Source organism: Novosphingobium sp. NDB2Meth1 (assembly GCF_900117425.1).
Lineage (GTDB): Bacteria > Pseudomonadota > Alphaproteobacteria > Sphingomonadales > Sphingomonadaceae > Novosphingobium.
Genome location: NZ_FPEH01000019.1, coordinates 1 through 56,345 on the forward strand (window position 1 = coordinate 1; position 56,345 = coordinate 56,345).

A 56,345-nucleotide genomic window follows, 5' to 3' on the forward strand; every position below is an offset into this window, starting at 1 on the left:
ATGACGCTGGAAACCCTCGGCTCGGTGAGCCATAACCCCATTGTCAGCCTGCCAGCTCTGGCTGCCTGACCCGAACCTGATCCTACTGCGGATCGACGGTTCCTACACCACCCCGTGGGACACGACCTATCGTCAATGTCCGTGAAGCGTTGCGATACCCCCAAGCATACCCCCTCACTTGGTCCCTTTCGATGACAGGTTCAGGTTCCAAGACGAACTGAAGCCACACGATGGTGGGCCTTACGCCGCCGCGTTTGGAAAACGTTCAGCAAGGAAGTTGGCGTTATGGTATCCGGCACTGCCATTCCGCACCGCGCGCGATGGCGGGTAGTCCCCTCGACGCTCGTTCAACAAGCATACGATGTGGCAGGGCGCACGCTTTCAGTAAGACCTAGGCAGTCCGAGAACATGCTCGGCGATGTAGCTCAGGATCATGTTCGTCGAGATCGGAGCGACTTGATAGAGCCGGGTCTCGCGGAACTTGCGCTCGATATCGTATTCTTCGGCAAATCCGAAACCGCCGTGGGTCTGCACCGCCGCCTCTGCCGCCGCCCAAGAGGCATCAGCCGCCAGCATCTTCGCCATGTTGGCCTGCTCGCCGCAGGGTTCGCCAGCCTCGAACAGGCGGGCCGCCTCGTGCACCATCAGTTCAGCGGCGCGCATTTGCGCATAGGCCTTGGCGATCGGGAACTGCACGCCTTGGTTCTGGCCGATGGGGCGTCCAAACACGCGCCGTTCGTTGGCATAGTCGCGCGTGCGCTCGATGAACCACTTGGCATCGCCGATGCACTCGGCGGCGATCAGGATGCGTTCCGCGTTCATGCCGGAGAGGATATAGCGGAAACCCTTGCCCTCTTCGCCGATCAGGTTTTCGGCGGGTACTTCGACGTTGTCGAAGAACACCTCGGTGGTCGAATGGTTCATCATCGTGCGGATCGGGCGGATGGTGAGGCTTCCGGCTTCGCGCGCCGCATTCATATCGAGAATGAAGATCGAGAGGCCGTCGATTCCGCGCGTGGATTCCTCGCGGGGTGTGGTGCGGGCTAGCAGCAGCATGAGATCCGAATACTCGGCGCGGCTGGTCCAGATCTTCTGGCCATTGACAATGTACTTGTCGCCCTTGCGCACGGCGACTGTCCTGAGCGAGCCGGTATCGGTGCCGCTGGTCGGTTCGGTCACGCCGAAGGCCTGCAAGCGCAGTTCGCCGCTGGCGATCCGGGGCAGGTACTTGCGCTTCTGCGCATCGCTGCCGTGGCGTAGCAGCGCGCCCATGATGTACATCTGCGCGTGGCAGGCCGAGCCGTTGCACCCGGCGCGCTGGACTTCCTCGAGGATCGCCGCCGCTGCCGAGAGTGGCAGGCCCGAGCCGCCGTATTCCTCCGGGATCAGCGCGGCGAGGTACCCCGCCTCACCCAGCGCGCGGACGAACTCGGCCGGGTAGGCCATCGCGCGGTCCAGCTGGCGCCAATAGGGATCGGGGAAGGACTGGCACAGCTTGGCCACTTCCTCGCGGACTTCGAGGAAGTCAGCGCCCTGCAGATTCGCCAATGCCATCTACGATCCCTGTCGGCGGACGTTCAGAGGCGCTCGATGATGATCGCAGGGGCCATACCGCCCGCAGCGCACATCGTGATCAGGCCGTACTTACCGCCGGTGCGCTCCAGTTCGTCAAGCGCGGTTCCGATCAGCAGGGCGCCGGTCGCGCCGATGGGATGGCCAAGCGCAATGGCGCCGCCGTTGGCATTGACCTTTGCGCGGTCCATCTTCATGTCGCGCATGAACTTTTCGGCAACGACAGCAAAGGCTTCGTTGATTTCCCAGACGTCGATATCGTCGACCGTCAATCCTGCACGAGCCAGAGCCTTGCGTGCGGCCGGAACGGGCGCGTTGAGCATCAAGGTCGGGCAATCGCCGACATTGACCGCGGTCACGATGCGGCCACGCGGCTTCCAGCCCTGCTTTTCGACGAAAGCCTCAGAAGCGAGCAGAACGGCAGCCGAACCGTCAACCACGCCAGAGCTGTTGCCGGCATGGTGGATGCCTGTCCACTGGAGGTGCGGGTACTTGCGCTGGATCATCGCGCGAAAGGTGGTGCCATCGCGGTCAGCTGGCATGTCGGCCACGCCGTCGAAGCTGGGTCTGAGCTGGGCCAATCCTTCGGCGGTTGTTTCAGGCCGCGGGAACTCGTCGATGGCCAGCGCGACACTGCCGTCGGGATTGCGGACGGGGACGACGCTGCGATCGAAGCGCCCCTCGTCCATCGCCACCTTAGCGCGGCGCTGGCTTTCCAGGCCAAGCGCATCGACATCGGCGCGCGTGATCCCTTCCATCGCCGCAATCGCATCCGCGCAGACACCCTGGTGGCTGAGCGGGTGGCGCGCGACCAGATCGGGATTGCCGGCGCCGGCACCGAGCGCTAGCCCCGCCGCCGCTTCTTCCTGAAACACCGTGGTGTGCAGGCTCATCATGTCGGTTCCGCCTGCGATGACGCAATCTTCATAGCCAGAGCCGATTTGGCCTGCCGCAAGCGCCACCGAGGTGATCGCACCGCCGCATGCGCGGTCGAGCGTCATCCCGCTGGCCTTGACGTCATAGCCGGCAAGCAGGGCGGACAAGCGGCCGAGATTGCCCGCCTGCCGGCCCTTCTGCACCGCCGTGGACCAGATCACGTCATCGACGGCAGCGGTATCGAGCCCGTTCCGGTTGGCCAGTGCCTCAAGGACTGCCGCGCCCAGCACTTGCGGGTGGAGATGGGCCAGCGCGCCCTTGCCCACTTTGCCGATTCCGCGCGGCGTGCGCACCGCGTCGATGATGTAGGCCGCGCTCATGATGGGTGTGTCCTCTCTTGCTCTGGCACTGCCAGTTGGGCTGAATCGGACTCTACATATATAACGTAGTAATATAGGTCAACCGAGGTACTGAGGCTATTTCGAGGGGCCAGACGCCCGCGTTCAGCAGCACGCGCAGGCAGACGCGCAGCATCGAACGACAGGACGATCACGAGATCGTCCTGTCGTTCACGGATCAATTTTTGAGATCAGTTGCGGGTAAAACTGCCGCCGGAAGCCGCCTTTTCGACCAGCAGCGCGGCCGGCTCGATGCCCATCGCGCGAAGACCGTCGACGACCCTGGTAAGCCCCACGGTATCGGCCCAGAACATCGGCCCGCCGGTATAGACCGGCCAGTTGTAGCCCAGGATGCAGGCCACATCGATGTCGCTCGCGCGGATCGCGATGCCCTCTTCCAGCACTTTCGCGCCTTCGTTGACGACCGGATAGAGCAGCCGCGCGACGATGGCCTCGGCGCTGACCGGGCCCGTGTTTGCAACCCCGCGCGCGGCGGCGAAATCGGCAATCACTTGCGCGGCGACCGGGCTCGGGCTCGGCTGGCGCTTTTCGTCATAGTCATAGAAGCCGCCGCCCTGCTTTTGTCCGAGCCGGCCCAGCTTGACCAGATCGCCGCTCAAGGTGCGTTCGTTGGAACCGCGCCCGATGACATCGAGCCCGACCAGATCGGCCATCGCAAAGGGCCCCATGGCAAAGCCGTAATCGTAGAGCGCGCGGTCGATGTCCTGCGGGGTCGGGCCCTGCAGCACGAGTTCCATGGCCTGCTGGCTGCGCGGGCTCATGACCCGGTTGGCAATGAAGCCATGCCCCACGCGGCTGACCACCGGCACCTTGGCGATGGTCTTGGCCAATTTCAGCGCCGTCGCCAGCACCGCATCCGCCGTCTTGGCACCGCGTACGATCTCCAGCAGCCGCATGACATTGGCCGGCGAGAAGAAGTGCAGCCCGATGACGCTTTCCGGACGGGTCGTTGCAGCGGCAATCGCATCAAGGTCGAGAAACGAGGTGTTCGAAGCAAGGATCGCGCCCGGCTTCGCAATGCCGTCAAGCTTCGCGAAGATGTCTTGCTTGACCCCTATTTCCTCGAAGACTGCTTCGATTACGAGGTCTGCCGTAGCCAGCGCCTCAAGCCCGAGCGCCGGGGTGATCAGCGCCATGCGCTGCTCGACCCGCTCGCTGGTCATCCGGCCCTTGGCGGCGCTCGCCTCGTAGTTGCGGCGGATGACGCCCAGCCCGCGATCAAGCGCAGCCTGGTTCATCTCGACCAGCGTGACCGGTAGGCCGGCGTTAAGGAAGTTCATCGTGATGCCGCCACCCATCGTGCCGGCGCCGATCACGCCGACCGATCTGATCGGCAGCGCCTGCACGTCGCGGGGCAGATCGGGCACTTTCGCCCCTTCGCGCTCGGCGAAGAAATAGTAGCGCTGCGCCGCGCTTTCGGTGCTCGCAATCAGCTCGCCGAACAGTTCGCGCTCGCGCTCCATACCCTGCTCGAAGGGTAGTTCGGCTGCGGCCTCGATGGCCTTGACGATATTGAACGGCGCCTTGAACCCGCGGAAGGCGCGCGCATTCTTCTTGAGGTACTCGGCGTAGATCTCGGACTTGCCGCGATAGGGCTCGACCTTGTCCTGCCGGTCACGCACGCGCAGCAGCGGGCCGCCTTCGCTGACGATCCGCCCGGCAAACGCGATCGCGTCTTCGCGCAACTTCCCTTCATCGGCGAGCGCATCGATCATGCCGAGTTCGAGCGCCTTGGGCGCAGGGACCGGTGCACCGCCAGTGATGAGATCAAGTGCCGCAGGAACGCCCACGATGCGCGGCAAGCGCTGCGTGCCCCCTGCCCCTGGCAGTAGCCCCAGTGCAACTTCTGGTAGGCCGACCTTGGCCGAAGGCACCGCGATCCGGTGGTGACAGATGAGCGCGAGTTCATACCCGCCGCCCAGAGCCGTGCCGTGGATCGCGGCGATCACCGGCTTGGTCCCGCCCTCGATGCTGTCGAACACGTCCTGCAGGTTTGGGCCCTCCAGCGCCTTGCCGAATTCGGAGATGTCCGCGCCCGCAATGAATGTCCGCCCCGCGCAGATCAGCACGATCGCCTTGACCTGCGGGTCCGCTGCGAACTGGCGGAACCCGCTGTCGAGCGCGATGCGCGTATGAACGCTGAGCGCGTTGACCGGCGGGTAATCGATGGTGAGCACACCGAGGTTGCCCACGACTTGGGTTGTGCCCACGGACTGGCTGGTGGCGCCGCTGTCGGTCATTCTATCAGCCTCTCTTCAGACGAGCATGCCGGCCATGCGGCCGCGGACGATAGCTTCGGCATCGGCAATGATGCGGCTGATGAGTTCCTCGCAAGTCGGGATATCGTGGATCAGGCCCTGCACCATCCCGGCCCAGAACACACCCTTCGAAAGATCGCCCGTCTCCAGCAGTTCCTTACCCGCAGTGCCTGCAACGAGTTCGCGCACGTCCTCGAACTTCGCATCGGGCTTGGCGAGGCGCCGCACGACTTCCTCCGAGACCGGGCTCTTGCCGACCCGCGCTGTATTCTTGAAGCTGCGAAAGATCAGGAAGCTGCCACGCTCGTCGTTGTCGACATAGGCCTGCTTCACATTGTCGTGGATCGGCGCTTCCTTAGTCGCGCAGAACCGGGTGCCCATGTTGATGCCGTCCGCCCCAAGCGACAACGCTGCTGCGAGACCACGGCCATCGCCGAACCCGCCCGAGGCCAGCATGGGGATCTTCACCTTGTCAGCCGCAGCCGGGATCAGGATAAGTCCCGGAATGTCATCCTCGCCCGGATGGCCCGCACATTCGAACCCGTCGATGGAGATGACGTCCACCCCGGCCTTCTCGGCGGAGACCGCGTGGCGCACAGCGGTGCACTTATGGAGGATCTTGATCCCGTGGGGCTTCAACTGCTCCCAGATCTCGCGCACCGCCGGGGTACCCGCGGTCTCGACGATCTTGATCCCGCCATCGATGATCGCCTGCGCATAGGCCTTGTAATCGGGCGAGTTGATCGTGGGGAAAACGGTCATGTTCACGCCGAAGGGCTTGGAGGTCATGCTGCGGGTGCGCTCGATCTCGTTGCGCAGTGCTTCCGGGCTCGGCTGCGAGAGCGCGGTGATAATGCCGAGGCCGCCCGCGTTGGAAACCGCGCTCGCCATTTCGGCAAAGCCCACATTCATCATCCCGCCCTGGACGATCGGGTGTTCGATTTCGAGCAGTTCGGTGATCCGGGTCTTGAATGCCATGGCTGAAAGCTCCTGTCAGATACGTTCGATGATGATCGCCGGGGCCATGCCGCCGGCCGCACACATGGTGATCAGCGCATAGCGGCCGCCGCTGCGCTCAAGCTCGTCGAGCGCAGTGCCGATAAGCATCGACCCGGTCGCGCCAATCGGATGACCGAGCGCAATCGAGCCGCCGTTGATGTTGACCTTGCTGCGGTCGAGCGCGAGGTCGCGCATGAATTTCTCTGCAACGACGGCAAACGCCTCGTTGATTTCCCAGACATCGATATCGTCTGCCGTGAGGCCAGCCTTGGCGAGTACCGCGCGGGCGGCCGGCACCGGCGCATTGAGCATCAGCGTCGGGCAATCGCCCTTGTTGACCGTCGCCACAACCCGGGCTCGCGGCGTCCAGCCATTGCGCCGTGCCGCATCGGGCGAGGCGAGCAGCAGCGCTGCTGCGCCGTCGACCACCCCTGAGCTGTTGCCCGCGTGGTGGATCGCTTCCCATTCGAGGCCGGGATACTTGCGCTGGATCGCCTGCCGATAGGTTTCGTCGCCCTCTCCGATCGGCGCATCGGCCACGGCGAGAAAAGCGGGACGCAAGCTGGCGAGCGCCTCGGCGGTCGTCTGCGGGCGCGGGTATTCGTCCTGGGCCAGCGCAACCGAACCATCCTCGTTCAGCACCGGGACCAGGCTGCGATCGAAGCGTCCGGCGCGGATGGCCGCATCGGCGCGGCGCTGGCTTTCCAGCCCGAGCGCATCGACCGCCTCGCGCGTGATCCCTTCCATCGCAGCAATGGCATCGGCGCAGACGCCCTGATTGGACTGGGGATGCATCGCCTGCAGCCCCGGATTGCCCATGTCGCGCCCCAGCCGGGGTACACCGCCTGCTACCTCAAGCGCGGTGAGGTGATCGCGGTAGGACATCATCTCGACACCGCCGGCGATCACCACTTCTTCCATCCCGCTGCGGATCTGCGCCGTCGCCAGCGCAACCGACGTGATCCCGCCGCCGCAGAAGCGGTCGAGTGTCATGCCGGAAACCACCGGATCGTAGCCGGCATAGAGCGCGCTCATGCGGCCGATATCGCCGGCCTGCCTGCCGCGCTGGGCCGAAGTCGAGAAGATCACGTCATTGACCTCTCGGGTATCGAGCGCGTTGCGTTCCTGGATGGCCTTCAGCACCGCCGCGCCAAGGTGCTGGGGGTGGAGGTGCGAAAGCGAACCCTTGCCCCACTTGCCACCGCCGCGCGGGGTGCGGACGGCATCGATGATCAGCGCGTCATCCATGGCCGGCATCACGCAGGGATCTGGTTGAACGGCACGCCCTTGTCGGGCCGGTGATCCTGCGGCAGGCCGAGAATCTTCTCGGCAATGGTGTTGAGCAGCATTTCGTCCGCACCGCCGGCAATGCGGCCCGTCGGCGCATTGATCCAGCTTGTGGACCAGTTGTCCTTGACCGGCGCGTGCTCGTCGAACGCAAAGCCAAGGTTGCCTTGGAGATCGATTGCCAGCTCCGAAAGCTTCTGCCGGCTGCGCACTGAGACCAGCTTGTTGAGCGAGCCTTCGGGTCCGGGCTCCATGCCTGCCTGCAGCATCTGCATGGCCCGCGCGGTGATCGATTCGAGCCCGGCGCGCATCGCATGGTTGCGGGCAATCGCCGAACGGACCCGACCATCCTTGAGCGCGGGCCTCTCGTTGATCTCGAGGCCTTTGACCAGATCGACGAACAGATCGAGGGGCGGGCCGAATCCGCCGCTGTCGGTCGCGACATAGCGCTCGATCATCAGGGTGGTCATCGCCACGCCGAAACCGCCGCCGATCGGGCTCATGCGCTGCGAATCGTCCAGCCGCACGTCATCGAAGAACACCTCGTTGACGTGGCTGTCGCCCCCCGCGAGCTTGATCGGGCGCACCTCGACTCCCTTGGCGCGCATGTCGACCCAGAAATAGGTCAGGCCCTTGTGCTTGGGCTGCGTCGGGTCGGTGCGCGCGACGATCACGCCGTAGTCACTGTACTGCGCCCAGCTTGTCCAGAGCTTCTGCCCGTTGAGCTTCCAGCCGTTTCCATCGGGTTCGGCGCGGGTGCGCAGACCGGCAAGGTCCGAGCCGCCAGCGGGTTCGGAAAACAGCTGGCACCAGATTTCCTCACCGCGCAGCGCGGCGATCACCCGTTCCTTGACCCACGCCTTGTCCTCGCCAAAGCGGATCAGGATCGGCACGGGCATGCCGAGCGAAATCCCGAAATAGCCGGTGGGCATGCCGAACGACATTTCCTCGGTATCGAAGATGACCTTCTCGATATGGCTGAGGCCTTGTCCGCCGATCTCCTTGGGCCAGTTGATCCCGGCGAACCCCGCATCGAAACGTGCTGCAAGATAGCGGCGCCCAAGCGCCAGATCCTCGGCCTCCGAAAGCCCCTTGCGCGCAGCCTTGCCGAACGTTCCGGCGACCGAGGCAAGCCAGTCGTGCGCCCGCAGGCGGAATGCATCGAACTCGCTCATGCTGCCACTCCCGTCAGGTTTTCAACCAGCAGATCTTCCCAAAAGAGCATGTTGCCCAACTCGATCGCCAGACTGCGCGTACGGCGCATATGGAGGTGGATGCCCGCCTCCCAGGTCACGCCGATCCCGCCGTGCACCTGAACGCAATCGCGCGCGCAGGTGTCATAGGTTTCGGTCGCCGCGAGCCGCGCATCGGCGGCCGCAATCATCAGTGCGGTGAGATCGGCCTGCCCGCCATCGGCAAGGCCGGCGGCATGGATGCAGTTCGCCCGGGCAATCTCGACAAGCCCGTAGAGCTCGGCAATGCGGTGCTTGACCGACTGGAACGCGCCGATCGGCTGGCCGAACGCGCGGCGGGTAAGCGCATAATCGCGCGCGGTCAGCATCAGCGCCTCGGCGCCGCCGACCTGCTCATGCGCGGTGACGATGGCCATGCGCGCAAGGATTTCAAGCGCCAGCGCCTTGGCGGCACCCCCCGCCGCAAGCACGGTCGCCGGGGTGCCCGCAAATGTGAGATCGGCGTAGAGCCGGGTGTTGTCGAAGCTTTCGACCGGAGTGCGGGCAGCGTCCGCCAGTTCGGCCAGAACCAGTGCGGGCGCACCATCGGCTTCGGCCCATACTAGCGCGATATCGGCCTTGAGGCCGCCCGGCACCGCGTGCTTGGTGCCGTTCAGCGCGCCGCCGGCATAGCGCACCGCCGGGCGAGTGGGCAAAGGCGCGGTGCCTTCCGCCAGCGCCACCGCGCCGAGGATTTCGCCAGCCGCAAGCCGCGGCAACCACTGCGCCTGAATGTCCGCGTTGCCGCTTCCCATGATCGCTAGCGCAATCCCGTAGCCGGGTGTCAGGAACGGTGCACCGGCCGTAGCCGCGCCAGTGGCCTGCGCAACAAGGCCCAGTTCGACCAGGCCCAGACCCAATCCGCCATGCGCCTCGGGAATGGCCAGCGCCGTCCAGCCCTGCTCCACTGCCGTATCCCAGAACAGCTGGTCAAATGTGCCGGTCTGTTCGAGCAGCGCGAGCAATCGCTGCTTGCTGGTGCGGGCATCGAGGACCCGTCGTGATTCGGTGGCGATGGCCTGCTGGCCCTCGTCATAGAGGATTGACATTTGCGGCATCCCTATCCCAGAAGGTTCTTTCAGTTATATAACTAGGTAATACATATCAAGCGTGATTCATTGAGGGGGCGCTCCGTCCTTTCGGGAAGCGCGCGAAACGGGTGGTGAGGGTGAAAAACCTGGCTGTGCGAGCATGCCGCAAGCCGCGCTCAACGCGCCGCGATCTGGCCGCCTGCGGCCAGGGCACGCCGCAGCTCGGCCTTCTGCACCTTGCCTGTCGGCGTCCGCGGGAGAGCGTCGAGGACCACCAGAACCTCGGGCGCTTTCTGCCGAGCGACGCCAAGCTCGCTGAACACCTTGCCGATTGTTTCGAGCGTCGGCACCGGACCGCCGTCCTCCAGCAGAAGCACTGCGCAGATCCGCTCGCCCAGCCGCGGATCTGGGGCTCCGATCGCCGCCGCCTCGCGAACGCCGGGCACCTGCAGCAGCAGTTCTTCCACCTCGCGGCTGGAAATGTTCTCCCCGCCGCGGATGATGATGTCCTTCTTGCGGTCGGTGATCGCAAGATAGCCTTCGGCATCGAGCCGGCCGATATCGCCGGTGAGGAACCAGCCGCCGGGAAGGAAGCTGAACGCGTCGAGCGCAAGATCGGTGTAGCCCGCAAAGCGTTCGGCGCCGCGTACCGCCACTTCGCCTTCCGCACCGGTCGGCAAGTCGGCACCGCCATCATCGACAATGCGGACTTCGACCCCGGGGTTGGGCCGGCCATCGGTGCTGAGCCGCTTGTCCAGCGGATCATCCGGCGCGCACTGCGAAACCGTCGGCATTTCGGTCGATCCGTAGCAGCGGCAGCAGCGGATTCCGATTGCCTCGCTCGCCGCGACGAGCGCTGGCGGCACCGTGGTTGCCCCAATCAGGAACTGGGTAAAACTGGTAAGATCGCGCCCGTCCCGCGCGGCGGCCTCCATCATGCCCGAAAGGTGGAACGGCGTGCCCGACATCTGGCGCACCTTGAAGCGGTCTACCAATTCTGCGGCAAGGCCCGGATCCCAGGCTTCGAGGATCACCATCGGGCGGCCGAGCAGGGCGTGGGCCATGACGCCGAGCGTGCCGGCGATATGCCCGGACGGCCAGGGCGAAAGGCCGCAATCATCGGCGGGCGTATCGCCGCGCTGCGCGGCAAGCTCGGCCAACAGACTGCGCGAGGTGTGGCGTACGCCTTTGGGCGCAGCCGTGGTGCCCGAAGTGTAGAGCAGCAGCGCCAGTGCATCGGGATCGACCGCACAAGGCGGCAGATCACCCGCCGGCAAGTCGTCCAGCGCGATCATCCCGTGCGGTACCGTCTCGCCGATCACGATCCGGTGCAGCAAGGCCGGCAGATCGGGGAGCCGCGCGAGCCGGTCGAGATAGTCGATAGCCTTCCAGCGATCGGGCACGATCAGCGCCTTGGCACCGCTATCGGCCAGAATGTGCGCCAGTTCGTGCGGGCCGTAGATATGGACGATCGGCAGCAACGTGCAGCCGAGCAGCGCGGCGGCCTGAAACAGCACGGCATTTTCCATGCAATTGGGCAATTGCACGGCGATCGTATCGCCCGGCCGCAGCCCCAGTGCGTGGAACGATCCGGCCAGCCGCCGTCCCTCGGCATGGACCGCGCCGAGCGTCGTGACTTGCTCGCCCGCCGCACCGAAAAAGTGCAGCGGCGCGTGCGGACGCTCTGCTGCAGTGCGCGCCATCGCGTCGGCCAGCGACAAATCCTGCCACAAGCCCAGCCTGCGCCACTCCGCCTCGCGCCCGTCCGGCATCCGGCTCGCCGCCATTCCCATGTCCCGCTCCCTACGCGTGTACCTGCGCGCAAGGGTGAGCCACGCGCGGCGTGCGCGTCAATCCCGGAGACCTGATCCGATGGACATCGCGTTCTCACCCGAAGAGCAGCACTTCCGCGCCGAATGCCGCGACTGGCTGCACGTCAATGTCCCGAGCGAGCCGCGCCCTCTCCACGCCGCGGACGCGATTGATTTCGACAAGGCCTGGCAGCGCCGCTTGTTCGACGCAGGCTGGGCCGGGATCAACTGGCCGCGCGAATACGGGGGTCGCGGGCTTTCCATCGTGCAGCAAGTGATCTGGCTGGAGGAATACGCCCGCGCTCGCGCTCCATGGATCGGCGCCAATTTCGTCGGCATAAACCACGGCGGCCCCACACTGATCCTCAATGGCAGCGAGGCGCAGAAGGCTCTCCACCTGCCGCGCATCCTGAGCGGCGAGGCGATCTGGTGCCAGGGCTTCTCGGAACCTGGCGCAGGATCGGACCTCGCCGGAATCCGCACCCGCGCCCGGATCGAGGGCGACGAACTGGTGGTGAACGGCACCAAGATCTGGACCAGCTTTGCCCACGTCGCGGACTGGCAGGAACTTGTGGTGCGCACGGAGGAAGGCTCGCACCGCCATGCCGGGCTTTCATGGGTGATCTGCGACATGCACACGCCGGGCGCAGAGGTGAGGCCGATCCGCAAGATGTCGGGCCAGATCGAGTTCGCACAGGTCTTCTACGACGATGTCCGCATTCCGCTCGAGAATGTCGTCGGCGGGCTGGGCCAGGGGTGGAAAGTCGCGATGTCCACTCTGAGCTTCGAGCGCGGCACGGGCTTCATCGCCGATCAGGTCAAGCAGGCGCAGGAACTGGAGGACCTGCTGGCGCGCGCCCGCCAGACCGGGGCCATCAAGGATGACCGGATTGCGGGCGATCTGGCACAGATGCGCGCCGAAGTGGCAGCGCTGAGAGCGATGACCTATCGCAACATTTCCGAAGTCGTCCGCACCGGCCAGCCCGGCCCGGAAGCCTCGGTGATCCGTCTGTTCACCGCCGAACTTGGCCAGCGGCTGGAGCGCATGGCGCTGCTGCTTGCGGGCGAAGGCATCCTCGATTTCCGCTACGGCGAGGACTCGCTGGTGGCCGAATACTTGCGCGGGTTTGCCGCCACGATCGCCGGCGGGTCTTCGCAAATCCAGCGCGACATCATCGGCGAGCGGCTGCTTGGCCTGCCGAAATCGAGGTAAACCCCATGGACCTGACCCCGAGCGCCGAGCAGGAAGCCCTCATCACCGCCACCGCAGACTGGTGCGCCGATAATATGCCGCTGGAGCAGGCGCGCCAGCGTCCAATCGCCCTTTGGCAGGAACTCGAAGCCATGGGCTGGACCGCGATGACAGCCCCGGACATGGGGCTTGATCATGCCACAGAGGCTGTGGTCTTTGCCGAACTGGGGCGCCATCTGGCCCCCGTCGGCCTCGTACCCAGCGCAGTCGCGGCGCGTTGGTCGCCTCATGCGGGCAAAGCGGCGCTGGCGCTGCTGGATGGCTCGCTCGAAGGGGGCATGCTGCGTGTGTTCGATCCGCATGGTGCGGTTCAGGCACTGGGGCTGGCAGGCCACCTCGCCGCGACTACCGAGCTGCCGCGCGATCTTGACGGGGGGCCGTCGCTCGACCCGACAGCATCGCTCGCTCGTCTCGATCCTGCCCCGCCTTTCGAAGCCATCGCCGATCCGCGCGCCGCGCTGCATCTCCAGCTGCTCGCCGCCGCCTTTGCCTTGGGCTGCGCCGATGCCGCCCGCGACATGGCCGCTGCCTATGCCAAAGTGCGCGAACAATTCGAGCGGCCCATCGGCTGGTTTCAGGCGATCAAGCATATCTGCGCGGACATGGCGGTGCGCTGCGCGGTAGCCCGCTCGCAGCTGTACTACGCGGCCTGCGCGCTTGATGCGGGCGCCGATGACGCTGCGTTCCATATCGCCAGCGCCAAACTGCTGGCGGATCAGGCCGCGCTCGAAAACGGACGGGCCAACATCCAGGTCCATGGCGGCATCGGCATGACCGACGAAGCCTATCCGCACTTGTGCCTCAAGCGGGCACACCTCCTCACCTTCATTGCGCCTGCCAGGCGCGACATCCTGCTGGGAGACGCCGCATGAGCGACAAGGTTCTCTACGAAGTTATCGACGGCGTCGGCGTGATCACGCTCAACCGGCCCGAAGTCCACAACGCGCTCGATGATGAGGCAGCGCATCTCTACAAAGACCTGCTCGACCGTGCGCTGGACGATGACGGCGTGCGCGCGGTGCTGCTGCAGGGGGCGGGCAAGTCGTTTTGTTCCGGCCGCGACACCAGCATGCTGGGGCACCGTGCACGCGATGAAAGCGACTACCACTTCGTGCTGCGCCACCAGCAAAAGCGGCTGGCGGTGATGGACAGCCCCAAACCCTTCATCGCGGCGCTCAAGGGCGCGGCACTCGGCGGAGGCTGCGAAACTGCGCTATCCTGCGATATCCGCATAGCCGACACCACGCTCAAGATGGCGCTGCCTGAAATTCACTACGGCATCCTGCCCGATACCGGCGGCACCCAGCTCATGACCACGCTGATCGGCCCCAGCCGCACAAAGTACATGGTGATGACCGGTGACAGGATCAACGCCGAGACCGCGCTGGCATGGGGCGCGGTGGATTTCGTCGTCGCGCCCGAAGAGCTTGAAGCCCGCGCGCTCGATCTTGCCCGCAAGATCGCAGCCAAGCCGCCCATCGCGCTCGCCATGGCAAAAACGATGATCGACCAGATCCACGCCGGCGCGGTCCGCAGCGGCATTGCGCAGGAACTGCTGGCGCAGACCGCACTGTTCAAGACGGAAGACTATCAGGAAGCCCGCACCGCGCTCCGCGAGAAGCGCACGCCCGCCTACAAGGGGAAGTGAGATGACCGATTATGCCGCCGACAATTTCAGGGGCCTTCGCGCCGCACCGCCGCGCGGCACCCGCATGCTGCCCGAGGGTAGCTTTGCTGGTGAAGTCGCCATCGTCACCGGCGGCGGTTCGGGCCTTGGCAAGGCGATCGCCAGCGAGTTTGGCCGGCTCGGCGGCGCCGTCGCGATTGCCAGCCGCGATCCCGACAAGCGGGCGCGCGGCGTTGCTGCGGTTGAGGAAGCTGGCGGCCGGGCGCTCGGCGTCATGCTCGACGTGCGCGATCCCGAAGCGGTCAAGGGCTGCTTCGACGAAGTCGAGGCAGCGTTCGGCCCGGTCACCCAACTCGTCAACAACGCCGCCGGGAACCTCGCCGGCGCTTCGGAGGACTTCAGCCTCAACGCCTGGCGCGCGGTGACGGGCATCGTGCTCGACGGCACATGGATCTGTTCAACCGAATTCGCCCGCCGCCGGATTGCTGACGGCATCGGCGGCGCGATCCTCAACATCGGCGCGACCTACAGCTGGACGGGGGGGCCAGGCACTTCGCCCTCGGCTGCGGCCAAGGCGGCGGTGACCAACCTCACCCAGACGCTCGCGGTCGAATGGGCGCCCTACGATATCCGTGTCAATTGCCTCGTCCCGGGGCTGTTCCCGCACGAGGACCGGGCGGAGCATTTGCGCTTTGCGGATAAGGACCGGAGCGATCTCGATCGCCGCCAGCCCGCACTCCGGGTCGGCCAGACGCACGAGCTGGGCTGGGCTGCGGCCTATCTCTGTTCAGACTATGCCGCGTTCTGCTCGGGCCATGCCTTTGTGCTCGACGGTGCGAACTGGCTGCGCCGCAGCCTCAGGATGCCGGAGTTCGAACCGGTGCGGACATGGCTGCCGCCCAAGCGGGAACGGAACGGCTGAGATGTGCTCTCAGCCGATCACCTTCTTCTCGCGGTAGGCGGCGATCTCGTCAGGGGAGAAGCCCAACTCGCCCATGATTTCATCGGTATGCTGGCCGATGGCGGGCGCCGCGTGGCGGAACACCACCGGAATATCGCCAAAGCACCAGAACGCGCCGGGCTGCTCGACTGTGCCGTAGACTGGCTGTTCGAGCACCGAGATCAGGTTGAGTTCGCGGTGCAGCGGATTGTCGAAGAAGCGGTTTTCGGCATCCTCGAAGGTCACGTGATCGCAGGGCACGCCCGCTGTTTCCAGCGCTGTGACAAGTTCGGCTGAAGACTGCGCGCCAGCAGCAGCCGCGAAGCCGGACTCCGCATCACCCAGTACCGAACGCAGCGCGGCGCGGCGCGCCTCGGTCAGCGCGGCCACCGCGATCCAGTTGCCATCGGCACACTGGAAGATGCGGTGATAGGGCGAATAGCCGGTCTGTTCGCTGTTGAGATGATAGGTTTCGGCAAGCGAGCCATCGGGAAACAGCAGGGTCTCCCCCTGCGTCATCGCCGAAATGCCAAGCAGCGAGGTCTGGGTTGAGTAGCCGCGCTGGCCTTCGCGCTTGGCATAAATCGAGGCCATGAGCTCGACGAGCGCGCTCTGTGCCGAACTCACGTCCATCGTGCCCGGACGGTTGAACATCGGCTTGTTGCCTGCGCCTGCGTTCTCGAATTCCCAGCCGGCAATCGCGTTGAAGATCGAATCGTACCCGGGCCAATTGCCGCGAGTGCCCTTCTGACCATAGGCGCTGACGTAGTTGAAGGCGATGTCCGGGTTGTGCTCGCGGATCCCCTCGTCGGAGAGGCCGAGTTTGGCTGCCCCCTTGAAGCGCATGTTGTGGTGGGCCGCTTCGGCCCATTGCAGCAGGCGCGCGAGAATGGGCTTGGCTTCGGGATGCGTAAGATCGAGCGCAATCGAGCGCTTCGAGCGCGAAGCGGCCTGATAGTAGCGGTGCATGAAGCGGATGCGGTCGCCGGTCAGCGCTTCCACTTTGATCACGTCGGCGCCCATATCGCCCATCATCGAAGGGCCCATCGGCCCTGCGAGGAACATGCCGAAATCGACGACACGGACACCCGCCAGCACTTCGGCGGGCTGGCCATTGGTACCGACCGCAGCAGGCGGCGGCGCCCAGTCCACCTCGCCGCCCTCACCAAGTCGCGGCGCCGGACGGACCGGCGGCAGGTCGGCATCAGTATGGAACGGCACGTTGGGCTGGATCGTCGGGCCGAGATCGGGATCGTCGATGGCAACGACATAGCCGTTGGCCTCGACTTCGGGATGGCTGAGCATGCCGCCAAGCGGATAGGCCGGTTCCGCCGCGATGTCGGCCGCACGCAGATCCGCGAGCCAGCTTTCCAGCGGGCGGCGCTTGAACGCGTTGATCTTGCCGGCTTCGGTTTCGAGATCGGCCCCTTCGGCCAGGACCTCCCACATCGTCGGCATCGACGCGTAATCGAACTGGCGCGTGGGATCCATGATCTGCAACCAGTCGCCGCCCTCGCATTCGTAGAGCTGCTGCCCGATCGGCCTTGGCCCCAATGGATAGGGCTTGTTGTTGGGCATCGGACCCTTGGAATTGCGCGCCCAGATCAGCGGGATAACGGCCATCAGACCCTGGAACAGCGAAGTATGCGCCGCGCCGCCTTGGCCAGATTGGAGCCGAACAATCAGCCTCGCCAGAATGCCCGCCGCCGCCAGATGCGCCGCAGACCACGAGCCGGCGTTGTAGCGCCACACGATCGGCCCGGCCCGGTAGCCGTCGTTTTCGTAGAGCATGCCGAAGCGCGCCTGGACGAGAAGTTCATCATCCGAGCGTTCAACGTCGGGATGGTTGAACGGACTGCCAGTGATCCCGCAGGTAACGAGCCGCGGATAGCGCGCCGCGAGCGCCGCATCGTCGAGCCCGAGCGCCTTGGCGCGCGCTGGCGTGAACTGATGGAGCAGCACGTCGGCGCCTGCCAGTCGCTCATGGAGTCCCGCCAGCCCCTCCGGCCTTGCCAGATCGAGGACAAGGCTGCGCTTGCCCCGGTTCCAGTTTGCGAACCGCGCTTGCCCTCGCGCCGGATCGCCGCCCGGCCGTTCGATCTTGAGCACCTCTGCGCCAAGCGCCGACAGCATCAGTCCGGCGACCTGGACCGCCTGCCCTTCCCCGATCTCGACGATCCGCAGCGCGCCCAGCACGGGGTCAGGCCTTGCGGAAGTTGGGCAGAACCCAGCCGTCCTGGATTGAAGTCCATTCAACGGAGACTTTCATGCCGATGTGCACGTCCTCGGCATTGCAGCCGGTGACATTGGCGTTGAGCCGCGCGCCCGGTGCCCCATCGAGATCGACGACCACTGGGACGTAGATGTAGTCTTCGCCATTGGCAGGGTTCTTATTGCACACGACATAGCTGAACACGGTGCCTGTGCCCGGCAGCGCCGGCCAGTTGACTTCCTGGCTCGAGCATTCGGGGCAGTAGGGCGATGGCGGCATGCGGAAATGGCCGCATTTGGCGCACTGACATGCGGTGAGCTTGTGTGCCTTGGCCGCTTCCCAGAAGGGTTCGGTGTTGGGGTTGGTTGAGATGCGGATCTGGTCGCCCGGCAACAGCTTTGCCGGACCATAGAGAATGGGCTCGCTCATGCTCAGGCGCTCCTCAGGATCAGGCTGGAGACGGGAAGCGAAGCCGGGCCGCCCGAAACAAGCGCAAACTCGGCATCCTTGACCTGGTTGATCGCGGTGCCGCGCACTTGCTCGACCCCTTCGACGATATGGGTCATGCCGATGATATAGGCTTCGTTGAGATTGCCGCCGTGGGTGTTGACTGGCACGCCGCCGTTCACGCCGCCCTGCGTTGCCGCATCATAGCGGATCTTGCCGGCAAGAACGTAGTCGTTGCCCTCGCCCTTCTCGCAGAAGCCGTAGTCCTCCAGCTGCATCAGCACCATCGGGCTGAAGTGATCGTAGATCAGAGCGACATCCATGTCCTTGGCCGAGAGGCCGGACTGCGCCCAGATGCGGTCAGCGGTGAACTTGTGGCCGGAGCTGGCGAAGTGCGGATCGGGCATGCCCATCCACGCAAAGGCCCGGCCCCATTCGCGCTGCCCGCCATGCGCGCAGGCATGGACCACCGCCGGCTTGTGGCGGCAATCCTTTGCGCGGTCCATCGTGGTGGTGATCACCGCCACCGCGCCATCGGTTTCAAGACAGAAATCGAGCCGGCGCAGCGGATCGGCCAGCATCACCGAGGCATCGTACTCCTCCTTGGTGAGCGGCGCCTTGCGTACCGCCTTGGGGCGGTTGTGGGTGTTGGCGCGGGTGGCCATCACGATCTCGCCAAAAGCGTCCTGCGTCGTGCCGTAAAGATGCATGTGCCGCCGCGCGAGCACGCTCATCAAGTGGCCCGGGCCGACCAGCCCAGAAGGCTGGAGGAAGCTGTTCTCCGGGCTGGGAGCCGCCGCGCCGAACACCACGCCGAGCCGGTGCTGCGGCAATTGCTGCAGCGCCATCAAGGTGACGACGTACTTGCAATCCTCGTTCATCAGGCCTGCGGTCGCGAGCCCGATTGCACCAGGGCAGCCGCCGCCGCCGCTCGTCAGCGTGGCCGAGAACGAGATGTTGGGCATGCCCAGCGTTTCCATCAGGCTCGCCGTATCGAACTTGTCGAGATAGCCCGCACCTGCGGTCGAATAGTAGGCGAAGCCGTCGATGTCCTTGATCGAAATGCCGGCGTCGGCACAGGCCTTGAGGATCGCCTCTCCTGCCATGTCATTGATCGTGCGGGGCCAGCTCTTGCCGCGGACGTAATAGTCCGTCGCGCCAACCCCGACGATCGCCGTCTTGTCCTGGTTTGCCCAAGGCATGCTTCGTCCTCTCGCTCGATTCCAAGTTATATAACTAAGTGGGATATGACAGGTCGAACTGGTTGTCCAGTGTTCTGCTCAGCCGCGCAGAATCGACCGGTTATGCCTGCTGGTCGGTCGCTTCGAGCCAGTCCGCCAGCGCGGCCGAACGGCGGCGCATCATCAAGCGGGCCACGTCGCCATCCCGGTCGAGGATCGCCTGGCACAGGCCGTGCTGCAGCTTGCGGGCCACGTCGCGTTGTTCCGCGGTCTGGTAGAGAGTGGTGCCCTGCTCTTCCATACCGAACGAATAGCCGATCGCCATGACCAGCTCGATCGCCGGATTGCCGCTCATCCGCGCGAGCAGACGGGCCACTCGTGCTTCGGCGACGATAATTGCGCTCGGGGTATCCGCTTCGTCGATCGTAAGGGCGAACTGGACGAGCTTTTCGCGCAGGTCCGCATCTTCACACTGGCAGGCAAGGCCTGCGGCTTCTTCGGCGACCAGACGGCTGACCGCGATGATATCGAGCAAGGTCGCTCCCTTGAGCCGCAAATAGCGTGCAAGGGTCCGGATAGCATCTTCTGCATCGGGCCGGCTGGCATAGAAGCCGCCGCGGATTCCGCGCCGCACGCTGATGAGCCTGTCGTTCTCGGCAATCTTGGCGGCTTGTCGCAGGGTTGGCCTGCTGATCCTGAGCCGGAGCAGGAGTTCGTCCTCCGAGCCGATGAACGCGCCGTCTTCGCGCGCCAGGCTCAATTCGGCAAGCTCGCGCGCGGTGCGCACCACGAGCGTCTCGGCTTGTCCTGTCTGCAGCATGTCACCTCCATTCAAGATATCTCTTTATAGAATCCACATCCTCAGTCCAGCAAAACTCTTGCGCTGACTTGTATAACTAGGTACTTCTTTCTCATAATCGAATCGGGAGAAAGCACGTGAAGCCTTTCGTTTTCAGCGCCGACAGCCACATCATGGAGCCGCCTTCGATCTTTCTCGATGGCCTGCCCGCCAATCTGAAGCGCCACGCCATCCACAGCCGCAAGGAAGGGGACTTCCTGATCACCGGCACCGAGGACAAGATCATCTACCGCCTGCGCGTGGGCCAGCACCGAGAAAAGGCGCTCGGCGACAACGAGCGCAAGGGTATCCGCGAGATCCCCGGCCGGCTGGAAGACATGGAGCTGGAAGGCATCGACGCCGAAATCTGCTTCCCGAGCCTGGGCCTCTGGCTCTACGCGCTCGACAGCGCCGAGGCGGAAGCCGCATCGGCGCGGCTCTACAACGATTGGAACAATGAGTTTCTGGGCGGCCACCCCGAACGCTTCGTGCGCTGCGGGATGCTGCCGGTGCTCGATTTCTCGAACACGGTGGCCGAACTGGAATACCTCGCGTCCAAGGGCTTCACCGCTGCGATGCTGCCTGCGGTGACCCTGCCAAACCTCCCGAAATACAATGACGAGAAGTGGGACGTGGTGTTCGCCAAGGGTGCGGCACTTGGCATCGTCTTCGTCATGCACACGGGCACCGGTCTTGAATCCGTGGTCATCGAGCGCGGCCCGGGCGCGGGGATCATCAACTACACCAACCAGATGATGGATGCCGAGCAGAGCGTCATGTACCTCGTCGCCGGCGGCGTGCTCGATCGCAATCCGGGCGCCAAGGTCGCCTTCATCGAGAGCGGCGCCAGCTGGCTGGTCGCGCTGGCGGAGCGCATGGACGAGGTCGAGGAAGCGCACGCCAAGTTCGTCTTCCCCAAGCTCTCGCGCCGCTGCAGCCAGATCATCGACGATCAGGTCTGGGCGAGCTTCCAGCATGACCGCGCGTGCATCACTGCCGCCGCTGCCGGCCTTCCCGGCGCGAAGAACGTGATGTGGGGTTCGGACTACCCGCATGCCGAGGGTACTTTCCCGATCAGCCGCCCGATCCAGGAACAGCTTTTCGAGAACCTCGATGTGCCCGAAACGGTGCGCAATGACATCCTCGGGCTCAGCGCCGCGCGGCTGTTCCGCATGGAACCGGTGGTGCACACCTCGCCGGTCTACCAGGCCGCATGAAGGCGGGGCGGGGCCCGATCACGGCACCGCCACCGCGCTGATCCTGGGGGGCGAGGCAGCCATGGTCCATCTCGGCCTGAGCGGCGAGCAGGAGGCGATGATCGAAACGGTCCGCCGCGCGCTCGCCGATCGCGGCGCGCGCGGCGCCGATGAGGTCCTGCGGGAGCTTGGCATTGATGCCCTGATCGAGGACGGCGGCAGTCTCTTCGATGCCGCGCTTGTGGCAGAAGCGGCCGGACGCGCGGGCGTAATCGCCTATCCCGAGGAACGCATCCTGATCGCGGCCGCCTGCATCGGCATCGCGACCCGCGCGCTGGAAGACGCGGCCGCCTATGCTTGCGAGCGGGTCGTGTTCGGAAGGCCCATCGGCGAATACCAGGGCGTGGCCCACGCGCTCGCCAATGTGATCACCGAGGTGGAGGGCGCGCGCCTGCTGATCTGGCGCGCCATCGCCGCGCGCGCAGAGCAAGCGGCGGACGCCGCTCCCCTGGATACGCAGGCCTTCTGGTGGGCCGCGCGCAGCGTGATCCCCGCGATCAGAACCGCGATGCGCACCTTCGGTGGTTATGGCGTATCGGAAGATTCGCCCCTGCCCGCGCTCTATCTGGCGGCGCGTGCGGCGCTGCTGCAGTTTGGCGATCCTGATCGCCTGCTCACCGGCCCGCTTCGCGAGCTCGCGCCGATCGGTTCCGTGCCGATCAGCTTCAGCCCGGATGCCGAAGCCGAAGCGTGGCGCGCGCGGACCGAAGCGTTTCTTGCTGCCCATTTTACCGAGGCCGACAAGCGGGCCTTTGCCGTGAGCCTCGACAACCACATTCCCGAGCTCCACCGCAAGTTGGCCGATGCGGGGCTGCTGTTTCCGGACTGGCCGGAGGAATGGGGCGGATCGGGCGCGTCGGCGCTCGCAACTTCTGCGGTGCACCGTGCGCTCACCCACGCGGGTTGGCCGATCTCGGTGCTCGTTGTGTCGGATTCGATCGGCAAGCTGCTCATGCTGTTCGGCACTCCCGAGGCCAAGGCGGAAATCCTGCCCAAGCTGGCACGCGGAGAAGCGCTGGCCTGCCTTGGCCTGTCCGAACCAACAGGCGGATCGGACGTGTTCGGCGCAAAGACCCGGGCGGTCCACGATGGTGAGCGCTGGATCGTGAATGGGCAGAAGGTCTTCACCACCAGCGCCCATATTGCCGACTACGTGCTGCTGCTGTGCCGTACCGAAGGCGGGCTAACGTTGTTCGTGGGGCCGCTCGGCAGCCCCGGCACAGGCGGTTTCGATCTGGCCCCGGTGCAGACCTTTGCCGGCGAGCGCACCAACATTACCTTTTACGCAGATTTCGCGGTGCCGGACCGGTACTTGCTCGGCGAGGCCGGACGCGGCACCAAGGTACTCGCCGCGACGATGACGCTCGAACACAATCAGGGTGACTATTATCTGGGCGCGCTCGATCTTGCTCGCAGCGAGCTGCATTGCGGGCTCGATGCGTTGTTTTCCCTTCCGGGCATTGGCGAGAATGCGCCCGCCATCAGGCTTTCCCTTGCCCGCCTCGATGCGCATATTGCCCTGCTCGAATGCCTGTCGATCCGCGCGATCTGGGCGGGGCATACTGGTCAGGGGCAGCGCTGGTTCGGTCCGATGTGCAAGTTGTTCGGCACCGAGAGCTGGGCCTCCTGCAATGCCGAACTGGTCGAGCGCTTTGCCCCCTATTCGCTCGACCGCAGCATCGCGGCGCTGGCGGCGGTGGAATCCGAAGCGCGGAGCGGCATTCAGGCGACAATCTACGGCGGCACCAGCGAAGTGCAGCGCAGCGTGATCGCGGAGACCCGGCTCGGCTTGCCGCGCAGTCGTTAAAAGTATCTTTTATTGATAAAGATCGTCCAAAAATCCGATATTTTGACGCTCATCAAATATATTAGATACCTCTTTTGACAATCTGCTCCGGCAAGGCGGCGCAACGGACATGCGCCGTCCGTGGAAGAGGAACCCTGCCATGACCGAGAAACTTCGCCCCTTCGTTTTCAGCTGCGATGCCCATGTCGCCGAACCGCCTGACTTGTTCGTATCCCGCATGCCCGCACACCTGAAGGACTACGTGATCCACGGCGAGGTGCAGGGTGACATCCGCATCACCCGGATCGGCGAGCAGGTGATCCTCAAGATCAACACCAATTTCCACACCCACAAGACCGGTGAGGGCGATGCCGCATTCAATGCTCAATCCGGGGCCCAACCCGGCGCAGAAAAGGCCCCGGACCGCTCCTGCACCGATGCGGCCGACAACTTCGTCTCGGACTGCGCGGTCGATACCAAGCGGCGCGGCGCGCGCGATCTTGATTTGAGGCTCGCCGATATGGACCGGGACGGGGTGGATGCCGAACTGGTCTTCCCCTCGCTCGGCCTGATGCTGCCACGCATTGCCGACCGCGAAGGGCAGCGCACCGCCTGCCAGATCTGGAACGACTGGGCCTGGGACTATTGCGCGCCCGTGCGCGGCCGGCTCATCCCCGCCGCGATGATCCCCTGCATCGATTTCGATGATGCGCTTGCCGAGTGCGAGCGTGCGGCCGCAAAAGGCTTTGCCGCCTTCTGCTTGTGGGAAGGGCTCAACAACTACAACGATCCGCGCTGGGATCCGATCTTCGCGCTGGCAGGAGAGCTTGGCATTCCGCTGGTGTTCCACACCGGTGTCGGCAACATCAACATCCGTGCGCTCAAGGGCCCGGGCGGCGCGCTGTTCAACTACACGCGTCAGATGAACGATGCGGTGGATGTGATCACCCAACTGGTCGCTGGCGGCGTGCTCGATCGCAATCCCAAGGCGCAGATCCTGTTTGCCGAGCACAGCGCCGGCTGGCTCTGGGGCCTCGCGGAACGGATGGACGAGGTCTACAACGGCCACGCGCCCTCGATCAGTCCCAAGCTCTCGCGCCTCCCCAGCCAGATCGTGCGCGATCAGGTGCACTGCGCGCTGCAGAACGATGGCAACAGTTCGATGGCGATCCGCAAGGGCGTCGGCATCGATGCGCTGCTCTTCGCCACCGACTATCCCCACGCCGAAGGGACGTTCCCCTTCTCGAAGCAGGTGATCGACGCGCTTGTGGCGGCCAACCCCGATGTATCGACCGATGAACTGGTCGCAGTGCTGGGCGGCAATGCGGCAAAGCTGTTCAAGCGCGCCAACCTGCAGCCGCAGGTCGACGCGCGGCGGACGGAGCTGATGGCCGCAGCCTGATCACCGTCGCGCGCACGACCAAGCCCCGCCGGACCGGCTCCGGCGGGGCTTCTTCTTTGCCCGATCGCGCCACAGAAAAGGGCGGACCGCCACCGGCCCGCCCTTCCCGTTTCATCATTCATCCGGGCCGCCGCAGCGACCGCGGGGCCCTCAGAAGTGGAAGCCCAGGGTCACGCCGTAGGTCAACGGATCGCGGCGCTTGGAGCTCGTGATGCCGAGCGAGCCGATGTAGAGGTTCTGCGTGAAAGCGCGGTTGTCGGTGAGGTTCTTACCCCAGACCGTCACCGAAATGCCGCTGTCGCTTTCGTAGCCGATGTTGCCTCCGAGAATACCGGTTGCAGGCGTTGTGAACGAGTCGATCGCTGCCTGCGAGTTCGGCGTGATCGTGGTGCCGGCGTAAGTGAACAGGTCAGGCGCGCCATAGTACTTGTCGACCCACGAGAAATCGACGCGCGCGGTCAGCTTGCCGGGGCCGACCCTCTGGTGGAAGTCGGCTGCGACGGTGAAGCTGCTCTTGGGCACCGCCACGAAGGCATCGCCCGAGTGATCGACGAACGTGCTGCTGCCAAATGCAATCGGCTGGGTATACCTCTTGTACTTGGGATCGGTAATCGAACCCGATGCCGAAAGCGTCAGGTAGGGTGTGACTGCAGCCGCGAGATCGGCCTCGACACCATAGGTTTCCTGTTTCTCTGCGTTGTAGAGCACGGTCAGCAGGTTGGTGCTGCCCGGCACGTTGAGCAACAGCGAACGCTGCGCGTCGGAAATCTGGTTGTGATAGGCAGCGACGTTCAAGCGAACCTTGTGATCGAGAAATTCGGACTTGATGCCGATTTCCTGCTCGTCGTTCATTTCGGGCTTGAACGGTGTAAAGGTGGCAGGGTCGCCGTTGGCACGAAGGTTCTGACCTCCCGAACGATAGCCGCGGCCAGCCTTGGCGTAAATCAGCACGTCGGGAGTGACCTTGTAGTCAAGACCGGCCGTATAGCTAAGCCGCTTGAACGTATCCGAACGACCCGCAGCACAGTTGTCATTCGCCACCGTAGTGATTGAGGGGATGTTGCAACTGATGTAGACGGTGGTGTTGAACAGGGCGTTGCCGTTGCGCGTCAAAAGCGACTTCTTGTCGCTCGACCAGCGCAGGCCGCCCGTGAAGGTGAGCTTGTCGGTAATATGGTAGCTCGCCTGGCCGTAGATGCCGAAGCTCTTGTTGTTGATATCACCGCGGTAGAGGCCAGTGGTATTCGGCACGAAGGTTCCTGCTGGTATACCAGCGGGCGCGAGTGCGCCGACGAAGGCGAGGAAGGGCACGAAACCAACCGCATTGTTCGAGGTCGAGCGATCAAAGCCGCCTTCAGTGAAGTATGTCACACCAGCCGCATAATCGAGCTTGTCGTCCATGATCTTGCCGGTGAGCTGCACTTCGCCCGACCACTGATGCAGGTCCTGATAGCCCGTCGTTTGCAGGAGCAGATAGGGCGTTCCGTCGAGGTCGATGTTGCTCGCCGAGGTGATCTTGCGGTAGCCACCGATCAACTTGAGTGTGCTTTTGCCCAGATCGAACTGCGCTGTCAGATTATAATTCCGGGTCTTGGTGTCAGTGAACGGCTTGTCGTTCAGCGAAACCGTGCGCGGATCAGAGTTTACAAGACCGATCTGGGAGGCTGGCGGCTGCGTAGCCTGATTGAGTGCCGCAGCCGTGTTCGCGGGAGCGATGCCTGCAACAAAGCCGAACTGGGTGCTCGCCAGCTGCTGATAAGTAAGCGCAGTCCCTGCAACGCGACGCACCTGGCGGGCCGGACCGTCAGACTTGTAAGTGTACCACTCGCCGGATGCGGTGAGTGAAATGGTATCGGTCGCCTGCCAGAACGCCGAGATGCGGCCTGTCAGGTTGTCGACATTGTCGTACTTTGCACCCGTGACAGTGTCAGTGGTATAACCATCGCGATTGCGGTACTTGACCGCGCCTCGGAGTGCGAACTTGTCCTTAATAACCGGCAAGTTCAGAATCACGGTACCGTCAATCTCATTGAACCGGCCGTAGGTGGCCACAATGCTCCCGCTCACGGCATCAAGCTTCGGCTTGTTGGTTTCAAGCAGCACCGCGCCTGCAGACGTATTGCGGCCAAACAGCGTGCCCTGCGGGCCCTTGAGCACCTGCACACTGGAAATGTCGAGGAGATCGCCGTTGAGGCCATAGGTGCGGGCGATATAGACGCCGTCGAGATAGGTGCCGACCGAAGGCTCAAGCGTGGCGAGCGCATCATTCTGGACCTGACCACGGATCGAAAGTTGCAGCGCTGTCGGGTTTGACGGAGCCTCAATCGTAGTGAAGCCCGGGGTAAAGGCGGCAATTTCGCTCACCTTGACGGCATTCTGCGAAGCGAGTTCCGCGCCGGAGAAGGCGGTTACGGCGACCGGCACGTCCTGAAGCTTCTCGCTGACCTTGCGTGCGGTGACGATGATTTCCTGCAGACCGCCGTTTTGGTCGGTCGCGGCTGCTTCGGCCGGTGCGTCCTCGGCACGAGCAATTCCACCTGACAGCAGCATGGCGGCACCGGCAACTCCGCCCAACAGATGCACCGCGGCGCGCTTCGAAAGCTTCGGCATTTTCAGGTCTCCTCCCAAAGAGCGATACACGCCGCTCAAAGTGTGCGGACTTATATAACTACGTCCACCAAGATACACAAGAGAAACCGCAGGGCGCATCGAGGCGTCAGTCTGAGCGCAGCTCCCGCGCCAGTTCGGGAACGTCCGAAATCGCACGCAGCACATCGTTGAGATGCGTGCAGCCAAGAGTTGACGGCAGTACCTCGACCACCGAATCCCGGAATTCCCTGACATCGCTGCCGATCAGCCGGGTCGCCTTGACCGATGCCCCGGGGCATTCGCGATACGGCAGGATCAGCGGAAGCGCCTGCAAGGCAAGAAGGCACGAGGTAACTGGATCGATCTCGGCATAGAGGCGGTATTCATGAATCGCGGTGCGTCCACCTGCGGGGTTTGAGCCGCTGTCCTGGAACCCTGCATCGACCATGATCACATCGTTCTGGAGCCAAAGATCGATTCGGCGGGCACGCCGCTTCCTGGGTCCTTGCTGAAACGGCATCGGGTGCCAGCCGGCGGCATCATCCGGGTGCTCGAGCGGACCGACTTCTGTGAAGGACTGATTGACGTTGTCAGGGGTGCCGTCAGCCTTGAAGGCGCTGCCACCGGTGGTGAAACCGGTGCAGATGTCGTTCATGACGCCCTTGCGACCGGCGGTTGATTGCTGCGCACTGCGCTGCGGGCCTGAGGCCCAGTCACCGCGCCACTGCGACCAGATCCAGCCTGCCACCAGACTTGCTCCGGCAAAATCATCCAGAACCTGAAATGTCGGCGTGCCGCGTAGATCGCCGAGAATTTCAGCGATGGCGCGGCGACTGGCCCCGCCCGCTCGGACACCGACAAGTTCCTGCGATCTTGGATGGTCGGGGTTCAAAGCGATCCGCAGTATCTCCCGCTGCGGCGAAGCGAGGATTTGAAATCCCCCCACGGCCAGTTCGACCGGATCGCCGTCCAGCGGCGTCAGCAGATCACGCGCACGGCCCACCATCTCCCAGGGCTGGCCGAAGCCATCGGGCCATTCCGAATCGATCGACGTTGTGCGGCGGATCGATCCCGGCCGCCGTAGTGGCGCATGTCCTGCACTCTGGCGGGCAAAGGGAAACTGCTGCGGCCGGTTCATGGCAGGTCCTTACTTGGGCGGCATGCGGATGGCGCCATCGAGGCGGATGCACTGGCCGTTGAAATAGGTGTTGCGCGCGAGTTCGAGCACGAGGCTGCCGAATTCCTCCGGTTTGCCGAGGCGCTTGGGGAACGGCACCGAAGCTTCGAGCCCGGCAAAGATCGCCGGCGCCTTGTCCTTTACCGAAAGCATCGGCGGCGTGGCGAAGATGCCCGGCACGATCGCATTTACGCGGATACCCAGATCCATGAGATCGCGCGCCATCGGCAGGACCATCGAATTGACCGCACCCTTGCCGCCGCCATAGGCGACCTGCCCGATCTGCCCATCCTGCGAGGCGGCGGAGGATGTCATGATGATGCAGCCGCGCTCGCCATCCTCATTCAGCGGATCGGCATTGGCCATGCCGAGCGCCGCGATCGAGGCGATCCGGTAGCTTGCGGTGAAGATGCCTTCTGCCGAGCGGGCGATCATCTCGGTGGGCGTGCGCTTGTAGCCGCCGGTCTGCTTGTCGAACGAGACGGTCTTGCCGCCGCCGGTGACCATGGCGCAATGGACCACGATCCGTTCCTGCCCATGCGCCGCGCGCGCCTTGGCATAGCCTGCTTCGACACTCTCTTCCGAAGTGATGTCAACCTTGCAGAACAGGCCGCCGATGGCCTCGGCAACTGCAGTTCCGGCTTCCTCGTTCATGTCGAAAAGCGCGACCTTGACGCCGGCGGCAGCCAGTGCCTCGGCACTGGCGCGGCCGAGCCCGGATGCGGCGCCGGTGACCACGGCAGCGATGGAATTGTCGATCTTCATGGAAATGCTCCTGGTGACGTTCAAACAGATTTCGGAGCAGGGCCGTGCTGGGCCCTGAGACGCTCCTGCAAGACCTTATCCGCCCCTTCCGCGCGCGGCGCGACCGACGCGCCGCCGTCGAGCTTGAGCGTGGAGCCGGTGCAGTAGCTCGCCTTCTGCGAGGCGAAAAAGAAGCAGGCATGGGCAATGTCGTCCGGCGTTCCGGCACGGCCAACCGGAATCGTCGCGCCATAGGCGGCAAGGCCCTCCGCCCCCAGCACCCGCAGCGCATTGTCGCTGGCCACGAGCCCGGGGTTGATCGCATTGACCGTGATGCTCTCGCGGACCACATCACCCGCAGCTCCGCGCACGAAGGCGTCCAGCGCGGCCTTGGCCATGCCATAGGCGGTCATGTTGGGAACAGTGACGAAGGTGCCGTTGACCGAGCCGATCACGATGAACCGCCCGCCTTGCGGCGCGGCGGCGAGATGCGGGCGCGCGGCATCCAGCAGCCACCAGGCCGCCTTGGCCGTCGAGGCGATGCCCGCTTCGAGCGCCTCATCACTGACCGCGCCAAGGCCGCCATGCGCGATCTCGGCGGCACAGTGGACGAGGACATCGATCCGCCCGAAGACTTGTATCGCAGTTGCCACGAGATCGCGGCACGACTGGTGGTCCTTTGCATCAAGCGCACAGACCTCGGCGCGGCCTCCCGCCGCCACAATCGCCTCTCGCGCTTCTGCGGCGTAGGAGAGGGTCCGCGCACCGAGCACAACATGGGCGCCTTCTGCCGCAAAGGCCTGCGCGACGCCGCGCCCGATCCCGCGTCCCGCGCCGGTCACGATCACGCAGCGGCCTGCAAATTCGCTCATGCCGTCTGTTCTTCGAAAAGCGCCTTCAGGCCGGGGGCTGATGGCTTCATCGAGGGGGTGCGCGGAAAGTCGTCGACGAAGCGGAAGTGGACCGGAACCTGGTAGGCGATGAGCCGGTCCCTGAGGAACTGCTTGAGGTCTTCGGGATCGGGGCGCACGGCCCCGGCGCGCAGGATGATCGCCGCCGCCGGCACTGCGCCGAGCCGTTCATCGGGCACCCCCACAACAGCCGCCTCGCGCACCGCCGGGTGCTGGTTCAGCGCCTGAACCACATCGTCAGGATGGATCTTGAAGCCGCCGCGAATGATCGCATTGTCGGCGCGGCCGCGGATGTAGAGAAAGCCGTCGCTGTCAAGCACAGCGCGGTCCGTGGTGCGCAGCCAGCGCTCACCAGTCTGCGGGTAGTCAGGCCCCAGCTGATCGCCCTTAAGTTCGAGGAGCCCTTCCTCGCCGTGGGGCAATTCCAGACCACTTGCGGGATCGACGACTCGGGCGGTGATATTCGCGTGGACCCGGCCGACCGCACCGTATTTCGCCTTCCAGTGTGCCCGGAAATCGTCGAGAGACCAGCCCGCGATGGCGCCGGCAAATTCGGTCGCGCCATAGTTCGCGAGGATCGGAATGCCGTACTTTTCATAAAACGCGTCGACCAGTTCAGGCGCGAGCGGGGCCGTGCCGCTGATCATCGCAGAAAGGCTGGAAAGCGCAGCAGGATCGACATCGGCTTCAAGCAGCATCCGGATCGCCGAAGGGACCGCGCCCGCCACTTTGGGGCGGTTGCGGCGGATCGCCTCGACCCAGCCCTCGACGGTGAACTTCTCGAGCAAGCCGATCTTGCGGCCCGCTGCAAGCGCACCGATGCAGCCGTATATCCCGCCGATGTGGGTGAGCGGATTGTTGACCATCGTCACGCCCGAACGCAGCTGCGGCCTATCGGCAAAATCACGGCCGCGCTCGTAGCGGGTGAAGCCGGCGAAACTCGCGTCAAACGATGCGCGGGTGAGCGGCACGCGCTTGGGCGCGCCTGTGGTGCCGCTGGTCAGCATTTCGATCGCCACGCCAGGTGAAGTCAGGACTGTGCAGCGCGGCGTTTCATGCCCGGGCTGCAGACGCACGCCTTCCATCCGCGCACCGATGGCGATGACCGCGCTGCCTGCACGGTGCAAGGCATCGGTCATCCCGGGCCGTGCGAGATCGCTTTCATCAGCAATGATCGCAGGCAGGCCCAGCCCCTCGATATCAGCATGGAGCCGCGCATCGGGCAGGATCGGATTGAGCGAGACGAGGCAACGATCCGTCGCCAGCACCGCGAGGATCGCGGCGATATGGCCGGGCCGATTGCGCAGCATAATGCCGACGCGCGCTTCCGCCGGAAGGCCCATCCCGCCGAGTGCGGCCTCGATGGCTTCCACCACGCGGGAAAGATCGCCCCAGGTATAATCGATTCCCTCGAAATCGATCTCGGCGCGCTGCGGATCGAGGGCCATGATCGCGCGCAGCTTTTCGGTCATCAGTGCCATCAGATCGCGAGCCCTCCCGCTGCCTCGATCACGTTGCCGGTCACCCAGCGTGCTTCCTCGCGGCACAGCATCAGGACCGCACCGGCGATATCGTCGGGCTGACCCATGCGGCCCATCGGCGTGGTCTTGGCGTTTGCTTCGTCGAACCCGGGACGCTCGCGCAGCTTGGCGATGAAGTCGGTCGCCACCGCGCCCGGCGCAACGAGATTGCAGGTGATACCGCGCTTGGCGACTGCGACCGCCGTGGAGAAGGTCAGGCTCTGCAAGGCACGCTTGCCCATCGCGTAACCCGCTGCGAAATGCTGGGCAACCTTGCCGGAAATCGAGCCGATGTTGATCACCCGGCCATGATCGCGCAGCCGTGGTAACGCGGCCTGCGTGACGAGATAGGGCCCTTTGGCATTGACCGCCATCATCCGGTCAAACAGTTCCTCCGAACCGCTCTTGAGGCTCGCGTCCTCCCCGTCGCTGCCCACGCCAGCGTTGTTGACCAGAATATCGAGATTGGGTGCCGGCCCGAATGCCGCGTCGCAGGCAGCGAACATCGCTGCGATCGAAGCACTGTCGGAAACGTCCGCCCGGATAGCAAATGCCCTGCCCCCGGCCGCCGCGACCTCTTCGACCAGCGCTTCCGCCGCGTCCTCCGCGCCGTGCCAGACAAACGCCACTTGTGCGCCTTCCGCCACCAGCCGGCACACGATCGCCGCCCCGATTCCCCTTGCGCCACCCGTGACGAGCGCGGTCTTTCCATCCAGACATCCCATGGCCTGATTGTGCCGAGATATCTCACCTAGTGCAATAACTCTTTATCGATACCTCAATCGATCAGCGCCTGGAAGGCTGCGGCAAGCCATTTGCGGGTTTCGGCGGACATCTCCGCGCCGAAAGCGCCGAGCGGATAGAGCTCGCGGTACAGCGTCAGCCCCGAAGCCAGTGCCGAAAAGCAGGCCGCCTTCCCGGCGCCGCGTTCGGGGCCGTACCAGCGGGCCAGAGGTTCGACGAACAGCTCCTTCAGCAGCCGGTCTGAAATGGCGCGGGCCGTGGGATCGGCGCTTGCCAGCATCATCATCGGCAAGGGGTTGCGCTGCGGGCCCTGGCTGGCGGTGAGCAGATCGACCACCGCCACGCCGAAGTTTTCCTTCGGAAGTTCGGTGATGATCCCCGCGCGCAGCAGATCGGAGAGCGCTGCTTCGTAGAGCTTTTCCTTGGAGCCGAAGTAGCGGCTGACCAGCGCGGGATTGACCCCGGCGGCAGCGGTGATTTCGCGGACGCCGGTATCCGAATAGCCCCGGATCGAAAAGGCATCCTGCGCGGCGGCAAGGATCGCGGCGCGGGTACGCTGGGCATCGCGCTGGGGACGCAGAGCTGGTTCTAACGCAGATTCAGGCATTGACATGCTATGTAAACCGCCGTTTACTTAGAGGCAAGGATATAACGAAGTGGGAGTGCGACTCGATGGCGACTACCGCGACTGAGCGGCTGCGCGAACCCGTTTTTGCGTTCGACTATGTCAGTGACCCGGCAATTGCAGCCGATGTCCACGCCGCCTACTGGGACCTCAAGCAGAACGCTCCGCCGGTGTTCTGGACCCCTGCGCATGGCGGGCACTGGGTCGTGACCAGCGCCGATGCCGCGATCGACGTTTTGCGCCATCCGGACCGGTTCTCGAGCAAGTTCCTCTCGATCCCGCCTAATCCGCACCAGCCCCGGATGATCCCGGAATCGCTCGATCCTCCCGAACACCGCCCCTATCGCCAGCTGCTGCGCCCGTTCTTCGAGAGCAAGGCGATCGAACCGCTCGAACCGCGCATCCGCGACTGGGCCGAACGCTTGATCGACGAGGTTGCTGCCAAGGGATCGTGCGAATTCGTCGACGCACTGGGGTCGCGGTTTCCCGTCTCGGTGTTCATGGAGCTGTTCGGTTTTCCGCTCGATCAGTTCGACACGTTCCGTGCGATCGTGGTCGAATATTTCAGCACCGCAATCTCCGACGAGCTCCGCATGGCGCTGTCGATGCAGATCCTCGGCACCTTGAGCCAGCTGATCGAGGCGCGCCGCGCCGAGCCGAAGGACGACCTCGTCTCGACTCTGATCCAAACCGATTTCGAAGGCCGCAAGCTGGCGCAGGACGAACTGATCTCGATCGGTTTCCTGATGTTTCTTGCCGGGCTTGATACTGTGGTCAACGCGCTGACCTTCGGCATGCGCCACCTCGCGCAGGACGACGCACTGCGCACCCGGATGATCGAGGATCCCGCGGCGATCCCGGCGATCATCGATGAATTGATGCGCCGCTACACCTTCGTCTCGACCCCTCGCTACATCGTGCAGGACACCGAAATCGCCGGCGTGAAAGTCTACGCCGGCGATTCCGTGCTGGTGCCGCTGCACATGGTCGGCTGGGATGAAAAGCTCACCGAATGCCCGGCAGAGGTGCGGCTCGACCGGCCGACTTGCCGCCATGCCGGGTTCGGGTCGGGTATCCATACCTGCCTCGGCATCCACCTCGCCCGCCTCGAGATGACGATCTTCTACGAGACCTGGGCGCGCAAGATCGGCCATTTCCAAACGGCAGATGATCAGACGCTGCGTTTTCGCGGTGGATCGGTTCAGGCGCTCGAGGCGCTCGAGCTGGAATGGGAGACAGCATGATGGATCAGGCCTTGCACATGCACATGGTGCCCGCCGCCGATGTGGCGGCGCTGCGCGCGTTCTACATCGACGCGCTTGGCTGGAAGACCTTGGGGCCAGACATGCCGGGCAGCGTGATGCTGCGCGCCGGGACGGCGGTGATCGTGTTCCTTCCCCGTGACTATCTCGCCAAGGAAAGCGGGATCGATGTGTCGGCCACTGCCCGCGCGATCAACGCAGTCTTTGTCGAGTCCAAGGCCGATGTCGACAGCCAGATAGCTCGTGCCCTTGCCGCAGGCGCCGCCCTGACCAGCCCGGTACGCGACCGCGATGGCGGGCTCTATTCGGGCTATTTCACCGATCCCGAAGGCAATGGCTGGGAAATCGTGTGGAGCCCGGTGATGCGTCCCGGTGCAGACGGCGGCCTGACCCTCGCGCTTCCCTAATAACCCGATCCCAGCCGGAGACCCCGCCGTGAGCACAGCCATTCCCACCGTCCACCTCCACCTTGGCCACGAGCAGCGCACCAGCGGCTCGGGCGGCAGCCGCACCCATATCCACCCGGTGAGCGGCGACGCGCTTGCCGAAATCCCGCTTGCCGGGCCCGCCGAGATCGACGCCGCCGTCGCAAGAGCGGAAGCCGCCCGCGAGGGCTGGCGCCGCACCTCCCCCGAAGCGCGCGGGGCCATGCTGACCCGACTTTCCGATCTGATGATCGCAAAGAAGACCGAGTTTGCCGAAATGGCCGCGCTCGATGGCGGCACGCCGCTGATGCAGGGCGAACGCGGGGTCGAAACCGCGGCCGCCTGGGTGCGCTACTACGCCGGCTGGTGCGACAAGCTGACTGGCGATCTCCTCAGCACGTTCGATACGCGCGGCGAGTTTTCCTATTCGGTGCCCGAACCCATCGGGATCGTGGGGATCATCAACACCTGGAACGGACCGCTGATCGGCCTCGGCATGAAAGTGGCCCCGGCGCTGGCGGCGGGCAACTGCGTGATCGTCAAGCCGGCGGAGATCACGCCGTTCGCACCCGAACTCTTTGCGCAGTGCTGCGTGGAAGCGGGCATTCCGGACGGAGTGCTCTCGATCCTGCCGGGCACGGGCGAAGCGGGCGATACCATCGTGCGCCACCCCAAGGTGCGCAAGATCAGCTTCACCGGCGGGCCGATCACCGCGCGCAAGATCCTCGCGGCCGCGGCAGAGCAGATCAAGCCGACGGTCATGGAGCTTGGCGGCAAGTCGGCCAGCCTCGTCTTCCCCGATTGCGATCTGCAGGCCGCTGCCGAGCGCGCGGTGTTCTGGACGATCGGCTGCCTCGCCGGGCAGGGCTGCGCGCTGCCCACGCGCCAGGTGGTCCACGCCGATGTCTACGACGAATTCGTGGAGCGGATGGTCGCCATCGCGAAGCAGTTCAAAGTCGGCAATCCGATGGACCCCGGCGTCATGGTCGGCCCGGTGATCAACAAGGCAGCCGTCGAGCGGATCACCGGCATGTTCGACCGGGCTACCGCCGACAACGCCTGCAAGTTCCTGATGGGCGGCAAGCGCGCCGGGGGCGAGCTTGCCAGCGGCAACTTCATCGAGCCGACGATCATGGTCGATGTCGATCCCGATCACGAAATCGCGCAAGTCGAGATCTTCGGCCCCGCCGTCGCGATCCTCAAGTTCCATACCGAGGAAGAGGCCATCGCCATCGCCAACAACAGCGAATACGGCCTTGCCGCCTATATCCAGTCGAACGACCTGCAGCGGGTCCACCGCATTGCCGAGCGGCTCCATGCCGGCGGCGTCTATGTGAACGGCGGGTTCCAGATCAATTCGCACACGCCGTTCGGCGGCGTGGGCATTTCCGGCTTCGGCAAGGAAGGCGGCAAGGCCGGGATCGACGAATTTCTGCACTACAAGACCGTCACCATCGGTGTCGGCGCGCCGATCTTCGGCGGTTAAGAGGAACGCGACATGGCGGATTTCAGCAACGACAATTTCAGGCTCGAGGGCAAGGTGGCCATTGTCACCGGCGCAGGAGGGCGCGGTAACTCGATTGGCCGGGCCTACGCGGTTGCGCTCGCGAATGCCGGAGCGGCGGTCGTAGTCGCAGACCTCAACGGCGAGGGCGCGCAGACCGTGGCCGACGAGATCACGGCAGCAGGCGGCAAGTCGCTGGCTGTGCAGGTTGACATCACCGATACCGCATCCGTCACCGCAATGGCCGACAAGGCCAAGGCCGTGTTCGGCGGGATCGACATTCTGGTGAACAATGCCGCGCTGATGGTCGAGATTGTCGACAAGCCGCTGATTCAAACCGACCGCGCGCGCTTCGACAAGGGCATGGCGGTGAACGTCTGGGGCGCGATCAACTGCGCGCAAGTGGTGGCCCACTTCATGGCCGAGCGCGGGGGCGGCGCGATCGTCAATCAGGTCTCCGCCGGGGCCTATCCGGCGCAGTCGTTCTACGGCGTGACGAAGATCGCGCTTCACGGCGTGACCACCACGCTCGCGACCGAACTTGGCCGCCAGGGCATTCGCGTCAACGCGATCGGACCGGGCATGACCAAGACCGACGCGGGCCTTGCGCTTACGCCAGACGACAGCCCACTGGTCCAGTATGTCGAGGCGCGCACCCCGATCCAAGGGCGCGATACGCCCGATGCGCTCTGCGGCACCTTGCTTCTTCTGGTATCCGAAGCCGGTCGGTGGATAACCGGGCAGGTCATCAATATCGACGGCGGCTGGGTGATGCGCGGCTGAGCATCAACTGCCCCTAGCTAAAATTGAAGAAACGTCAGTTTTAGCATTGAGCGCTGCCGTGCACCGGAGTATTCACTCGGGCGAGAACATTCTGCGGGAGAGACAGATGGCCACCGATATCCTGGGCTACGCCGGCAAGCGCGTTGTGGTGATGGGGTGCTATTCCGGCACGGGCGAGGCTTGCGCCCGCCAGCTCGTCGCGCTGGGTGCGCAAGTGCACGGCGCGGATATCCGGCTCTCGCCGGTCGAAGGGCTCGCCTCCTTCACCACGGTCGATCTCAAGGATCCGGCTTCGATCGCGGCCGGCGTGACCAGCATCGGCGGCGAGGTTGATTGCCTTTTCAACGTTTCCGGCCTGCCTCAGACTTTCCCCGGCGAAGACGTCATCACGGTCAATTTCCTTGGTATCCGGCTCTGGACCGAGACATGGCTGCCGCACATCCGCCAGGGCGGCGCGATTGTCACGGTCTCCTCGCTCGCGGGCATGCGCTATCTCATGCGGCAGGAGCTGCTGAAGGAATTCATGGACCTGACCGATTTCGCCGAAGCGCGCGCGTGGTACACCGCCAATGCGGAGCGCGCCGGCGATTCCTATGGCCTGTCCAAGGAAGCAATCAACACCTGGACCCAGCAGCTCGGCCCGGGCCTGATGGCGCGCAATATCCGCATCAATTGCACGATGCCGAGCCCGATCGACACGCCGATGCTGGGCGAGTTTCGCAAGATTGCGGGTGATGCCGTCCTCGGCGCGTTTTCCAAGGCCAAGGGGCGCCCTTCCTCCCCGCTCGAGCAGGCCCTCCCGCTGATCCTGCTGTGCAGCGATGCCGCCAGCTTCATCAGCGGGGCATGCCTGCCGGTCGATGCCGGCCTTTCCGGCGGGCTCTATACCGGCGTGCTCAATATGGAGCAGATGCTCGCCGACGCTGCGGCAGGCTAATCGCGCGCGCCAAGCATCATGGCGACAGTGTGGGCCGCCGCAGCCCGCAGCGCATCGTAGGAAATGTCATCGTCCTCGCGGGCCATCGGCCCGACGGCGGCAAGGCGTTCAAGCATCATCAGGATGGTACCGCCGCACGATCGCGGCTTGAGCTCGGCAGGCACGAGCCCGGCAGCCTGTGCCTTTACGATCAGGGGAGTGAGCCCGGTCATGATCGGCAGCGCTGCCTCCATTCGGGCACGATAGAACCGCTCATCGCCTTCCTCTGCCGCCATGTTGCGCACCCGGAAAATCGTGCGGTTGCGGTTCCACAGTTCGCAGTAGGCATCGACCAGCGCGCGGGCAAAGGGGCGGCTGCCCGGCTGCTGCCAATCGCGCGCCAGCAAGTCATCGATTTCAGGCGAGGTCAGCGGCGCATTGGCCAGAGCGGCGAGCACCACTTCTGGCACCCCGCGAAAATAGACATAGAACGTCGCCGGTGACGTTTTGGCCACGCGCGCCACATCAGCCACAGAAACATCGCGAAGACCGTGCGTTTCAAGGAGGTCGACCGTCACGTCGATCAGCGTCTGGCGCGTCCTCTCGCCTTTTGAGCCGATCTTCTGGCCATAGTGGTTGTAGCGCGCCGCACGGGCACGGACCGGCTTGGCAGGGGTGATTTCGGCCGCTTGGGTCATCGCAAGCCTCATCGACGAAAACTTGCCCTCGCGCAAGAAATTGACGTATCGTCAATCCTGAAGGTTTGCAGGGAGAAGCAGGTTGGAACCGCTCAAGGACAAGGTCGCCGTTGTTACCGGCGCTTCGAAAGGCATGGGCCGGCACTTTGTCGCAGCACTGGTCGGCTCTGGCATGAAAGTCGCCGCACTGGCGCGGCCCTCCCCCGAACTCGAAAGCCTTGCTGAAGCGTTCGGCGAAGCTGTGGCCACTTTCGCCTGCGATGTGACCGATCCGGACGCGGTGCGATGCGCAATCGATGCGGCAGCTGCCCGGTTCGGACAGATCGACGTGCTGGTCAACAATGCCGCGATCTATCACCCCTTCGCGTTCGAGGAGGGCAGCGACGCGCTGATCCGCAGCCACCTCGATGTCAACGTACTGGGCCTCGCCTGGGCGAGCCGTGCCGCGATCCCGCACTTGCGGCGCACGCGCGGGCAGATCGTCAACATATCCAGCGAAAGCGTGCGCCATCCCTTCCCCATGCTGGCGCTCTACGCCGCCACCAAGGCCGCGGTCGAGGTGCTGTCGGAGGGGCTGCGCGAGGAACTGCGCAGCGAGGGCATCCGCATCAGCGTCTTGCGTTCGGGCTCGGTATCAGGCGGGAGCGGCGGGGAAAGCTGGTCCGAGGAAACCCGCAAGAAGTTCTTCGCCAAGATCGTCCAGACCGGCCATGCGGCGATGTCCGGCGCCCCGGCCAGCCCGCAATCGATGGCGCGCGGGCTGGTCTCGATACTCTCCTTGCCGCGCGATGTCAGCGTCGATCTGGTCGAACTGCGCGCGGCGGAAGAGGGCGTGCCAGAAGGCGCGCGGCAGCAGGACTAGCGCACTGCTCGCAGCGCATGAAGCATGCGCTGGAAGTGTTTGGGATTCCACACATCCTGATCCTCACCCCAGCCAATCTTGCCGTCGAAATCCCAGCGCATCAGCTGGTTGGTGCCATAGCCCGCCTCGCTCATCCGGCTGACCGCCGTGCCTTCAGCCGCCATGGTTCGGCCCAGATCATCGGTCAGTTCGACCTGCATGTGGCTGCACCAGCCCGTCTCCGGATTGCGGAACGAACGCATGCGGCACTTCGTTCCGTCGAGATTACCGTAGACCCCGTCCCGCAGCAGGTAACCGCCGTTCATCGGGCTCCAGCCTTCGGCCGTGCCATCCTGCGGGCGCACGAAACCAAGGAACCCGCTGTCCCCATCGGCATGGCCAAAGATGTACTGGATGCGCCCGCGCCCCCGCTCGCGCTCGATTTCGCGCCAGCGCGGCCCGCCGGGCTCGCGGACGCGCTCAAGGTCGTTCGCATAGCTCTGCTTCTTGCTCTGCGCATAGGGGCCACCGCGCGGACCCCAGGTGCGGTCGCGCACCGACCAGCAATCGAGCCGGATATCCTCGCCATCGAGCCGCAGCGTCCCTTCGACCTTGCCGAGTTGATCGTAGTGCGGGGTATGGATGAACGGCGGCTCGCCCGGCTCGAACCGGCGTGGCGGATGCGCACCGGCAAACACGAAGTCTAGCCCGAAATCACGATCTGGATCAGCATAGTGCAGGTGATACTTCATACCCGGTTCGAGCATCTTGAGGCTGTAGCCGCCGGCCGGGAAGGTGATGTGGCGCAAGTCCGGATTGTCCGGCATCGGCGCTTCCTCAACCTTGCGGTAATAGGCCATCCGCGCCGGATCATAGCCGCGCGCATCCCACACGAAAATCCGCCAGGTCACCGTCTTGCGATTGGGATAGTAGGGCGTGTGGATCCAGCCGCCGATCTTGCGTTCGGGCACGTTCCACGACCACCAGTTGGTCTCGGTCTCGTATGGGTCGTCCGACAGCGCGTGATAGCCATCATCTTCGGGCTTGAAGGCATAAGGATCGGCGACTTGGTTGGTCATTGGTGTGCTCTTTCAGTTTCCCTATAATGGTAAACCTAGTTATACAGGTTACAACCCCAAATGGAGAGCCATGTGCGCCCCTTGCCCGAATTGACCCCAGAGAACACAGCCTTCTGGACCGGCGGCGCGCAGAGCAAACTGATGATCGCGTTTTGCGGCGCATGCGACAAGGCAATCCACCCGCCGCAAGTGATCTGCCCGGCCTGCCAGTCGCGCGATGTGAGCCCGCGTGAGGTGGCGGGGTCGGGCACTGTCTATAGCTACACGGTCAATCACCAGCCCTGGCTCCCGGACATGGCGGTGCCCTTCGCAATCGCGGTTGTCGATGTAGACGATGCGCCGGGCGTCCGCGTGACAGCACCGGTCACCGGCTGCGCGCCCGAGGCGGTCATGATCGGACAGCGCATGCACATCGCGTTCGAGCCCAGCGGCGAAGTCTGGCTGCCGCTGTGGACACCGCTCGAAGGAGCGGCAGCATGAAGGCCGCGATCACCGGCACCGGCATGTCCGACATCGGCCGTAACACCGGTCGGCCGGCCATGCTTCATCTGGCCGATGCAGCCGACCGCGCGCTGGCCCGTGCCGGGCTGACGCTCGCGGATATCGACGGGATCTGTACCTATCCGGGCAAGGCAGACAATTCCCCCGGCATGTCGCCGCTCGGCACAGGCGAAGTGCGCAATGCATTAGGCTTGCAGACATGCTGGCACGCGGCGGTGCCCGATGGACCGGCACAGATGGCCCCGATCATGGTCGCCGCGATGGCGGTGATGACCGGGCAGGCCCGCCATGTGCTGTGCTTTCGCGCGCTGACCGAAAGCTCGTCGCAAAGCGCCGGACGCCGCGCCAGCATTCCCGGCGCAGGCCGGGCCGAGATCGGCGGCTGGCTCAGCTGGCTGGTACCCGTCGGCGCGATGTCGGCCGCCAACTGGGCCGGATGGATGGCCACGCGCTACTTCCACGAATTCGGGATGACGCGCGAGCACCTCGGCATGGTCGCGCTGGGGGAACGGCAGTTCGCGCAGATGAACCCGGCCGCGGTGATGCAGAAGCCTCTGACCATGGACGACTACCTCGCCGCGCGGATGATCTCGACCCCGCTGGGCCTGTTCGATTGCGACATTCCGATCGACGGCGCGGCGGTGGTGATCGTCTCCGCCGCCGATGCCGCGCAGGACTGCCGCATGCCGCCGCTGCGGATCGAGGCGCTGGGTTCGGCCCTGCGCTCGCAGGAGACCTGGGACCAGCGCGCAGATCTCACCACGATGGGCGCGCACGATGCGGCGATCGACTTGTGGTCGCGCACCGCCTTCAAGCCCGGCGATGTCGATGTGCTGGGGCTTTACGACGGCTTCTCGATCTTCGTGCCGCTGTGGCTCGAAGCGCTGGGGTTTTGCGGCCACGGCGAGGCCAAGGACTTCATTGCCGAGGGCCAGATCGGGCCCGGTGGCCGTTTTCCGGTCAACACCGGCGGCGGGCAGATGTCGGGCGGGCGGCTCCACGGCTTCGGCCTGCTGCATGAAACCTGCCTGCAATTGTGGGGCGATGCTGGTGCGCGGCAAGTGGCAGGTGCGAAAACCGGAGTCTGCGCCATGGGCGGCGGGTTCATCGCCGGGGCGATGCTGCTTCATCGCGATTGAAGGCGATCTTGCCGCCGACGATTGACATGCGGAGCCGGTCGGCCGTGAGATCAGCCAGCACATCGGCCATCGCGCCCTCGCAAAGGATCAGGTCGGCAGGCGCGCCGGGGGCAATCGCGCCGCCACAATAGAGGCGCAGCGCAGCGAGCGGCTCGAGCCGCTCGTCCGGCCCCAGCGGCACACCGCGCGCTGTCCGGCGATCCCGCGCGCTGCGCATCGCCAGCCAGGGATCGGCAGCGGCGTAAGGCGCATCCGAACCGCCGAGCAGCGCAATGCCGGCGCGCGCCAGCCGCGCGGCAGGGTAGAGATCGCCGTGCTGCGCGGCTGCGACCGCTTCGAGATAGCGATCCCCGCGATCATGGATGAATGCCGGATTGGTCACAACGGTCAGCCCGGCGGCGGCAATGACCGGCACGAACGTTTCCGGAATGAGCCCGCCATGCTCGATCCGGTCACCCGGCCGCGCGCCACCGGCAGCCTCCAGCGCGGCGAGGAACAGCGCGAGTTCGGCTTCGGTCACGCAATGCGCGGCGACGGCCCGCTGCTGCCGGCGGCCTTCCCCGATCCGTGCCGCCAACGCGGTGATCTCGGGCGGATCACGCTCGTCGATCAGCAGCTTGAGCGCGCCGAGCGCATAGCCCTCGCCCGGCCCCAGCGCTTCGCTACCCATCAGGATCAGGCGCTGCGGCACGGCACCAGCCAAGAGCCGCGCTTCATCGGGACCATTGTGCGCGCCGGCATCGGTCAGTCCGGTCAGCCCGAATGCAGCAAGCTCGCCGCCCATCGCTCCGAGGTCGGGCAAGCTGCGCGGCAGGGCGCGGGCGAGCCAGCGATCCTCGCGCCAAAACTGTCCGGTCAGGTGCCCGCCGGCGTCGCGCTCGGCGCCCGGTGGCCAATCGCTGGTGCCAAGCGCGGCGAGCGCAGCGGAATTGAGCACCCACAAGGCGCCCGTCCGGTCCTGCAAACGGACCGGGCGATCCGGGACCCAGCGGTCGAGAAGCGCTGTATCAGGCAGACCGGCAGCGCGCTCGTCATAGCCGACTGCGCGCAGCCACGGGCCGGGACGGGCAGCGACGAGAGCGGCACGCACCGCAGCCTCGGTCGTGAGCCCGGCGAGATCAACCGACTGCCGCCGGGCCGCGAGCGCCAGAATGTGCAGATGATGATCGTGCAGCCCCGGGAGCAGCGTGTCACCCGCGCAGTCGATCTCCATCGCGGCACGTGGTTGATCGAGGCCGATATCAGCAATTCGGCCGTCAGAAATCCGGATATCGGTAAGCGCCCCGCCCCATGGCCGCACTTGCCTCAGGATCAGGCTCACGCCAGCCGCCCCGCATAGGCGGCGGCCACGCGGGCCATCGCCATATCGATCAGCCCGCATTGCCCCGAAAAGACCGCGCGCGCTGCTTCCAGCCCAGTCAGCGGATCGGCGATCGCGTCACCCAGAAAGCGCGGTTCGCCTCGCTCCCAGCGGACCAGTCCGCCCGCCACAGCGCAATCATCGCCGAAGCCAACCCGCTGTGCGCCGGGACCGGCAAAGCCGTGCGCGGTGATCGCGACCCAGGTCAGGTCCGGCCAATCCGCCGGAACCAGCCCCAACCGGGCAAGCGCTGCCGGGCGGGCACTGGTGACCAGAACATCGGCCTCTTCGATCAGTTTGCGGAGCGCAGCCCTGCCCTCTGCTTCTCGCAAATCCAGCGCGACGCGGGACTTGCTCGCATTGATCCGCGCATCGAGCAGCGGCGAAGTCTGCGGGGTTGGATCGGGCCGACCGATGCTCTCGATCCGCACCACTTCGGCCCCGGCGCGCGCGAGCAGCCCGGCGCAGAGCGGCCCGGCCCACAGCGCCGACAGATCGACCACCCGGCGCGGAACGCGAAGCAGATCGGGTGTCGGCAGGGCTTGTGGCGCCGCTTCGCCAAGCACTGCCACCGGCAACTGAAGTTCGGCCGCGCGGTCGCGAAAGCTTGCCGCGCCAATCTCCTTCGCCAGTTCGGCCAGTGCAGCCCATGGCTCCCCTTCATGGCCGCAGAGCGCTGGAACCGTGTCCCGATCCTCCTCGCGTGCGAGATTGAGCGCGGCCCAGCCATCCTGCGCTTGCAGCAGACGGCAATGGCGGTTGGCCGAGGAGAGGCAGGGCTGATCCAGGCCGCCCGGCGCGTCGCGGACAAGGAGATCTTCTGCACGCCAGTCGAGGCCCGCAAGGCGCTCCTCCACGATCGCCTCCAGTGCCGCGCTCACGGTTCGATCGCATGGATCAGGCCCCAGTCCAGCGCCTGTGCAGCGCCGATCCGGAAGGCACCCAGCGCCAGCCAGAGCAGCCGCTGCCGCCCGATTGCGCGGACCAGCGTCACCGTGCCCCCCGCCCCCGGAATCAGGCCCATGCCAAGTTCGGGCAATTGCACAACAAGATCCGCCGCCGCGATCCGGTGCGCCGCCGCGGCGGGAACCTCGATCCCCGAACCGATGCAGGCCCCATGCAGCCGCGCGGTGGCGCGCGAGCCGAGCCGGTGCAGCACCCGCGCAGCGCTGTGCTGGGTGCGGATGACATGCGCCCGCGCCAGATCGCGCGCCGTGCCGAATTCGGCCAGCGAACCGCCGGTCGAGAAGCACTTTCCCTCGGCCTGCAGTGTCAGGTCCGGCGAGCTTGGGTCTTCCAGCACATTGACCAGCGCCTCATAGAGCGCATCGCGCATCGCCGCGGTCATGGCGTTGCGGTTGCCGGGAGACGCCAGCGTGAGGGTGACATGCTCCTCGTCGCGCGCATAGCGCACGGGATCAGCGGCCTGAACGCCGGCATCCGGCGCAGGCCTTGCGGCCATCCAGCGGGCGAACTCATCGCCGCCCAGCAGAGCCGAATAGGCCAGCGATTCGAGTTCGAGCGCGGTATCGAAGGCCAGTCCTTCCCCGTGCCGCACCACGCGTGCGAGCAGGGCGGTGGCAATAGGAGCACGGGCAGCCATGGCCTGCACGGCCCCCAATTGTGCGCCAAGCCTCCCCGGCGCAACGCTCACCCACGGCATTGGAGCACCAGCCCGCGTCGTCACCAGCGCATCGTACGCGGCAGCATCCACGTCGGGCAGGTGCCCATCCCGGTCGACCAGCACAGCGACCGCGCCTGTCGGCACACGTTCGCCGGGCGCGAGCAGCACCAGCGGCGAGCCGGACAGCGGCGAAAACGCCTCCTCGCTCAAGAGGTCTGATGGAACGGCGGACATCCCCCGTTTCATCGACCAAAGCCTGTTGTCAGGCAATGGCCCCCTTGCCCTTGAGCGCCTCGATCCGGTCCCATTCGAGCCCCAGCTCCATCAGGAACAGCTCGGTATGCTCCGAAGCTTCGGGCGCGCGGGTGTTGCTGGCGGGCTGCCTGTCGAACTGCACCGGATTGGAAACGAGCTTGATCGGCGGACCGCCATCTGCGCTCTCGACCTCGAAAATGAAGCCGTTGGCCTGAACCTGCTCGTCATGCTCGATATCGGCGGGGGATTGGTAGGCCGCCCATTGCCCCTTCATCGTCTTCAGCCGTTCCTGCCAATAGGCAAAAGGCTGCGACGCCATGGCCTTCTTCACTTCCTGATAGGCCGCCATCGAATTCTCCCACAGCTTCTCGATGGTCGAAAAGCGCGGATCGGCGGCGCATTCGGGAATGCCGAGATGGGTGAAGGTATCCTCGATGAGCTGCGACGGCGAGAGCACCGTCAGGTTGATGAACCCGCCGTCCGAGGTCTTGAATACGCCCATGAACGGGTTGGTGCCGACGACATCCTGACCCGGCAGCGCATTGACGAAGGGGTTGGTCTTGAGCTCCATGCACACATCGATGCTGCAGGCCGTCGCCCAGATGCCCGAAGAAAGGAGCGAGACGTCGACTTCGGTCGGCTCGCCGGTCCGTTCGCGGTGGAACAGCGCGGCGGCGATCCCGCCGGCAATGTTCATGCCGCCGATCGTATCGCCATAAGCCGGGCCCGGCTGCAGAAGCGGGCCATCCAGTTCCTTCGGCGTGACGAGGATCGAGGACCCGCCGCGTGCCCAGTAGGCGGTCGAATCGAACCCGCCCTTGTCGCGCTCGGGGCCTTTTTCGCCAAAGGCCGAGCCGCGCACATAGATGATATCGGGATTGGCGGCGCGGATATGCTCCAGATCGATGCCCAGCTTCTGCCGTGCGGAAGGCAGATAGTTGGTCAGGAACACGTCGCAGGTCTTTGCAATCTCATAGAGAAGTTCGCGCCCTTCGGCGGTCGAGATATCAATGCCCACACTGCGCTTGCCGCGATTGGGATGCTGCATCAGCGACGAGCGCTGCGGATTGACCGCAAGGCGCTGCAGTTCCTTGATGCCGCGCTGGGCATCGCCGCGCACCGGGTGCTCGATCTTGATCACATCGGCGCCCCAGTCCGTCAGCACCGCGCCCGCCGCCGGGACGAATGTGAACTGCGCCACTTCAAGGACGCGCACGCCCTGCATTACCTTGGTCATGCCCTGTCCTCTCACGCAGCGTGGAAGCTGATGACTTTCTGATAAGTGAATTCGTTGAGGCCATCCTCGCCGTATTCGCGGCCATAGCCCGAGCGTTTGATCCCGCCGAACGGCGCATCGGAGAGCATCGTGCCGCCGCCGCCGTTGATCGCCACGCTGCCGGTGCGGATGCGCAGCGCCATCTCGTAGGCCTTGCCCGCATCGGCCGAACAGATCGCGCCGGAGAGGCCGAAATCGCTGGCATTGGCGAGCGCGATGGCCTCATCGTCATCGTCGAAGCCGATCACCGCGCCGATCGGGCCGAACACTTCCTCTTGCGCGAGGCGGCTGTCGTTGCGCACGCTGTCGAACAGTGTCGGCTCAAAGTAGAAGCCATTGTCCAGCCCGCCGGGCCGCTTGCCGCCCGCGACCAGTGTCGCACCTTCATCGAGCGCGATCTGGACGTAGCGCTCGGTCCGCTCGCGCGCAACTTCGCGAATCAGCGGGCCGTAGTTGACCGAAGGATCAGCGGGGTTGCCGATCTTGAGATGCGCGATCATCGCCTTCAGCGTCTCGACGAATTGCGGGCGGATGGAGTTGTGAACGAGGTGCCGCGTGGTGAGCGCGCAGCCCTGCCCGCAGTGGATGGTAAAACCGCCGAGCGCTGCCATTGCCGCTTCCTGCAAATTGGCATCAGCGCGCACGATCAGCGCGGACTTGCCGCCCAGTTCCATCACGATCCGCTTGAGCGTGGGCGCGCCCTGTGCCTGGATCATTTCGCCGACCTTGTCCGAACCGGTAAAGTGCACCAGATCGACGCGCTTGTCGCTCGTCAGCAGACGGCTCGCCTCGATATCGCCGGTGACCACGCTGAGCACGCCCTTGGACAGCCCGACCGCGTCGGCGATCTCGCCCAGGATCAGGGCCTGCATCGGCGTGTAGGGCGACGGCTTGAGCACCACGGTGCAGCCCACCACCAGCGCCGGAACCACTTTGCCAACATTGAGGAAGAACGGGAAATTGTAGGGCGAGATTGCTGCAACAACACCCACCGGCTCTCGGCTGACGACCCCGGTGCCGAGCGTCGTCGTGCCCTGCGCGTTGGGGGTCAGTTCCACCGGAAGCGGCGTGACCGCCGGACGGCTGGCGAGCTCCACCGTGCGGCGGGCGTGCTTCATCGGGATGCCATATTGCAGGAACCCGGCCAGCATCTGCGTCGCGCCCGCCTCGGCCACGATCATCGCCACGATCTCTTCGCGGCGCGCATCGATCGCATCGAGGAAGCGCGTCATCATCGCCTGACGCTGAGCGACGGGCAGACGCGGCCAGTCACCATGATCAAACGCCTCGCGCGCCGCGGCGATTGCAGCATCGACTTGGGCCGTGCTGCCGACGGGCGCTTCGATCAGCAGGCTTTCGTCGGCGGGATTGATCACCGGCTCGGTAACCAGCGTCGGCTGCCATTCGCCGCCAACGTAGATGCAGCCGGGGTGTTTCAGGAAGCTCATGGCAATATCCTCAGGCTGCGTCCCAGATGATCGGGAGATTGCGGATCGAAAGGAGGCCGGGCACGACGGTGGTGTCGGTCCCGGGCTTGATCCGGAAGGGCTGCGGAATGCGCGTGAACCATTCGTCCAGTAGCACCCGAAGCTCGCGCCGGGCGAGATGCGCGCCGAGGCACAAGTGGATGCCGCCCGAAAGCGCATAGTGACGGTTTACCTGCCGTTCAGGATCGAACGTGCGAGGATTTGCGAACTGCGCGGGATCGAAATTGCCCGAGCTGTTGAAGACCGAAACCCAGTCCCCGGCCTTGATCTCGATCCCGTGCCAGGTGAAATCGCGTTTCACCTTGCGGCCCGAATTGATGAGCGGCTGGACCCGCAGAAACTCCTCGACCGCCGTGGGAATGATCGCCGGATTGTCGCGAATCCGCGCTTGAAGGGCTTGGTCCATGCCGAGCCGACGAAACATCTGGCTTACCGACGAGGCCACTGTATCGAGCCCGCCCAGCCACAGGAACCAGGTCATCCCGATCACTTCGGTCGGAGTAAGCGGCTCGCCTTCCAGCTTGCCATTGGCGATATAGCTGCCGAGCGTCTCGTCCGGCGCGGCCTGCTTTTCGGCGATGAAGCCGCGCAGGTACGCGAGAATGCCGCGCACGGCGGCCGCCTTGGCGGCGATGTCCGGTACGTGGAGGATGTTCCATTCCCATTCGAGGAACTGGTCGAACATCGAAAACGGCAGGCCCATCAGATCGAGGAAGACCCTGACCGGGAAGATCCGTCCAAAATCATAGGCAATATCGACCTCGCCCCTTGCCGCAAACTCGTCGATCATTTCACCGATGATCGCACGGATGCGCGGCTCCATCGCCTTCATCGCGACCGGCGTGAACCACGGGTTGAGGAAGCGGCGATACTTGGCATGATCGGGCGGATCGATCCCTAGCGGGATCGAGGGCCAGTGCTCTCCGGCTAACGCCTGAAACTGCGCCACGCCTTCGGTGGAGAACAGGTCATTGTCTTCATAGACCCGGCGAATGTCTTCATACCGCGTGACGACCCAGGCCCCGCACTGGTTGCCGCTCGTTGGCCAGGGGTAATAGTGGATCCGCGGGAACTCGGGATCGCGCAGCACATCGGTCGGTGCATAGGGATCAGGCAGGTCGTTCGCGACCTGACCGTTGGCAAAGCGGGTATCGAGCACAAGCTCCGGCGGAACATGCGCCGGAACCGGCGGCGCATCGGCAGGCGCGCGGGAAACCGGACAGGTCACTGGCTATCCCCCCGCGCGCTATAGTGGCGGCCGAGCAGGACGGCAGCCGTATTGCCCTTGGTGCGGAACGACTGGACCAGCAGATAGGCGAACGTGAACAGGCAACCGCCCATGATCGAGAGCACCGCAAACAGCACGCCGAGCAGCCGGGATTTCGCGTGCCAGACCATCCACATCGCGATCAGCAGTAGCATGCAGAAGAAATCGGTGTTGAACTGCGCGCGCCAGGGATGAGCCATATCGCCGAAGAAAAAGTCCCCGGCCTTGTCCCAGCCGAGCGTCTGGCCGGCATGGACCGTGACAATCAGCAGGCGCAGCCATGCTGCCGCCAGCGCGATGCGGAAAAGTTGGATCATGCTAAACACTCCCGTCACGCCGAAGCGAACATCTTCTCGATATCGCCCGACGTCACCGCGCGCCGCGCCTTGCCGATCGCATCCATGCTTTCGGTCTTCAGGCCTCCGAGATTGTGGCGCGGGCTGACATCGACGTCCTTGCCCAGTTCGCGCAGGTGGCCGACAGTGCAGTTTGCTCGCCCGCCATTGAGCGCAAAGGCATCGAAGCTGTATTCGCGCATGACGTTTTCGTGGGTGATCTTGTCGATCACCGCCGGATCGAGCCCGTTGACCGAGGCCCAGAGATATTCGGGAACGTTGGGCCAGACAGTGTCCGAGTGCGGATAGTCGCATTCATAAGCGACCATGTCGGCGTTCATGTAATCGAGATTCTTGATCCCGAACTGGTCATCGATGAAGCACGAGATGATGTGCCGCTTGAACACATCGGACGGACGCTCGCCTGCGAAATCGCTGAAGGTCCACTCGTGGTGGTGCTCGTAAGTGAAGTCAGCCCGCTCGAGGAAATAGGGGACCCAGCCGATCCCGCCTTCCGACAAAGCCATGCGCAGACCCGGATAGCGCTTCCAGAAGCTGGCGAAAGTCCAGTCCGCCGCCGAGTTGGCAATCGAGATCGGCATTGCGGTGATCCACGCGTCGATCGGGCTCTCGCTGCTGGGGTGGAGCGCCCGCGCGCCGGTGCCGATGTGGCAGTTGATCACCATCTTGAGGTCTTCGCAGGCCTGCCAGAACGGCTCCCAATAGGCGTTGTGGATGCTCGGCAGGCCGATGTTCGCGGGATTGTCGGAGAATGACACCGCATGGCAGCGGAGCGCGCTCATCCGCTTCAGTTCGCGCACCGTCTCGTCGATATCCCAGGCCGGCACGAGGCACATCGGGATGAAGCGACCCGGCGCGCTGGCGCACCATTCCTGCACGTGCCAGTCGTTCCAGGCCCGGCAGGCGAGCAGCGATTCGGCTGGATCCTTTTTCGCCATGCCGACAAACACCCCGCCGGCAAAGCTGGGCATCGTCGGGAAATTGAGACTGGCGAGCACGCCATTGGCGTTCATGTCGTCGACCCGAAGCTTGGGATCATATGTGCCCGGGCGAAGCTGATCGAAGGTCGTCGGCTCCATGCCATATTCGCTGCGCGGTCGGCCAACGACCGCGTTCAGCCCGATCGTGGGGAAGCGCTGGTCGTTCCACAGCCAGACATCCTTGCCATCCTGCTGTATGATGCGCGGCGCGCGGTCTTTCTTGCCTTCGGGATAGTGGCGGATGAACGCTTCGGGCGGCTCGATCGCATGATCGTCGACGCTGATGATCACCATGTCTTCCATTTGCATCGCTGCTCTCCCGCCAACCGGCCGCGCATCGCTCGCGACTCAAAAGTTGATGAAGCGTCAATTTAACGAATGGACGCCCCGGCTGCAATCAGATAATCGTGAACTGAGTTAGATAACTGGGACGGGAGATCAGGTATGAAAACGCCGCCTGCACCTGCGCGCACGCTGCCGGCAATCGACAACGACAACCGCGCATACTGGACCGGCGGCGAACATGGCCGATTGATGATCTGCCGCTGCGGCCACTGCGGATACTACGTCCATCCGCCTGTGCCGTTCTGCCCGCAATGCGAAAGCAGCGACGTGGCGCCAGAGCCGGTTTCCGGGCGGGGGCGGATCGCCAGTTTCACGGTCAATCACAAGGTCTGGGTACCGGGGCTCGCTGCGCCCTATGTCCTCGCGCTGGTCGCCCTCGACGAGCAGGAGGACGTGCGCCTCGTTTGCAACATCACGCATTGCGACCCCGACGCGGTGCGCTTCGACATGCCGGTCGTGGTCTGGTTCGAGAACCACGAGGATCTGTGGGTCCCCTTCTTCCGTCCGGTGGAGCAAGCGGCATGACCACCTACGCCGAAAAGAACACCGCGATCACTGGCGTCGGCATGTCCGAGGTTTCGCGCGGCGCGACCAAATCCGCGCTGGCACTCACCGTCGATGCCGCGATGGCCGCGATCCGCGATGCCGGGCTGACCCGCGCCGAGATCGACGGGATCGCCACCTGGCCGGGCGAGCAGGCCAACGCTTCGGGCTTTTCGGCCGTCGGCTGCGCGGCGCTGCAGGATGCGTTGCGATTGAAGGTGGGATGGTATGCCGGCGGGGGAGAAGCTCCGGGCCAGTACGGCGCGGTGTTCAACGCGATCGGCGCGATTGCCGCCGGGCTCTGCCGCAATGCCCTCATTTTCCGCACGATGTACGAAGCAACGGCGCGCAAAACCGCCTTTGCCAATTCGCTGCTCAAGACAGGCGAGCGCCAGTCGGGTCCGTTTGCCTGGTATGCACCTTATTACACCTACGCCGCGTCGCTCCAGCAGGCGCTGTTCTTCAATCTCTATGTCCACAAGAGCGGGATCCGGCCCGAACAGGTCGCGCAAGTGCCGATCAACCAGCGCCGCAATGCCGGGCTCAATCCCAACGCGGTCTACCGCACGCCGATCACGCTCGAGGACTACCTCGCCTCCCCGCTCATCGCGACGCCGCTGCGGCTCTACGATTGCGATGTGCCGTGCGACGGGGCGGTGGCGATCATCGTCTCCCGGATGGATGTGGCACGTACCTTGCGCAATCCGCCGGTGCGGATCGAGGCGATCGGCTCATCGATGCAGTATCGCAATTCATGGACCCAGCTCGACGCACTCGACACGCAGGCCCAGCCCAAGGTGGCCGAGATGATGTGGAGCCGCACCGACCTCAGGCCCGCCGATGTCGACATCGCCCAGCTCTACGACGGGTTCACCTATCACACGCTCAACTGGTTGGAAAACTTCGGGTTCTGCGAGCGCTACGGAGCCAAGGACTTCATCGAGGGCGGGCGGCGGATCGCGCTCGAGGGCGAACTTCCGGTCAACACCGGCGGGGGCGCGCTCTCGGGCGGGCGGCTTCACGCCTATGGCGCGGTGCATGAAGCCTGCACCCAGCTCTGGGGACGGGGCGGAGCGCGGCAGGTCAAGGGCGATCCGCAGGTCTGCGCGACGTCGACAGCCGGCGGGCCGCTGGCGGGCGCAATGTTGCTGGTGCGGGACTAGCCTGCTTCAGCTGCCGAGTGATTCCACCACACGCTGGCCTTCGCCGTCGCTGGTCCATGTGGCATTGGCGTTATGGAGATGCAGCCGCCAGTGGGCCACGGCGTCTTCGACCCGCCCGGCCTCGATCAGATCGACGACCTTCTGGTAAGAGCGCAACCCCGCGCGATGCGCTTTGAGGCGGAATTCGCGGGTCCTGGGGTGGCGCTTCTGATAGCCGCTCTGGTGCTTCCCCGCGAGGTTAAGCAGCATCCGGCTCATGAACGTCAGCGTCTTGAGCCCGGTCGAGGCAACCAGCGTCTGGTGGAAATGCTCCACGTGGTCGATGAAATCATCATGCCGGTCCTCATCGAGCATGCGCTCCATGTCGGCCAGCAGATTGCGAAGCCGGACGGTTGCCCCGGCGCCCTTGTCGGTCGCGAGCCAACGCACCACCGATGGCTCGATCGCGAGGCGCGCCTGGTAGAGATCGGCGATCGTGGTGCCCTGCGATTCCAGCACATAGCCGGCATAGCGCGAGACCAGCTCGACCGAGGGCTTGTGGACCTTCGCCCCGGTGCGCGAACCGCGCACCACGCTGATCAGCCCTTCGGCCTCCAGAATGCGAAAGGCCTCACGCAAAGTCGGCCGCGAAATGCCGAGGCTGTCCATGAGTTGCCCCTCGGGCGGAAGGCTGTCGCCCTCGTTCAATTCGCCGCGGATGATCTGCGCGCGGATCTTGTCGGCAACGATCTCGCTGGTCTTGGGAACATGGATGCGCTGCGAAGTGCTATCGTCGTCCATGCTATACAGCATCAGCCCGTCCTCTCATGAACCAACCGGGTCCAAGAGTCCCAAGGTAGTAAACTTGGTTTTATAACTAAAGCGTAAAATGAACCAGTGCGGGATTTATCCCCCGAACACCGCTACCCGAAGGCAAGGCCTTCGTTGAGCGTCCACTTGCCGTTTCGGCCCCGAACCCAGCCGCCCGCGGCGGCAGTGCCGCCATCAACAGGCAATACCACTCCAGTTACATAGCTTGACTGGGATGAGCAAAGGAAAATTGCTGCATCGCCGCATTCGCTGTCCACACCCTCGCGCCCGAGCGGAATCAGGCGGTTCATGGCATCAATCTCTTCCGGACTGTGCGTGCGCCAGCTGGCCGGATCGACCGGCCCGGCGCGATTGCCCTGGTTGCCCGGCGTGACCGTATGGTCGGGAGAAATACAGTTCACCCGGATGCCGTGGCCCGAAAGCTCGATGGCCATCGACTTGGTGAAGCTGACCATCCCGGCCTTGCAGGCCGCGTAGACCGCAAAGTTCGGCGCCGCGCGCTCTGCCTCGATCGAGGCGACGTTGAGGATCGCGCCGCCGCGCCCGCCGCGGATCATGATCGGCGCGGCGGCATGGGTCGCGGCCAGCATCGACACGAGATTGATATCGATATGGCGCCGCCAACTCCGCTCGCTCTGCTCGAGGAAGGGCCGGCCCGAGACGCCGCCGACGTTGTTGACCAGAATATCGAGCCTGCCAAAGCGCGCATCGGTTAAGGCAATCGCGCTGCGCAGCGCCTCGGTATCCATGGCATCACCCGGCAAGGCCAGCGCCTCCCCGCCGAGTTCGGCAATCCGTGCAGCGGTTTCGGCGCAGCGTTCCGGGATGATGTCGAACACCGCGACCGCCGCTCCGGCCTCGGCAAGCCGCAGCGCAATGCCCCGGCCGATCCCGCCGCCACCGCCCGTCACGAACGCCACCTGTCCATTGAGCCGCCCGCGCTCAGTCATCAAGCCCGACTCCCATCACGGCACCGGTGACATAGGCCGCATAGTCGCTGACCAGATAGGCGACGAGATTGCCCAAGGTTTCCCCCGTCTCGCACGTCAGAATCGCGTTCACCCGAATGCCGTCGCGCGCCCATTCGACGCCCAGCGTCTTGGTCAGATTGCCCAGCGCCCCGGCCGCGGCGGCATGGTCACTGCCCAGTGCCTGCTCGGGCGCACCGACATAGACGACCGCGCCGCCCTTGCCCGCAGCGCGGCGCATGGCGGCATAATCCCTTGCCAGCAGGAAGCGCTGATCGAGGCCGCTATCGAGCGCGGCGCGCCATTCGGCATGGCTCAGTTCATGCGCCGGCTTTATAGGCGGCTGCGCGGCAATATGAACCAGCACATCGCAATCGCCATGATCCACAAACGTGGCACCATGCGCCGTCAAGGCCGCCGCAATGTCCGGACTTTCCCCCACCAGCCGCGCGGTTTTGCCCTCAAGCCAGCTCATCAGCGCCACCCCCAGGGGCCGTCGGCGCGTTCGCGCGGGGGGATGAAATCGGGCATCATCAGCGAACGGCGCAGGCTCTCCCCGCCATCCTGAACAATCACCTGCCCGGTCAGCCCCACCATAAGCGGGGTGCAGGTCATCGCCGAAAGCCAGCCGAACTCGTGGATCGAACCGGTGCGCCCCGCCGGGATCATCGCCTGCAGATCCTCGATCCCGCCCTCGCGCCGACCTGCTGTCGAGCTTTTATGCGGGAAAAACCCTGCGGCGATCACGTTCACGCGGATGCCATAAGCTGCCCAGTCCCGCGCCATCTTGCGGGTCATCGTCGCTTGCGCGGTCTTGGCGGCAGCCGAATGGGCATCGCCCGGAAACCCCGTCCAGATATACTGCGCCGAATTGTTGATGATCGCCCCGCCCTGCCCCAACGCAATCCGGCGCCGGGCAAATTCGGTGGAGCACAGAAACGTCCCATCGATCGCGATCCGGGTCACCGCATTCCAGGCATTCACCGAAATGTCCTCGGCGAGCACCGGGAAATTGGCCCCGGCGTTGTTGGCCAGCAGACTGACCGGCCCGAGCGTCCGCTCCGCCTCATCAAACGCGGCGGCGACCTGATCGGGCAAGCGCACGTCGCAGCTGATCCCGTGGGCCTTGACGCCCAACTTGGTCAGCCCCTCGGCAGCAGCCTGCGCGTTTTCGAGATTGCGCCCCATGACCGCGACGCTCGCACCGCCTTGCGCAAAGGCTCGGGCCATGGCGAGCCCCATGCCCGAGCCGCCCCCGCTGACCAGCACGGTCTGCCCCGCGAAGATATCCGGCGGATAGGGCGGCGAGCCGAATGGCGGCGGATCCGCAACGAGATGGTGTGAAGGCACGGCCATGCATCCATGCTTGCGGAGCGGCCCGCGTGCTGTCAAGACATAGATAACCTAGTAATATAGGATAATGACATGGAGACGGTTGCCGAAGGACTGGCTTTCCCGGAAGGCCCGGTGGTGATGGCCGACGGTTCGGTCATCGTTGTCGAGCTCGCGAGCGGGCGGATCACCCGCTGCTGGAACGGGCGCAAGGAAGTCGTCTGCGAAATCGGCGGCGGCCCCAACGGCGCGGCGATCGGCCCGGACGGGGCGCTCTATGTCTGCAACAACGGCGGACTCGATCTCACGCGCTTCCAGAACGCGCGTGGGCCGGGCTGCAAGGGGCGGATCGAGCGGGTCGATCTTGCCACCGGCACATTCGAACGCCTTTACGACAACTGCGACGGTATCGCGCTCGAAGCGCCGAATGACTTGGTATTCGCCGCTGACGGCACCTTGTGGTTCACCGATCTGGGCAAAACCCACGACGGCATCCGCACCGCGAGCGGGCTGTTCGCCTGCAGCGCCGATGGCACCGCGATCACTGCGATTGACCGTCATCCGATCTCCTACAACGGCGTGGGCCTCTCGCCCGATGGCACCACGATCTATTGCGCTGACACCCATCAGGCCCGGCTCTACAGCTACAAGGCCGCGGCGGAAGCGCAGCGCCCGCAATGGGTCGCAACCGCGCC

51 protein-coding genes (1 of these 51 running past the window's edge) are annotated in these 56,345 nt (G+C 64.9%); 18 read left to right on the top strand and 33 right to left on the bottom strand.

What is annotated here, in order from left to right; all coding sequences use genetic code 11:
- Positions 1-381: 381 nt before the first annotated feature.
- The 8 genes from NDB2M1_RS14710 to NDB2M1_RS14745 form a co-directional block, all read right to left on the bottom strand.
- The gene (locus tag NDB2M1_RS14710) at positions 382-1,554 is read right to left on the bottom strand and encodes an acyl-CoA dehydrogenase family protein (RefSeq protein ID WP_072383469.1); all 1,173 of its coding nucleotides are present in this window, start codon (positions 1,552-1,554) and stop codon (positions 382-384) included.
- Positions 1,555-1,577: 23 nt separating this feature from the next.
- Positions 1,578-2,828: an acetyl-CoA C-acetyltransferase gene (locus NDB2M1_RS14715; protein WP_072383471.1), complete on the bottom strand. Its 1,251-nt coding sequence runs from the start codon at positions 2,826-2,828 to the stop codon at positions 1,578-1,580.
- A gap of 209 nt (positions 2,829-3,037) precedes the next feature.
- Entirely contained in the window at positions 3,038-5,107 is a 2,070-nt protein-coding gene (locus NDB2M1_RS14720) for a 3-hydroxyacyl-CoA dehydrogenase NAD-binding domain-containing protein (RefSeq protein WP_072383473.1), read from the bottom strand.
- A 15-nt stretch (positions 5,108-5,122) separates the two neighbouring features.
- A complete protein-coding gene (locus tag NDB2M1_RS14725; protein WP_072383475.1) occupies positions 5,123-6,103 on the bottom strand; it encodes an NAD(P)H-dependent flavin oxidoreductase in 981 nt (326 codons plus the stop codon).
- A gap of 15 nt (positions 6,104-6,118) precedes the next feature.
- Positions 6,119-7,372 (bottom strand): acetyl-CoA C-acetyltransferase, encoded by a 1,254-nt coding sequence (locus NDB2M1_RS14730; protein ID WP_072383477.1) that lies wholly within the window; start codon positions 7,370-7,372, stop codon positions 6,119-6,121.
- A gap of 8 nt (positions 7,373-7,380) precedes the next feature.
- The gene (locus tag NDB2M1_RS14735; protein ID WP_072383480.1) at positions 7,381-8,586 is read right to left on the bottom strand and encodes an acyl-CoA dehydrogenase family protein; all 1,206 of its coding nucleotides are present in this window, start codon (positions 8,584-8,586) and stop codon (positions 7,381-7,383) included.
- Positions 8,583-9,692, bottom strand: coding sequence for an acyl-CoA dehydrogenase family protein (locus tag NDB2M1_RS14740; protein ID WP_072383482.1), 1,110 nt, complete (start codon positions 9,690-9,692; stop codon positions 8,583-8,585). Before NDB2M1_RS14740 ends, NDB2M1_RS14735 begins: the two co-directional genes overlap by 4 nt.
- Positions 9,693-9,850: 158 nt before the next feature.
- Positions 9,851-11,467, bottom strand: a complete 1,617-nt coding sequence (locus NDB2M1_RS14745; RefSeq protein WP_216234025.1) for an AMP-binding protein — start codon at positions 11,465-11,467, stop codon at positions 9,851-9,853.
- A 79-nt stretch (positions 11,468-11,546) separates the two neighbouring features.
- Between NDB2M1_RS14745 and NDB2M1_RS14750 the strand changes: the two genes are divergently transcribed.
- Genes NDB2M1_RS14750 through NDB2M1_RS14765 form a run of 4 tightly spaced genes read left to right on the top strand, consistent with a single transcriptional unit; the run spans position 11,547 to position 15,286 of the window.
- Complete coding sequence (locus NDB2M1_RS14750; protein ID WP_072383484.1) at positions 11,547-12,698, top strand: acyl-CoA dehydrogenase family protein; 1,152 nt, start codon at positions 11,547-11,549, stop codon at positions 12,696-12,698.
- Between the two features lie 5 nt (positions 12,699-12,703).
- A complete protein-coding gene (locus NDB2M1_RS14755; protein ID WP_072383487.1) occupies positions 12,704-13,609 on the top strand; it encodes an acyl-CoA dehydrogenase family protein in 906 nt (301 codons plus the stop codon).
- A complete protein-coding gene (locus tag NDB2M1_RS14760; protein ID WP_072383489.1) occupies positions 13,606-14,385 on the top strand; it encodes an enoyl-CoA hydratase/isomerase family protein in 780 nt (259 codons plus the stop codon). Before NDB2M1_RS14755 ends, NDB2M1_RS14760 begins: the two co-directional genes overlap by 4 nt.
- A gap of 1 nt (position 14,386) precedes the next feature.
- On the top strand, positions 14,387-15,286 hold the full coding sequence (locus NDB2M1_RS14765) for an SDR family oxidoreductase (protein WP_072383490.1): 900 nt from the start codon (positions 14,387-14,389) through the stop codon (positions 15,284-15,286).
- Between the two features lie 9 nt (positions 15,287-15,295).
- Here NDB2M1_RS14765 and NDB2M1_RS14770 read toward each other — a convergent pair whose 3' ends face one another.
- The 4 genes from NDB2M1_RS14770 to NDB2M1_RS14785 all read right to left on the bottom strand — a co-directional run bounded on the left by NDB2M1_RS14770 (position 15,296) and on the right by NDB2M1_RS14785 (position 19,964).
- Positions 15,296-17,500: a CoA transferase gene (locus NDB2M1_RS14770; RefSeq protein ID WP_072383492.1), complete on the bottom strand. Its 2,205-nt coding sequence runs from the start codon at positions 17,498-17,500 to the stop codon at positions 15,296-15,298.
- Positions 17,501-17,504: 4 nt separating this feature from the next.
- A complete protein-coding gene (locus NDB2M1_RS14775) occupies positions 17,505-17,945 on the bottom strand; it encodes a Zn-ribbon domain-containing OB-fold protein (RefSeq protein WP_143146778.1) in 441 nt (146 codons plus the stop codon).
- Positions 17,946-17,947: 2 nt separating this feature from the next.
- Positions 17,948-19,165 (bottom strand): thiolase C-terminal domain-containing protein, encoded by a 1,218-nt coding sequence (locus tag NDB2M1_RS14780; RefSeq protein WP_072383496.1) that lies wholly within the window; start codon positions 19,163-19,165, stop codon positions 17,948-17,950.
- Between the two features lie 100 nt (positions 19,166-19,265).
- Positions 19,266-19,964: a FadR/GntR family transcriptional regulator gene (locus NDB2M1_RS14785; RefSeq protein ID WP_072383499.1), complete on the bottom strand. Its 699-nt coding sequence runs from the start codon at positions 19,962-19,964 to the stop codon at positions 19,266-19,268.
- Between the two features lie 116 nt (positions 19,965-20,080).
- Between NDB2M1_RS14785 and NDB2M1_RS14790 the strand changes: the two genes are divergently transcribed.
- The 3 genes from NDB2M1_RS14790 (at position 20,081) to NDB2M1_RS14800 (ending at position 24,426) form a co-directional block, all read left to right on the top strand.
- The gene (locus NDB2M1_RS14790) at positions 20,081-21,199 is read left to right on the top strand and encodes an amidohydrolase family protein (RefSeq protein WP_072383500.1); all 1,119 of its coding nucleotides are present in this window, start codon (positions 20,081-20,083) and stop codon (positions 21,197-21,199) included.
- 61 nt (positions 21,200-21,260) lie between these two features.
- Positions 21,261-23,045 carry an acyl-CoA dehydrogenase gene (locus NDB2M1_RS14795; RefSeq protein WP_072383502.1) on the top strand — a complete coding sequence of 595 codons (1,785 nt, stop codon included), beginning with the start codon at positions 21,261-21,263 and terminating at the stop codon, positions 23,043-23,045.
- A gap of 139 nt (positions 23,046-23,184) precedes the next feature.
- Positions 23,185-24,426: an amidohydrolase family protein gene (locus NDB2M1_RS14800; protein WP_072383504.1), complete on the top strand. Its 1,242-nt coding sequence runs from the start codon at positions 23,185-23,187 to the stop codon at positions 24,424-24,426.
- 150 nt (positions 24,427-24,576) lie between these two features.
- Here the strand turns inward: NDB2M1_RS14800 and NDB2M1_RS14805 are convergent, their stop codons facing one another.
- The 7 genes from NDB2M1_RS14805 to NDB2M1_RS14835 all read right to left on the bottom strand — a co-directional run bounded on the left by NDB2M1_RS14805 (position 24,577) and on the right by NDB2M1_RS14835 (position 32,718).
- A complete protein-coding gene (locus NDB2M1_RS14805) occupies positions 24,577-27,066 on the bottom strand; it encodes a TonB-dependent receptor (protein WP_253185907.1) in 2,490 nt (829 codons plus the stop codon).
- Between the two features lie 76 nt (positions 27,067-27,142).
- Positions 27,143-28,153, bottom strand: a complete 1,011-nt coding sequence (locus NDB2M1_RS14810) for a DUF2889 domain-containing protein (RefSeq protein WP_072383508.1) — start codon at positions 28,151-28,153, stop codon at positions 27,143-27,145.
- A 9-nt stretch (positions 28,154-28,162) separates the two neighbouring features.
- Positions 28,163-28,957 carry an SDR family oxidoreductase gene (locus tag NDB2M1_RS14815; RefSeq protein WP_072383510.1) on the bottom strand — a complete coding sequence of 265 codons (795 nt, stop codon included), beginning with the start codon at positions 28,955-28,957 and terminating at the stop codon, positions 28,163-28,165.
- 20 nt (positions 28,958-28,977) lie between these two features.
- Positions 28,978-29,808 (bottom strand): SDR family NAD(P)-dependent oxidoreductase, encoded by an 831-nt coding sequence (locus NDB2M1_RS14820; protein WP_072383512.1) that lies wholly within the window; start codon positions 29,806-29,808, stop codon positions 28,978-28,980.
- Positions 29,805-31,328 (bottom strand): class I adenylate-forming enzyme family protein, encoded by a 1,524-nt coding sequence (locus tag NDB2M1_RS14825; RefSeq protein WP_072383514.1) that lies wholly within the window; start codon positions 31,326-31,328, stop codon positions 29,805-29,807. Before NDB2M1_RS14825 ends, NDB2M1_RS14820 begins: the two co-directional genes overlap by 4 nt.
- Positions 31,328-32,092 carry an SDR family NAD(P)-dependent oxidoreductase gene (locus NDB2M1_RS14830; protein ID WP_072383517.1) on the bottom strand — a complete coding sequence of 255 codons (765 nt, stop codon included), beginning with the start codon at positions 32,090-32,092 and terminating at the stop codon, positions 31,328-31,330. Before NDB2M1_RS14830 ends, NDB2M1_RS14825 begins: the two co-directional genes overlap by 1 nt.
- Positions 32,093-32,145: 53 nt before the next feature.
- Positions 32,146-32,718 (bottom strand): TetR/AcrR family transcriptional regulator, encoded by a 573-nt coding sequence (locus NDB2M1_RS14835; protein ID WP_171955409.1) that lies wholly within the window; start codon positions 32,716-32,718, stop codon positions 32,146-32,148.
- A gap of 65 nt (positions 32,719-32,783) precedes the next feature.
- Here NDB2M1_RS14835 and NDB2M1_RS14840 point away from each other — a divergent pair, with 65 nt between their 5' ends.
- The 5 genes from NDB2M1_RS14840 to NDB2M1_RS14860 all read left to right on the top strand — a co-directional run bounded on the left by NDB2M1_RS14840 (position 32,784) and on the right by NDB2M1_RS14860 (position 37,647).
- Complete coding sequence (locus tag NDB2M1_RS14840; RefSeq protein WP_072383519.1) at positions 32,784-33,980, top strand: cytochrome P450; 1,197 nt, start codon at positions 32,784-32,786, stop codon at positions 33,978-33,980.
- Positions 33,980-34,405: a VOC family protein gene (locus tag NDB2M1_RS14845; protein WP_072383521.1), complete on the top strand. Its 426-nt coding sequence runs from the start codon at positions 33,980-33,982 to the stop codon at positions 34,403-34,405. Before NDB2M1_RS14840 ends, NDB2M1_RS14845 begins: the two co-directional genes overlap by 1 nt.
- Before the next feature lie 28 nt (positions 34,406-34,433).
- Positions 34,434-35,909: an aldehyde dehydrogenase family protein gene (locus tag NDB2M1_RS14850; RefSeq protein ID WP_072383523.1), complete on the top strand. Its 1,476-nt coding sequence runs from the start codon at positions 34,434-34,436 to the stop codon at positions 35,907-35,909.
- Positions 35,910-35,921: 12 nt separating this feature from the next.
- Entirely contained in the window at positions 35,922-36,710 is a 789-nt protein-coding gene (locus NDB2M1_RS14855; RefSeq protein WP_072383525.1) for an SDR family oxidoreductase, read from the top strand.
- Positions 36,711-36,816: 106 nt separating this feature from the next.
- Positions 36,817-37,647, top strand: coding sequence for a coniferyl-alcohol dehydrogenase (locus tag NDB2M1_RS14860; RefSeq protein ID WP_072383527.1), 831 nt, complete (start codon positions 36,817-36,819; stop codon positions 37,645-37,647).
- On the opposite strand, the gene NDB2M1_RS14865 is transcribed toward NDB2M1_RS14860, so the two are convergent.
- Positions 37,644-38,324, bottom strand: a complete 681-nt coding sequence (locus NDB2M1_RS14865) for a TetR/AcrR family transcriptional regulator (RefSeq protein WP_171955410.1) — start codon at positions 38,322-38,324, stop codon at positions 37,644-37,646. The genes NDB2M1_RS14860 and NDB2M1_RS14865 overlap by 4 nt on opposite strands.
- Positions 38,325-38,406: 82 nt before the next feature.
- On the opposite strand from NDB2M1_RS14865, the gene NDB2M1_RS14870 reads away from it, so the two are divergent.
- On the top strand, positions 38,407-39,186 hold the full coding sequence (locus tag NDB2M1_RS14870) for an SDR family oxidoreductase (protein WP_072383531.1): 780 nt from the start codon (positions 38,407-38,409) through the stop codon (positions 39,184-39,186).
- Here the strand turns inward: NDB2M1_RS14870 and NDB2M1_RS14875 are convergent.
- Positions 39,183-40,244: a DUF7065 domain-containing protein gene (locus tag NDB2M1_RS14875; protein WP_072383533.1), complete on the bottom strand. Its 1,062-nt coding sequence runs from the start codon at positions 40,242-40,244 to the stop codon at positions 39,183-39,185. The genes NDB2M1_RS14870 and NDB2M1_RS14875 overlap by 4 nt on opposite strands.
- A 72-nt stretch (positions 40,245-40,316) precedes the next feature.
- Here NDB2M1_RS14875 and NDB2M1_RS14880 point away from each other — a divergent pair, with 72 nt between their 5' ends.
- Together NDB2M1_RS14880 and NDB2M1_RS14885 are read left to right on the top strand one after the other, a co-directional pair.
- A complete protein-coding gene (locus NDB2M1_RS14880; RefSeq protein ID WP_072383727.1) occupies positions 40,317-40,724 on the top strand; it encodes a Zn-ribbon domain-containing OB-fold protein in 408 nt (135 codons plus the stop codon).
- On the top strand, positions 40,721-41,884 hold the full coding sequence (locus NDB2M1_RS14885; protein WP_072383535.1) for a thiolase C-terminal domain-containing protein: 1,164 nt from the start codon (positions 40,721-40,723) through the stop codon (positions 41,882-41,884). Before NDB2M1_RS14880 ends, NDB2M1_RS14885 begins: the two co-directional genes overlap by 4 nt.
- Here NDB2M1_RS14885 and NDB2M1_RS14890 read toward each other — a convergent pair.
- The 8 genes from NDB2M1_RS14890 to NDB2M1_RS14925 are packed head-to-tail and all read right to left on the bottom strand — an operon-like array spanning position 41,850 to position 50,798.
- Positions 41,850-43,205 carry an amidohydrolase family protein gene (locus tag NDB2M1_RS14890; protein ID WP_171955411.1) on the bottom strand — a complete coding sequence of 452 codons (1,356 nt, stop codon included), beginning with the start codon at positions 43,203-43,205 and terminating at the stop codon, positions 41,850-41,852. The genes NDB2M1_RS14885 and NDB2M1_RS14890 overlap by 35 nt on opposite strands.
- On the bottom strand, positions 43,202-44,125 hold the full coding sequence (locus tag NDB2M1_RS14895) for a CoA transferase (RefSeq protein ID WP_072383537.1): 924 nt from the start codon (positions 44,123-44,125) through the stop codon (positions 43,202-43,204). The genes NDB2M1_RS14890 and NDB2M1_RS14895 overlap by 4 nt, the downstream gene beginning before the upstream one ends.
- Entirely contained in the window at positions 44,122-45,102 is a 981-nt protein-coding gene (locus tag NDB2M1_RS14900) for an enoyl-CoA hydratase/isomerase family protein (protein WP_171955412.1), read from the bottom strand. Before NDB2M1_RS14900 ends, NDB2M1_RS14895 begins: the two co-directional genes overlap by 4 nt.
- 28 nt (positions 45,103-45,130) lie before the next feature.
- Positions 45,131-46,360, bottom strand: a complete 1,230-nt coding sequence (locus NDB2M1_RS14905; protein ID WP_171955413.1) for a CaiB/BaiF CoA transferase family protein — start codon at positions 46,358-46,360, stop codon at positions 45,131-45,133.
- An 11-nt stretch (positions 46,361-46,371) separates the two neighbouring features.
- Positions 46,372-47,847: an aldehyde dehydrogenase family protein gene (locus NDB2M1_RS14910; RefSeq protein ID WP_072383539.1), complete on the bottom strand. Its 1,476-nt coding sequence runs from the start codon at positions 47,845-47,847 to the stop codon at positions 46,372-46,374.
- Positions 47,848-47,857: 10 nt separating this feature from the next.
- Positions 47,858-49,114: a cytochrome P450 gene (locus tag NDB2M1_RS14915; RefSeq protein ID WP_072383540.1), complete on the bottom strand. Its 1,257-nt coding sequence runs from the start codon at positions 49,112-49,114 to the stop codon at positions 47,858-47,860.
- The gene (locus NDB2M1_RS14920) at positions 49,111-49,470 is read right to left on the bottom strand and encodes a DUF1475 family protein (RefSeq protein WP_072383542.1); all 360 of its coding nucleotides are present in this window, start codon (positions 49,468-49,470) and stop codon (positions 49,111-49,113) included. Before NDB2M1_RS14920 ends, NDB2M1_RS14915 begins: the two co-directional genes overlap by 4 nt.
- Positions 49,471-49,484: 14 nt before the next feature.
- Positions 49,485-50,798, bottom strand: a complete 1,314-nt coding sequence (locus tag NDB2M1_RS14925; protein WP_072383545.1) for an amidohydrolase family protein — start codon at positions 50,796-50,798, stop codon at positions 49,485-49,487.
- A 135-nt stretch (positions 50,799-50,933) separates the two neighbouring features.
- Here NDB2M1_RS14925 and NDB2M1_RS14930 point away from each other — a divergent pair, with 135 nt between their 5' ends.
- Both NDB2M1_RS14930 and NDB2M1_RS14935 read left to right on the top strand, forming a co-directional pair.
- Positions 50,934-51,359, top strand: coding sequence for a Zn-ribbon domain-containing OB-fold protein (locus NDB2M1_RS14930; RefSeq protein ID WP_072383547.1), 426 nt, complete (start codon positions 50,934-50,936; stop codon positions 51,357-51,359).
- The gene (locus NDB2M1_RS14935; protein WP_072383550.1) at positions 51,356-52,540 is read left to right on the top strand and encodes a thiolase family protein; all 1,185 of its coding nucleotides are present in this window, start codon (positions 51,356-51,358) and stop codon (positions 52,538-52,540) included. The genes NDB2M1_RS14930 and NDB2M1_RS14935 overlap by 4 nt, the downstream gene beginning before the upstream one ends.
- 6 nt (positions 52,541-52,546) lie before the next feature.
- Here the strand turns inward: NDB2M1_RS14935 and NDB2M1_RS14940 are convergent, their stop codons facing one another.
- From NDB2M1_RS14940 to NDB2M1_RS14955, 4 genes are all read right to left on the bottom strand, one after another.
- Positions 52,547-53,332, bottom strand: a complete 786-nt coding sequence (locus NDB2M1_RS14940; RefSeq protein WP_072383552.1) for a FadR/GntR family transcriptional regulator — start codon at positions 53,330-53,332, stop codon at positions 52,547-52,549.
- A 110-nt stretch (positions 53,333-53,442) separates the two neighbouring features.
- On the bottom strand, positions 53,443-54,300 hold the full coding sequence (locus NDB2M1_RS14945) for an SDR family NAD(P)-dependent oxidoreductase (protein WP_072383554.1): 858 nt from the start codon (positions 54,298-54,300) through the stop codon (positions 53,443-53,445).
- On the bottom strand, positions 54,293-54,793 hold the full coding sequence (locus tag NDB2M1_RS14950; RefSeq protein ID WP_143146781.1) for an SDR family oxidoreductase: 501 nt from the start codon (positions 54,791-54,793) through the stop codon (positions 54,293-54,295). The genes NDB2M1_RS14945 and NDB2M1_RS14950 overlap by 8 nt, the downstream gene beginning before the upstream one ends.
- Complete coding sequence (locus tag NDB2M1_RS14955) at positions 54,793-55,674, bottom strand: SDR family oxidoreductase (RefSeq protein ID WP_072383558.1); 882 nt, start codon at positions 55,672-55,674, stop codon at positions 54,793-54,795. The genes NDB2M1_RS14950 and NDB2M1_RS14955 overlap by 1 nt, the downstream gene beginning before the upstream one ends.
- Before the next feature lie 69 nt (positions 55,675-55,743).
- Between NDB2M1_RS14955 and NDB2M1_RS14960 the strand changes: the two genes are divergently transcribed.
- On the top strand, positions 55,744-56,345 hold the 5' portion of the coding sequence (locus NDB2M1_RS14960; RefSeq protein ID WP_072383560.1) for an SMP-30/gluconolactonase/LRE family protein. It continues 256 nt past the right edge of the window; 602 of the gene's 858 nt are visible here — the first part of the coding sequence; the start codon lies at positions 55,744-55,746; its stop codon lies off the right edge, out of view.

What these genes read in the sequence shown, in the direction of transcription:
- NDB2M1_RS14905 (WP_171955413.1), bottom strand. Translation starts at nt 46,360, where the DNA reads ATGACCAAGGTAATGCAGGGCGTGCGCGTCCTTGAAGTGGCGCAGTTC.
- NDB2M1_RS14750 (WP_072383484.1), top strand. Translation starts at nt 11,547, where the DNA reads ATGGACATCGCGTTCTCACCCGAAGAGCAGCACTTCCGCGCCGAATGC.
- NDB2M1_RS14820 (WP_072383512.1), bottom strand. Translation starts at nt 29,808, where the DNA reads ATGAGCGAATTTGCAGGCCGCTGCGTGATCGTGACCGGCGCGGGACGC.
- NDB2M1_RS14810 (WP_072383508.1), bottom strand. Translation starts at nt 28,153, where the DNA reads ATGAACCGGCCGCAGCAGTTTCCCTTTGCCCGCCAGAGTGCAGGACAT.
- NDB2M1_RS14935 (WP_072383550.1), top strand. Translation starts at nt 51,356, where the DNA reads ATGACCACCTACGCCGAAAAGAACACCGCGATCACTGGCGTCGGCATG.
- NDB2M1_RS14720 (WP_072383473.1), bottom strand. Translation starts at nt 5,107, where the DNA reads ATGACCGACAGCGGCGCCACCAGCCAGTCCGTGGGCACAACCCAAGTC.
- NDB2M1_RS14710 (WP_072383469.1), bottom strand. Translation starts at nt 1,554, where the DNA reads ATGGCATTGGCGAATCTGCAGGGCGCTGACTTCCTCGAAGTCCGCGAG.
- NDB2M1_RS14840 (WP_072383519.1), top strand. Translation starts at nt 32,784, where the DNA reads ATGGCGACTACCGCGACTGAGCGGCTGCGCGAACCCGTTTTTGCGTTC.
- NDB2M1_RS14780 (WP_072383496.1), bottom strand. Translation starts at nt 19,165, where the DNA reads ATGCCTTGGGCAAACCAGGACAAGACGGCGATCGTCGGGGTTGGCGCG.
- NDB2M1_RS14775 (WP_143146778.1), bottom strand. Translation starts at nt 17,945, where the DNA reads ATGAGCGAGCCCATTCTCTATGGTCCGGCAAAGCTGTTGCCGGGCGAC.
- NDB2M1_RS14800 (WP_072383504.1), top strand. Translation starts at nt 23,185, where the DNA reads ATGACCGAGAAACTTCGCCCCTTCGTTTTCAGCTGCGATGCCCATGTC.
- NDB2M1_RS14860 (WP_072383527.1), top strand. Translation starts at nt 36,817, where the DNA reads ATGGCCACCGATATCCTGGGCTACGCCGGCAAGCGCGTTGTGGTGATG.
- NDB2M1_RS14830 (WP_072383517.1), bottom strand. Translation starts at nt 32,092, where the DNA reads ATGGGATGTCTGGATGGAAAGACCGCGCTCGTCACGGGTGGCGCAAGG.
- NDB2M1_RS14760 (WP_072383489.1), top strand. Translation starts at nt 13,606, where the DNA reads ATGAGCGACAAGGTTCTCTACGAAGTTATCGACGGCGTCGGCGTGATC.
- NDB2M1_RS14730 (WP_072383477.1), bottom strand. Translation starts at nt 7,372, where the DNA reads ATGGATGACGCGCTGATCATCGATGCCGTCCGCACCCCGCGCGGCGGT.
- NDB2M1_RS14755 (WP_072383487.1), top strand. Translation starts at nt 12,704, where the DNA reads ATGGACCTGACCCCGAGCGCCGAGCAGGAAGCCCTCATCACCGCCACC.
- NDB2M1_RS14945 (WP_072383554.1), bottom strand. Translation starts at nt 54,300, where the DNA reads ATGACTGAGCGCGGGCGGCTCAATGGACAGGTGGCGTTCGTGACGGGC.
- NDB2M1_RS14940 (WP_072383552.1), bottom strand. Translation starts at nt 53,332, where the DNA reads ATGCTGTATAGCATGGACGACGATAGCACTTCGCAGCGCATCCATGTT.
- NDB2M1_RS14925 (WP_072383545.1), bottom strand. Translation starts at nt 50,798, where the DNA reads ATGCAAATGGAAGACATGGTGATCATCAGCGTCGACGATCATGCGATC.
- NDB2M1_RS14855 (WP_072383525.1), top strand. Translation starts at nt 35,922, where the DNA reads ATGGCGGATTTCAGCAACGACAATTTCAGGCTCGAGGGCAAGGTGGCC.
- NDB2M1_RS14875 (WP_072383533.1), bottom strand. Translation starts at nt 40,244, where the DNA reads ATGACCAACCAAGTCGCCGATCCTTATGCCTTCAAGCCCGAAGATGAT.
- NDB2M1_RS14785 (WP_072383499.1), bottom strand. Translation starts at nt 19,964, where the DNA reads ATGCTGCAGACAGGACAAGCCGAGACGCTCGTGGTGCGCACCGCGCGC.
- NDB2M1_RS14920 (WP_072383542.1), bottom strand. Translation starts at nt 49,470, where the DNA reads ATGATCCAACTTTTCCGCATCGCGCTGGCGGCAGCATGGCTGCGCCTG.
- NDB2M1_RS14825 (WP_072383514.1), bottom strand. Translation starts at nt 31,328, where the DNA reads ATGGCACTGATGACCGAAAAGCTGCGCGCGATCATGGCCCTCGATCCG.
- NDB2M1_RS14910 (WP_072383539.1), bottom strand. Translation starts at nt 47,847, where the DNA reads ATGAGCTTCCTGAAACACCCCGGCTGCATCTACGTTGGCGGCGAATGG.
- NDB2M1_RS14715 (WP_072383471.1), bottom strand. Translation starts at nt 2,828, where the DNA reads ATGAGCGCGGCCTACATCATCGACGCGGTGCGCACGCCGCGCGGAATC.
- NDB2M1_RS14735 (WP_072383480.1), bottom strand. Translation starts at nt 8,586, where the DNA reads ATGAGCGAGTTCGATGCATTCCGCCTGCGGGCGCACGACTGGCTTGCC.
- NDB2M1_RS14885 (WP_072383535.1), top strand. Translation starts at nt 40,721, where the DNA reads ATGAAGGCCGCGATCACCGGCACCGGCATGTCCGACATCGGCCGTAAC.
- NDB2M1_RS14740 (WP_072383482.1), bottom strand. Translation starts at nt 9,692, where the DNA reads ATGTCAATCCTCTATGACGAGGGCCAGCAGGCCATCGCCACCGAATCA.
- NDB2M1_RS14950 (WP_143146781.1), bottom strand. Translation starts at nt 54,793, where the DNA reads ATGAGCTGGCTTGAGGGCAAAACCGCGCGGCTGGTGGGGGAAAGTCCG.
- NDB2M1_RS14930 (WP_072383547.1), top strand. Translation starts at nt 50,934, where the DNA reads ATGAAAACGCCGCCTGCACCTGCGCGCACGCTGCCGGCAATCGACAAC.
- NDB2M1_RS14865 (WP_171955410.1), bottom strand. Translation starts at nt 38,324, where the DNA reads ATGACCCAAGCGGCCGAAATCACCCCTGCCAAGCCGGTCCGTGCCCGT.
- NDB2M1_RS14835 (WP_171955409.1), bottom strand. Translation starts at nt 32,718, where the DNA reads ATGCCTGAATCTGCGTTAGAACCAGCTCTGCGTCCCCAGCGCGATGCC.
- NDB2M1_RS14745 (WP_216234025.1), bottom strand. Translation starts at nt 11,467, where the DNA reads ATGGGAATGGCGGCGAGCCGGATGCCGGACGGGCGCGAGGCGGAGTGG.
- NDB2M1_RS14845 (WP_072383521.1), top strand. Translation starts at nt 33,980, where the DNA reads ATGGATCAGGCCTTGCACATGCACATGGTGCCCGCCGCCGATGTGGCG.
- NDB2M1_RS14725 (WP_072383475.1), bottom strand. Translation starts at nt 6,103, where the DNA reads ATGGCATTCAAGACCCGGATCACCGAACTGCTCGAAATCGAACACCCG.
- NDB2M1_RS14955 (WP_072383558.1), bottom strand. Translation starts at nt 55,674, where the DNA reads ATGGCCGTGCCTTCACACCATCTCGTTGCGGATCCGCCGCCATTCGGC.
- NDB2M1_RS14815 (WP_072383510.1), bottom strand. Translation starts at nt 28,957, where the DNA reads ATGAAGATCGACAATTCCATCGCTGCCGTGGTCACCGGCGCCGCATCC.
- NDB2M1_RS14900 (WP_171955412.1), bottom strand. Translation starts at nt 45,102, where the DNA reads ATGTCCGCCGTTCCATCAGACCTCTTGAGCGAGGAGGCGTTTTCGCCG.
- NDB2M1_RS14765 (WP_072383490.1), top strand. Translation starts at nt 14,387, where the DNA reads ATGACCGATTATGCCGCCGACAATTTCAGGGGCCTTCGCGCCGCACCG.
- NDB2M1_RS14795 (WP_072383502.1), top strand. Translation starts at nt 21,261, where the DNA reads ATGGTCCATCTCGGCCTGAGCGGCGAGCAGGAGGCGATGATCGAAACG.